Consider the following 57,671-nt stretch of genomic DNA (forward strand, 5'->3'; position numbering starts at 1 on the left):
GCGAGAGCAACGCTGCCGCTCCACGTGCCGCCTCGTAGGCATAGGCTTGGACTTCGCAGAGCGCGATCGGTCCTTCGGCCAGTGTGCCGTCACGCCACTGGACAGCGTCAGCCGAGTCCTTCCAGCCTTGGTTCGCGAGCCCGTGTCCGGTGGTGTCGATGTACTCCAAGAAGCCGTCGTCGTCGCTGTCGGCGTGTTCGCGTAGCCACCCGAGTGCTCTCTGCAAGTGGGGGAGGAGCGTCTGTATTTGATCATCCGGAAGGCCGTGCTGCCAGGCGTCGTGGAGCAGGCAGATCCACAGCAAGGTCGCATCTACAGTGCCGTAGTAGAGCGGCGGTAGCGCCAGCCCCTCGCCTGGAATGGTCAACGGCTCGGCGCGGAGTTCGTGAATGATCTTGCCAGGCTGTTCAGCCGATTCCGGGTCATGCCGGGTGCCCTGGAGTCCGGCCAAAACCCTCAGCGTAGACCCTGCGAGCTCGGTGCCCAGAGGGAGGAGCATCCGTGCCGACCACAATGAGTCCCGTCCGAAGAGGGTGAAATACCACGGTGCACCAGCGGCCAGGAATGGCTCTACGGGGTGCGTGGTGGTCACCATACGCAGCGCTGTCAGGTCTGCCAGTGCGGTGTGCACCCATCGCTGTAGGCGGGAATCATCACTATCCACCACCACGGCAGCCCATTCGGGCGTACCTGCGGCCGCTGCCACGACCGATCCGCGGTTGGCGACCTCAATGGACCACTCGACGGTGATCGATCCGCGCGCAGGAATGTTCAGCGACCACCTCAGGCGTGCGGTATTGTCGACGAGCGCAATCTCAGCGCCGGCTGCGGTGACCTGCGCCGTCGTCGTTGCCGCCGCCACTTCCGTAGCCAGCGGAGCGGCTGCCGTGGACCACGTGAGGGTGCCGCCCAACTGCTGGGCCGTGAGGGTGATCTCCTGGCTCCGGCCAGTTCGGACAATGTGCATGGCGGTAAAGTCCGCTGCCAACTCGACCACAAGTTCGGTGGACACGTCCTCGGCGAGCGCCGATTCGAGGGTGATGGCCTCCTGCATTCCGGCGTCCGTCAGGGTGCGCCGCCGGACCATGCGGAGGTGCGGGTCGGCGGCAGCGTCATCGAGGTGCCTGACGAGCGCAACGAACGTTCCGGTGGCTGCACCGCTCCGAAAGCTGCTGATGGGTTCGCCGATGGAGCCGCCCACACTGACCGACGACCTGTCCAGGATGCGGGTATCGCCGCAGTAAAGGCCGTGGATCGGGTGCGTTCCCATGGTGCCGTCGGGGCTCGACCACGCTTGCAGGGGAGCCAAGATCAACGCAAACTCGCCGCTCAGCATGGGTTGGCGGGCTTGGACTACTGGGGACTCCTGGGTTGGTGCGGAGCCGGATTCGTCAACGATAGGCATGATCGGCTCCAGGGTGGTTGGCTGGCAGAGGAAACTGGGTGGGCTTGCGTTCCGACGGTTTAGCGGCGCGCGATGGGGGCTGGCTGCCGTCCTTTGCCAAGTGCTGTGGCGGCGTGCCCCGCCCACTCCAGCGGTCCCCGCCATTTCAGCAACGCGAAGACCACGCCAACGGCTATCGCAGCCACGGCCTGGGCAAGGTAGAGCCCTTCTTCGGTCCAGCCCGCGGGAATCGGCTTGAGGTACCGGGTGGACATGAACCAGACATGCGCTGAGTAGAGCGTCAGGGTCATGGCACCTGCACCCCTTAGCGGCAGCAGCAGGTCCAGGTTCAACCAGTCAGCCAACCGTCCCAGCAGCAGGCACGCACCGATCACTGCAGCGGCCGCCGCGGAGCTATGCAACAGGTCCAGTGACGTGGCGGAGTGCGGGGCGGCCGACGCCAGCCACCACCACGACCCTTTCTGTGGGATCCCCGTGAGGTTGACCTGCAGGATGCTGTTCAGGGGGTAGCCGGGCGCATTCAGGACCGCCTCAAGGGCTGCCCTGCCGCCCCAGTCCTCCATGGCCAGGACGCCCACCGTCTTGGCAAGGACAGCAATGACGGTACCGCCGAACAGGAGCAGGACAGGCACCACTGCCTTGTGCAGGACCAGACGGCCAATCACCAGCCCCACGAGCAGGTAGGAAAGCCACTGGAAAACCGGGTAGTAACCGGTGAAGAGGAGATCGGCTATCAGCCGGTCCGGGGTTCCCACGTCTTCCCACGAGGGATTGTGGCCCAGTTGCAGCGGCGAGTTGGCGGCGAGCAGCCAGGGTCGCAGTAGGTATGCCAGCACCGGCGAACCTATGATCCAACCGGCGGTCCAGAGGCATAGTGGCTTGAGGCTGAGGCCCAGGAACGGCAGGATGCAGAAAAACAGCAGGGCGTAGTGGACCAGGATGATGGCGAGGTTCACCTCCACCCCGCCCAGGGTCAGTCCGACGGCGGCAATCACCAGGGCCCGTAACGCGATCCCTCGCCGGGCTGCCCAGAGCGATGCTCCCGTGAGCGGCTGATGCTTGCCGGTGGAAAGCGCCAGGCCCACACCCGCAAGCACCGCGAACAGCGCTGCCGCGCGGCCCGAGAACGCCAACCCAATCCAGGTCGGCGTCAACGCCGCATTGTTCTCAAAGAGTGGCAGCGAGTGGGTGGCCATCATTCCCAGCAATGCCAGGCCGCGGGCTGCGTCGACGCCATGCAAGCGGTGGGTTCCGGAGCGGTTGGGTTGCCTCGTGGACGCTCGTGTCGGGCGGCTGGGACTCATGAGCCGATCGTCTCACACCAGGCTAAGGGGATCCGGGGCATCGGAAGGGGACGCAAGCGGCACAATCCCACCAAGATCTTGAATTCGAATATATGTTCGAATATGCTGGGCGGCATGAACACTCCACCGCCGCGGGCGCCCGTTCCGCAAACGGGCAGTACAGGGCTAATGAAGGCCATGAGTCCTGGCACCGTCGACTACCTCTTCCGTCAGTTGGTGGCCGGTCGCTCATCCGAGGATGACCAGTGGGCCAGGGAAGGCATCAGCCTCGCCGCTCAGCCTGAAGGTGCCGAACTTGCCCGCAGGCTGGCCGAAACGGATGTAGATGCCCTGACTCCGCTGGAACTTTTCAACTACGTCCGGGCAGCCCAGCGGTTGGCCGCTTGGGCCGAGGACCTCCGGCAGTCCGCCGTGGGGCGCTATTGCCAAGTGCCCGACCCCACAACAACATGAAGCCGCCCGTGCCGTATTTGACCATCATCACGTCCGTGGCATTGTCCTAACCAGCGCGGGACAGGGTAACGTTTTTTCCATGGCTGATTCTTCCTCGCACGTCCCTGCCCTCGGCACCCTCCTGACCGCCATGGTCACGCCGTTCACCAAGGACGGCGCAGTGGACTACGACCAGGCCCAGGCGCTCGCGAGCAAGCTGGTGGATGACGGCTGTGACGGGCTGGTGGTGACGGGCACCACCGGTGAAACGTCCACCCTGACCGACGAGGAAAACCTCGGCATGTTCCGCGCCGTTAAGGACGCCGTGGGGGACCGGGCAGCCATCATCGCCGGGACCGGAACCAACGACACCGCGCACTCGGTGCACCTTTCGCAGGAAGCCGCAGCCATCGGCGTCGACGGCCTTCTGCTGGTGACCCCGTACTACAACAAGCCCAGCCAGGCAGGCGTCCGCGCACACTTCGAGACCATCGCCTCCGCCGTCGACGTTCCCGTCATGTTGTACGACATTCCCGGCCGGTCCTCGATCGCCATTGAGCCCGACACGATGATTCGCCTCGCCCAGCACGCCAATATTGTGGCAGTCAAGGATGCCAAGGCAGACTTCCTGGCGGCCTCGCGGGTCATGGCCGAGACGGACCTTGCGTTCTACTCGGGCGACGACGGCCTGACCCTGCCGTGGATGTCCCTGGGCGCAGTAGGCCTCGTGGGCGTCACCACGCACGTTGCCACCCGTCGTTTCCGTGCGCTCATCGATGCGGTCAACGCCAACGACCTCGACACCGCCCGGAAAATCCATGCAGAGCTCCTGCCGATCATCCGGGCCACCATGACACGCGTCCAGGGCGCTGTTGCAGCAAAGCAGATTCTTAATTGGCAGGGAGTCCTGCCCAACTCGATTGTCCGTTTGCCCCTCGTGGAGCCGGACGAAGCCGAGATCGAAACCATCCGCGGGGATTTGGCGGAAGCGGGGTTGGTTTTCTCCTGAAAGCGTTGACCAGCTCCTTTCGCCTAGAAAGAAGTGCACAATGACCCAAGTCGCCCTTACCGGCCTCGTAACTCCACCGCGCCTGGCCAAAGGCACCCTGCGGATCGTCCCGCTGGGTGGCCTCGGGGAAATCGGTCGGAACATGACCGTCTTCGAAATCGACGGCAAACTCCTGATCGTCGATTGCGGTGTCCTCTTCCCCGAAGAGACCCAGCCTGGCGTGGACCTGATCCTGCCTGACTTCTCCTACATCGAGGACCGGGTCGCAGACATCGTTGCAGTGGTCCTGACCCACGGCCACGAGGACCACATCGGCGCTGTGCCGTACCTGCTGCGTCTCCGCAACGACATTCCGTTGGTGGGCTCCCAGCTGACCTTGGCCCTGATCGAGGCCAAGCTGCAGGAACACCGGATTCGTCCCTACACCCTGACGGTTGAAGAGGGACAGATCGAGAAATTTGGTCCCTTCGAATGCGAGTTCGTCGCCGTCAACCACTCGATTCCGGATGCCTTGGCCGTCTTCCTGCGCACCGAGGGCGGCACCGTGCTGCACACGGGCGACTTCAAGATGGACCAGCTCCCGCTCGATGGCCGCATCACCGACCTTCGGCACTTCGCCAAGCTCGGCGAAGAAGGCGTGGACCTGTTCATGTCGGACTCCACCAACGCCGACGTGCCGGGCTTCACCACCGCGGAAAAGGAAATCGGCCCCACGCTGCAACGCCTGTTCGGCGAGGCCAGCAAGCGCATCATCGTGGCCTCCTTCTCCTCGCACGTGCACCGCGTCCAGCAGGTGCTAGACGCGGCCGCCAAACACAATCGCAAGGTAGCGTTTGTGGGCCGTTCCATGGTCCGCAACATGGCTATCGCCGAAAAGCTTGGCTACCTCGACGTGCCGGCCGGCCTGATCGTGGACATCAAGAACATCGACAACCTGCCGGACAACCGGGTGGTGCTGATGTCCACCGGTTCCCAGGGTGAGCCCATGGCCGCCCTCTCCCGGATGGCAAATGGCGACCACCGCGTGGTTGTTGGCCAGGGCGACACCGTCATTTTGGCCTCCAGCCTCATTCCTGGCAACGAGAACGCCGTGTTCCGGATCATCAACGGCCTCCTCAAGCTCGGCGCAGAAGTCATCCACAAGGGCAACGCGAAGGTGCACGTATCCGGCCACGCCGCTGCCGGCGAGCTGCTGTACTGCTACAACATCCTCGAGCCGCTCAACGCCATGCCAGTGCACGGCGAAACCCGGCACCTGCTTGCCAACGGCAAGATCGCCATCGAATCCGGTGTCCCCGAGGCAAGCGTGATCCTCTCCGACAATGGAACGGTGATCGACCTCAAGGAGCACCGAGCCGACGTCGTAGGCCAGATCGAAGTGGGCTTCGTCTACGTCGACGGCTCCAGCGTGGGCGAGGTCACCGAAGCTGACCTCAAGGACCGCCAGACCCTGGGCGATGAAGGATTCATCTCCATCATCACGGTGATCAACCGCACCACCGGCAAGGTGGTTTCCGGTCCGGAGATCCACGCCCGCGGCGTGGCAGAAGATGATTCGGTCTTCGACGAAATCATCCCCAAGATCAACGATGCGCTGGAAGAAGCGGTGCTCAACCGCACCGACCACACCACCCACCAGCTCCAGCAGGTGGTCCGCAGGATCATGGGCACCTGGGTCAATCGCAAGCTCCGCCGCAAGCCGATGATCATCCCGGTGGTTCTCGAAGCATAGGAGCACCTCGACTCTCGCCAGTGGGGCCCGGTTCACCAGAACCGGGCCCCACTGCTTTCTCCGGGCCGTAAATCCCCGGAATATGGGCCCAGTTCCGGTAGCGTGAGCAGCATGGCCACACGTACTACTTCCGCGCCCAACGGGACCGGCAAGGGCAGCTCCGGCAGCAGATCCGGCGGCTCCCCAAGCCGAGGAACTGGCACCGGCAGCACCAAATCCAGCCGGACCACCTCGAACGGAACCTCGCGGACCCGGGCGCTTCCCGCCGTCGTCGAAACGCAGCAACCCTGGCTGCTTCGCGTTCTTTCCGGCGCTTGGCTGGGGTTGGGGCACCTGGTGGGTGGCGGCGTCCGCCGCATCGGGTCCGACGTCAGCGATCTCCCCGCCGAGGAACGCCGTGACGGTGCTGCGCTGTTCAACCTGGCGCTCGGTGTCTTCATTGCCACCTTCGCCTGGTGGGGCCTCACCGGCTGGTTCCCGGATGCCGTCTACGCCGTGGTCAACGGCACCTTCGGTTGGATGTCGCTGCTCTTGCCGCTCATGCTCTTCGTGTGCGCCTTCCGGCTTTTCCGCCAGCCAACTGACGGCCGCGGCAACAACCGGGTAGGCATTGGCTTCCTCGTCCTCACGTTCGCCGGCTGCGGACTCGCCCACATCATGGGCGGCCAACCCGCTGTAGCCCAGGGCTTTGATGGCCTGCGCCAGGCGGGCGGCATGCTGGGCTTCCTGGCAGCGACGCCACTGGCGGCGATTCACGCAGCCGTTCCCGTCGTCGTCTATTCCCTGCTCGCGTTCGTCTCGCTTCTCATCATCACTGCCACCCCCTTCGGTGCCATTCCGCGGCGCCTCCGCGGCGCGTACGAACACCTCCTGGGCATCGACCTGATGGCTGAGGAACAGGCGGCAGACCAGCACGACCGCAGCTACCTGGAGCGCACGCCCCCTGCGGCCAAAAAGAAGCGCCGCAGGCTCTTCGGCAAGGACACGGACGCCGACGCCGGCCTGGAGGGCTACGTGGGCGACGAAGCCTTCGAGCACGCGGTCATCGACGACGACGAGGAAAAGTCATCGGGTCCGGCGCCCGGCGTCCGCCGTCCCACCCAGGCCGAAATCGCCGTTGGGAAAATCAAGGCCGCGCAGGGCCTGGGCAGTGCCCCCGCCATGCCGGGGGAGAACCCCACCGAGGCAATTCCGTTGATCACCCCTGGTCTTGTCACCGCAGGCAGCCCCGCGACGGCCGCAGTGATCCCGCAGGTACCCGCCAGGCCCGTCACGCCAGTGCCCATCCCGGCGCCCATTCCGCAGCGTACCGAGCAGCTCTCGCTGGCCGGTGACGTCACCTATACCCTGCCTGCCTCGGACATCCTGACGCCCGGGTCGATTCCCAAGGAGCGCACGGAGGCCAACGACGCCATTGTCGCCTCGCTGACCGAAACGCTGAACCAGTTCAACGTGGACGCCCAGGTCACCGGGTTCAGCCGCGGCCCCACCGTCACCCGGTACGAAATTGAGCTTTCGCCGGGAACCAAAGTGGAGCGTGTCACGGCGTTGTCCAAGAACATTTCGTACGCGGTTGCCTCCAGCGACGTCCGGATCCTCAGCCCCATTCCCGGCAAGTCAGCCATCGGCATCGAGATTCCCAACTCGGACCGCGAAACGGTGTCCCTGGGAGATGTGCTGCGCAGCCAGAACGCGCGCCGCACCGAACACCCCATGGTGATGGGTGTGGGCAAGGACGTGGAAGGCGGCTACGTGGTGGCCAACCTGGCGAAGATGCCGCACCTTCTGGTGGCGGGTGCCACCGGCGCCGGCAAGTCCTCGTTCGTGAACTCCATGATCACCTCGATCCTGATGCGCGCCACTCCGGATGAAGTCCGGATGGTCATGGTGGACCCCAAGCGGGTGGAGCTCACCGCCTACGAAGGCGTGCCGCACCTGATCACCCCCATCATCACCAACCCCAAGAAAGCTGCCGAAGCCCTGCAGTGGGTGGTCCGGGAAATGGATGCCCGGTACGACGACCTGGCCAACTACGGCTTTAAGCACATTGACGATTTCAATAAGGCGGTCAGGGCCGGCAAGGTCCAGCCGCCAGTCGACTCCAAGCGCGTCATTAGGCCCTACCCGTACCTATTGGTGATTGTGGACGAGCTTGCCGACCTGATGATGGTGGCGCCCCGCGATGTTGAGGACTCCATTGTCCGCATCACCCAGCTCGCCCGTGCCGCGGGCATCCACCTGGTCTTGGCCACTCAGCGGCCTTCGGTGGATGTGGTCACCGGCCTGATCAAGGCCAACGTCCCCTCCCGGATGGCCTTCGCCACCTCGTCCGTGACCGACTCCCGCGTGGTCCTGGACCAGCCGGGTGCCGAGAAGCTCATTGGCCAGGGCGACGCCCTCTTCCTCCCCATGGGCGCCTCGAAAGCCATGCGCGTCCAAGGCGCCTGGGTCACCGAATCCGAGATCCACCGCGTGGTGGAACACGTCAAGGGACAGCTCAAGGCCGTCTACCGGGACGACGTCGCCCCCGAGGCGCAGAAGAAGCAGATCGACGACGACATCGGCGATGACCTTGAGGTGCTGCTGCAGGCCACCGAACTGGTGGTCACCACGCAGTTCGGCTCAACCTCCATGCTCCAACGCAAGCTCCGCGTGGGCTTCGCGAAGGCCGGCCGGCTCATGGACCTGCTCGAGTCCAGGGGAGTGGTGGGCCCCTCCGAGGGCTCCAAGGCCCGCGACGTCCTGGTCAAACCCGACGATCTTGCAGCTGTCCTGGCTGCCATGAAGGGCCAGGAGGCCCCCGCCGTGGCAGATTCGCAGACGGCAGCCCTGAGCGAGAACGCCAACGCGAACATCGCCCAGGGCGGGTACGCCGAGGACCTGGTCGCCGCGGACCTGGACCAGCGCCAGCAAAACGTCGAGTATTACGACGGTTCTGACTCGCCAGGGGGTGGCTATGGCGATGACGATGAAGGCTCCGAAGATGCCTGGTCACTCACCGGCCGTTAGTCCAATGAAGGTAGCCTAGACACGTGACCAGCACCGATCCATCCACCACCGGCTCCAGCCCCGCCCAGGTTTGGAATCTTCCCAATATCCTGACCATGATTCGCATTCTCCTGGTGCCGTTCTTCGTCTGGTTCCTGCTGGCGGACGCCCCGGGCCTTGCCAGCGAATCCGGCCCGTGGCGCTGGGCCGCCGTGGTGGTTTTCGCCGTCGCGATTTACACAGACAAGCTCGACGGCGACATCGCCAGGAGCCGCAACCTGGTGACCGATTTCGGCAAGATCGCCGATCCCATTGCCGATAAGCTCCTCATCGGCTCCGCGCTGGTGATGCTTTCGGTCCTCGGCGAGCTGCCATGGTGGGTGACGCTGGTGATCCTGGTCCGTGAGTGGGGTATCACCGCGCTCCGCTTCTTCGTGATCCGTTATGGCGTCATTCCCGCCTCTCGTGGCGGCAAGCTCAAGACCGTGGTCCAGACGCTCGCGATCTTCCTCTACCTCCTGCCCTTGGCTGCGATCGCGGGCTGGCTGGTGTGGGTAGCGTTCGCCGTCATGATGGTGGCCGTCGCCATTACGGTCTGGACCGGCGTCGAATACGTTATCGAGGCGCTCCGGCTGCGGTCCAGGGGCAGGCAGGCCGCGGCCGACGGCGGACCGGCAGCCCCGTGAGTAACCTCCACCATCTCGCCGGCGAGGCAGTCCGGGTGGCCTTGGGCAAGGGCCGCACCGTTGCTACTGCCGAATCCTTGACCGCTGGGATGGTTTCCGCTGTGTTGGCAGATACCCCCGGTGCGTCCGGCATGCTGCAAGGTGGCGTGGTGGCCTACCAGAACTCGGTCAAAGTAGGGGTGCTTGCGGTGCCGGCCGAGCTGCTCGCCACTGCCGGCTCCGTGGATGCTGAGGTAGCTGCGGCCATGGCCTCCGGGGCCCGGGTGGCTCTTGGCGCTGACATCGGCGTTGCCACCACCGGTGTGGCTGGGCCGCAGCCGCACGACGGCAAGGCAGTGGGGACTGTTTATATTGGCATCGCCAACGCTGCTGGCGCCACAGGTTACCTGCATACGTTCACGGGCGGGCGGGCGGAGATCCGCGGCCAGGCCTGTGCGGCTGCCCTGGAACGGTTGTTGACGGAACTTTCTGCCTAAAGCTTTTGCTCGCCAGTCTGGTCGGGTACCCTCGAGCGGGGTCATGTTACCGGGCGTAAAGTTACCGGGAACAAATGCCGGGGGTGAGTAGTTATTACATTGTGTCGTCTCCGTGGAGCGGAGGCGCCTAGGATGAAAACACCACCGACGGTCCGCACTATGGCAGACCCGACTTAAGAGGGAGTAAGGCGATACAGATGGTAAAGCAGCCCGTATCCGTGAACGGCGTTGTCCGCTGGAAGGATGTGGGCCTCGCCGAGCAGGCAAAGAGCGAACAGAAGGAGCGCAAAATGGTTGTTCTTCGCCATGAAATCGGCGATGTCCTGCGCGATGTCCGCCAGCGTCAGGGTCGTACCCTCCGCGAAGTGTCGCACAGCGCCCGGGTGTCCTTGGGATACCTCAGCGAGGTAGAGCGTGGTCAGAAGGAAGCCTCCTCGGAGCTCCTCTCCTCGATCTGCTCGGCCCTGGATGTTCCGCTCTCCAGCATGCTCCGCGAGGTCAGCGACCGGGTTGCAGTCGCCGAAGGCGTCACTGTCCCCGATACGGTTCCGCAGGAATTCTCGCAGCGCTACGGCCGCGACCTGGAACGTGACCTCACCAAAGAACTGAATGACGAGCTCGCTACCGGACTTCTTTCCGGGGCACGCTAAGCCGCGCTTCAGGCGTGCAGCCCGGCCACGAGCCCCCTAGCCACCAAGCTGGGGGGCTTAGTGCTGCCCCTCGCAAACCGCGTCATTCAGAGTGATGGTCTTGCTTTACCGTTGCCTACTCAGGTGTACTAAGCGTCGGAGGGTGGTCCTGCCGGTGGGTCGTCCCTGGTGAAGCCGTCCGGTTCATAGGTCGCATTGAGCTTGTCCATGTAGCGGGCGAATTCTTCAAGCTCGGCAACCGGCCAAGCCCCCAGCCGTTCATGGAAGACCTGCTTCCGGGCATCAGCCACCTGGTGCATTTTGTCCTCGCCCTTCGCCGTCAGGCGGATCGCCTGGGCGCGACCGTCTGACGGGTCCGCCTCTTTCGAGACCAGGCCAATGTTTTCCAGGAACGCGATCTGACGGCTCACCGACGGTTTGCCCACGCCGATGTTCATGGCCAGGTCGGTCAGCCGGATGGGCCCTTCGCGGCGAATGACGGTTAGCAGGCCATAGGCTGCCGGCTCCATGTCCGGATGTACCTGCCGGGACAACCGATTGGAAATCGCGCGGGCCCGCCGCCACAGCACGCTGAGTTGATGTTCAACGTTCCTCAGGGCAGCATCAACGGCGGCATCGTCTGCGGGGTTGTCCGACGGCGGGACGCCAGGGGAGTGACTCATGCCAACAATTCTATTCTGCAGAGCTATGAGAGGATTTACCGATGCGAATCAGCGACTACTGGCGACTCATGGACGACGAGTTCGGTGCCGGGTACTCGCGCGTCTTGGGCGGCTCACTGGTCCTCGCAGGGGTAGGCGGTAGGACAGCGGAACAAGCCCTCGCAGCAGGTGTTGAGCCGAGAAAAGTATGGCTGGCCATCTGCGACGTGCAGGACGTTCCGGCCGAACGCCGGCTGGGTAGGGACATCAAACCAGTCCGCGACTGACCTGCGCGCTGGCACTTTTCCCGCTGACACGCCGTGAATCTGTTCGAATACCTGTTCGGATAAAGCTATGCTTTTTGCAGCGGGTTATCCACATAGCCGATCATGTCGGGCATGAATGTCAGTGGGTACCCCTAGCGTCAGAGATGACCATTACACGGCCGTTGAGGCCATCATCGAGAAAGCATTAGAGGTGTCAACCATGGCGGCAGCCCCGGATCGCGCAAAAGCCCTGGAAGCAGCGCTGGCTCAGATTGACAAGCAGTTCGGTAAGGGCTCGGTCATGCGCCTGGGCGACGAAGTCCGTGCGCCCATCGAAGTCATCCCCACTGGCTCCATCGCCCTGGACGTGGCGCTCGGAATTGGCGGCCTGCCCCGCGGCCGTGTCGTGGAAATCTACGGCCCGGAATCGTCGGGTAAGACCACCGTTGCCCTGCACGCCGTGGCCAACGCCCAGCGGCTCGGCGGTATTGCCGCATTCATCGATGCAGAGCACGCACTGGATCCTGAATACGCGGCAAAGCTTGGGGTGGACACCGACGCCCTGTTGGTCTCCCAGCCGGATACTGGTGAGCAGGCCCTCGAGATCATGGACATGCTGATCGGTTCAGGCTCCCTCGACGTCATCGTCATCGACTCCGTCGCCGCACTGGTGCCACGCGCGGAAATTGAAGGCGACATGGGAGACAGCCACGTGGGCTTGCAGGCCCGGCTCATGAGCCAGGCGCTGCGTAAAATCACGGGTCGGCTGAGCCAGACCAAGACCACCGCCATCTTCATCAACCAGTTGCGTGAAAAGATCGGTGTGTTCTTCGGCTCACCCGAGACCACCACCGGTGGTAAGGCACTGAAGTTCTACGCTTCCGTCCGTATTGACGTCCGCAGGATCCAGACCCTGAAGGAAGGTGCGGACTCCGTTGGTAACCGCACCAAGGCAAAGATCGTCAAGAACAAGATGGCCCCGCCTTTCAAGATCGCCGAGTTCGACATCATCTACGGTCTGGGTATCTCCCGCGAAGGTGGCATCATCGACATGGGCGTGGAGCACGGCATCATCAAGAAGTCGGGTTCCTGGTTCACCTATGACGGTGACCAGCTCGGCCAGGGCATGGAGAACTCCCGCCGCTTCCTACGTGACAACCCGGAATTGGCTAGCGAGCTGGAACGCTTGATCAAGGAGAAGCTGGGTGTTGGCGTGAAGCCCGCTGAGGCGGATACCGAGTCACCCAAGCTGAAAGCCGTCGACGGGTTCTAGCCGGTGCAGGAACGCCATGCGGATCACTCCAGGCGGACTCGGGGTCACGCTGCGGAAGCGGCGGATCCGGGGTCAGGCCAGCTTGCTGGTCCTGCCGGCTACGGGGAGTCCTGGTCCGGCAACCACGCCGATGAAGCCAGCAACAGCGAGCCAACACCGGACCACGGCAGCTTCGATAGTGCGGCGGGCGGGGACCCGGAAGCTGATCCAGCAGCGGTCGCCAAAGCAATCGTTTACCGGCAATTAGCTGCCGCTCCTAAGAGCCGTCTGCAGTTGGCCCGCAAGTTGGCTGAACGACATGTCCCTGAGGACGTTGCTGAGGCCGTGTTGGACAAGTTCGAAGCAGTCCGACTCATTGACGATGCCGAATTCGCCCAGATGTGGGTGCGGAGTCGGGCGTCGTCTCGGAAGCTGGCCAAGGGCGCGTTGCGCCGCGAACTTGCGGAGAAGGGCATTGAACAGGACGCTGCCGAGGACGCCCTCGCGCAGGTCAGCGACGCGGACGAGGAAGCTGCAGCCTACGCTCTGGTGGAACGCAAGTTCCGGCCGGGCGCGGACCTGTCGGATCGTGCCGAGCGGGACAAGGTGACGCGCAGGTTGGCGTCGATGCTTGCACGCAAGGGCTATCAGCCGGCCCGGGCCTTCCGGATCGTGGGGGATGTGCTGGCAGCCCACCAGGCCAGCTACGCCGAGGAGCTGGAGAACGGCTACCCTGAATAGGTGAGTTTGACCTTTCCTTCCCCCGTTTCCGGCAGCGAAATCGCTGCGCCTTCAGCGTCCTTACCGGCTCCCGCAGCGGCAAAGCCCCGCACCTACCAGGTCCGCACCTTCGGCTGCCAGATGAACGTGCATGACTCCGAGCGCATGGCTGGAATGCTGGAGGATGCCGGCTACGTCGCCGCAGACGGCGAACAGGCAGATGTGGTGGTCTTCAACACCTGCGCAGTCAGGGAAAACGCCGACAACAAGCTGTACGGCAACCTGGGCATGCTGGCGTCCGTGAAGGCGGCCACCCCGGGCATGCAGATCGCCGTGGGCGGCTGCCTGGCCCAGAAAGATCGGGAAACGATCCTGAAGAAGGCGCCCTGGGTGGACGCCGTATTCGGCACGCACAATGTGGGTGCCTTGCCAGCGTTGCTGGAACGGGCCCGGCACAACAACGAGGCGCAACTGGAGATTCTCGAGTCCCTGGACGTGTTCCCCTCCACGCTGCCCACCAAACGCGATTCCGTGTACTCGGGCTGGGTCTCCATCTCGGTTGGTTGCAACAACACCTGCACGTTCTGCATCGTGCCGGCTTTGCGCGGCAAGGAAAAGGACAGGCGTCCTGGCGACATTCTGGCGGAAATCCAGGCGCTCGTGGACGACGGCGCCATCGAGGTCACGCTGCTGGGCCAGAACGTCAACTCCTACGGCGTTGAATTCGGCGACCGCCAGGCGTTCTCGAAACTGCTGCGGGCTTGTGGCGGGATCCAGGGCCTGGAGCGGGTCCGGTTCACCAGTCCGCACCCGGCCGCGTTCACCGATGACGTCATCGACGCCATGGCAGAAACGCCCAACGTCATGCCGCAACTCCACATGCCGTTGCAGTCAGGATCCGACGCCGTACTCCGGGCGATGAAACGGTCCTACCGGTCCACCAAGTTCCTGGGCATCCTGGAGAAGGTGCGCACCCGGATCCCGCACGCTGCCATCTCCACCGACATCATTGTTGGGTTCCCCGGCGAAACGGAAGAGGACTTCCAAGCCACCCTCGACGTGGTCGAGCAGTCGCGGTTCGCCACGGCCTTCACCTTCCAGTACTCCCAACGTCCCGGTACGCCGGCCGCCGACCTCCCCGATCAGCTGCCCAAGGCAGTAGTCCAGGAACGCTTCGAACGGTTGACGGCACTGCAGGACAGGATCGCTGCGGAGGAAAACCGCCGCCAGCTCGGCCAACGGGTCGAGGTCATGGTCACGGCGCAGTCCGGCCGGAAAGCCGAAGAAACACACCGCCTGTCCGGCCGCTCCCAGGATCAGCGCCTGGTGCACTTCTCCGTCCCAGAGGGGGCCCAGGCGCCACGGCCCGGCGATCTGGTCACCGTGACCATCACCGAGGCGGCAGCGTTCCACCTTGTTGCCGACCCCACCTTCGCTGACTACAGCCTCCGCCGGTCACGCGCCGGCGACGCCTGGGACAGGTCCCTCGCTGATTCTTGTGGCGTCCCGGCGCCCGGCGCCAGCGGCGGGCGCTCTGGTGTTTCGCTCGGCATGCCGAGCCTGCCCGTCCGCACCCGGTGACGGTGGGCTCCCCACCCGTTATCGCCGTCGTCGGTCCCACCGGGGCGGGAAAGTCGGATCTTGCCGTCCGCTTGGCGCAACTGCTGGACGGCGAGGTCATCAACGCCGACGCCATGCAGTTTTACCGGGGCATGGATATTGGCACCGCGAAAATCACTGTTGACGAGCGACGGGGCGTGCCGCACCACCTGCTGGACATCCTGGATGTCACGGAAGAGGCCAGCGTCTCGGACTTCCAACACCTGGCGCGGGCTGCCGTGGCGGACATCCACGCCCGTGGCAAGCGCGCCATCCTGGTGGGCGGGTCAGGGCTCTACGTCCGTGCCGCCCTGGACGTACTCGAGTTTCCCGGCACCAGCCCTGAGCTGCGGAAGCAGCTCGAGGACGAACTGGCCCGGCACGGCGCGGCGGCCATGTCGGCCCGGCTGCGGACCGTGGATCCCGCCTCGGCGGATCGACTGAACGATGACCGTCGGATCATCCGGGCCCTGGAAGTCCACCAACTAACGGGCCGGCCCTTCAGTTCCTTCATGCCCCGCCGCGAGTACTTCCAGCCGGCCGTCCAGATTGGCCTGGCCGTTGACCGGCCCTTGCTTCATGAACGGCTCGCGCTGCGGGTGCAGGCCATGGTGGCAGCCGGCCTCATCGGAGAGGTCCAAGACCTCGATACCAAAGGTCTCCGTCTGGGCAGGACCGCACACCGCGCCCTGGGCTACGCCCAGTTCCTGGCCGTGCAGGATGGCACTATGACCCAGCAGGAAGCGGTGGAGGCGACGATCGTTGCCACCCGGCAATTCGCCCGGCGGCAGTTGACCTGGTTCCGGGCCGACCCCCGCGTGCACTGGCTGGACTGGCAGGACGCTGGGCTCGTCGCAGCGGCCGCGGCGCTTTGTTCGGCGGAGTAGCCCGCCGGTATCGTAGGGACTATGGAATCAGCCACTGCACAAACCGAAGTCACTGCCTTGTCCGACCTGGGCGGCCTCCGCTTTGCCAAGGGCCATGGCACTGGCAATGACTTCGTCCTGGTAGCCGATCCTGATGGCAACCGATTCATCAGCGCCGAGGATGTGGCTGCCCTCTGCGACCGGCACCGCGGCATTGGCGGCGATGGCCTGATCCGCGCGGTCCCGTCACGCTTCCTGCTCGAAGGGCAGACGCTCCTTGAATCAAGCCCGGACGCCGAGTGGTTCATGGACTACCGCAACGGCGACGGTTCGCTGTCGGAAATGTGCGGTAACGGCGTGCGCGTGTTTGTGCACTTCCTCCGCGTCGAAGGACTGATTGACCTGCCCGACGGCGGCTCCCTCACCATCGGCACCCGCGGCGGCCCGAAGACGATTGTGCGGACTGGCGAGAACTATGCCGTGGATATGGGGCCGTGGGAGTTCATCTTCCCCGGTGAGGCCACCGCGAAAGCCATGGACTCGCTCGTGAGCGCCGAAGGGCTGGAAGTACCCCGGCCAGCCCTGTCCGTGAGCATGGGAAACCCGCACACGGTGGTGGCGTTGGCCGAACTCGCTGAGCTGACCGCTACCCGGCTGTTCAGCGCCCCCACGGTGGACCCGGTCCCAGAAAACGGCACCAACGTCGAATTTGTGGTCCCGTCAGAGCCGTTGGTGCACGACGGCGTGGGGTCGGTGACCATGCGCGTCCACGAACGCGGGGTGGGGGAGACGCAGTCCTGCGGCACCGGAGCCTGCGCTGCCGCCGTCGCCATCCGGCACTGGGCCGGCGCCGAAGCCCCAGACGTGTGGCAAGTGCATGTCCCCGGCGGCGTTGTGGGCGTGAAGTTCTTTGTCGGTCCCGCCGGACACGAACACGTCGAGCTCAGTGGCCCGGCGGTTATTGTGGCGACGGGGACGCTTTCCTGACCTTCAGGATCCGGAACGACTTCGCCGTGGACTCCCGCGAGACGGTGAACGTTGCGTCAAGCTCCGTGGCAAGCCAGCGTTGCAGCGAATCCGAGCCCAAGTTCTTCTGCACCACCAGCCACGCCGTGCCCCCCGGTGCAAGCCGGGGCAGCCAGAGCAGCAGGAGCGAGTGGAGTTCGTCCTTGCCCACTCGGATGGGCGGGTTGGACCAGATCGTGTCGAACCTCAGCTCAGGATCTACCGCCTCGGGCGTAGAGGCCGACACGTTCGCCAGGCCCAGCGCGGCGGCGTTCTCGTTGGTCAGGGCGATGCAGCGTTCGTTGACGTCAACGGCGTAGACCCGGGCATGCGGGGCGCGCAGGCCCATGGTCAGGGCAATGGGTCCCCAGCCGCAGCCAATATCCAACAGATTCCCTTGTGGGGCGGGAGCCGGAACGTCGGCCAGCAGCACTGCAGTTCCCTTGTCGATCCCATCGGGGGAGAAGATCCCGGCGGACGTCTGCAGCGCGCGCTGTTGACCCAGCAGTTCCACATTCAGGGGCTTCCGGGTAAAGGGACCGGCGGGGGACGTGCTGAAATAGTGTGCTGACTCCATAACTGGCCAGATTAGTTCCCCCTGCAGCGTAAAGGGAAACTGCGCCATGAGGCCCTCTGTTAGGCTGAATCACATGTTCTTGATCTTCGAGTAAGCGGCCTGGGCATGCCCCGCGCCCCACAGCGATGCAGGTTGACCCTTCCGCTTGTGCCCCGGACCACGTGCCACACCGCCGTCGTTCCGGTACCGGACTTACCTCGAAGCATCAGCACGCTGTTGCCCTTCGCTGTCCGGCCCTTCGTCCGTCGTCGACCTTTTGCCCACGGGTATTCGCGTCCGACACCTTCGGCAGCCAACGCGCTGCCGCGATCATCAGGAGGCAAGGATGAGCGCACCGTCCCATCCCAGCTCTGACCCTTCAGCACAGCAGCCGAATCGGCACTATTCTGGAACTGCCGAATCTTCAAAGGAGACCATGACCGAGCACCCCAACACCGGATCCGACGCAGCCAACAAGGACCTGAGTCCTGACGACATCCAGGCTGTGATCGACCGGATTCTCGCCAAAGACGTACCGGCCGGGACCGCTGCCGGTTCCCAGGACGGCACCAAGGCGGTCTTCGGCAAGGCCCAAGCCATCTCGCTCCAGGACCAGGAGCACTCCAGTTACGACGGCGACCAGCAGGATCTCGAGGAACGCCGCGCCCTGCGCCGCACGGCTGGGCTCTCCACGGAACTCGAGGACGTCACCGAGGTCGAGTACCGCCAACTCCGCCTGGAACGCGTGGTTCTGGCCGGTCTCTGGTCCGAAGGCACCCTTGCCGACGCCGAAAACTCCTTGCGGGAACTGGCTGCACTGGCCGAAACGGCTGGCTCTGAAGTGCTGGACGGACTCGTCCAGCGGCGGGCCAAGCCGGACCCCGGCACGTTCCTGGGGTCCGGCAAGGCGCAAGAACTCAAGGACATCGTGATGAGTACCGGCGCGGACACTGTGGTGGTGGATGCCGAATTGGCGCCCTCGCAACGCCGCGGGCTTGAGGACATCGTGAAGGTCAAGGTCATTGACCGGACCGCCTTGATCCTCGACATCTTCGCCCAGCACGCCAAGAGCCGGGAGGGCAAAGCCCAGGTGGAGCTGGCGCAGCTTGAGTACCTCCTGCCACGCCTTCGCGGTTGGGGTGACTCGATGTCCCGCCAGGCCGGTGGCCAGGTGGGCGGCGCGGCCGCAGGTATGGGCTCACGTGGTCCTGGCGAGACCAAGATTGAGCTGGACCGACGGCGGATCCGCACCAGGATGGCCAAGCTGCGGCGTGAAATCGCCGCGATGAAGCCGGCCCGGGACACCAAGCGGGCAAACCGCCGTCGTAATGAGGTGCCCTCCGTGGCCATCGCCGGGTACACCAACGCGGGCAAGTCATCCCTGCTCAACCGCCTGACAGACGCCGGAGTCCTGGTGGAGAACGCGTTGTTCGCTACCTTGGACCCCACCGTACGCAAGGCTGAAACCGCCGACGGCCTGGGGTACACCCTCGCCGACACCGTCGGTTTTGTCCGCTCCCTGCCGACTCAACTCGTGGAAGCGTTCCGTTCCACGCTGGAAGAGGTGGCGGATTCGGATCTGATCCTGCACGTAGTGGACGTTTCGCACCCAGATCCGGAGGGCCAGATTGCTGCCGTCCGCACGGTCTTCAGCGAAGTGGATGCGCGTAAGGTCCCGGAGATCATCGTCCTGAACAAGGCGGACGCCGCAGATCCGTTCGTGGTGGAGCGGCTCAAGCAGCGCGAACCGCGGCACATTGTGGTTTCGGCCCGCACGGGGCAGGGCATGGCGGAACTGCTGCAGGCGATCAGTGACGGTATCCCACGCCCCGGCGTGAAGTTGGAGCTGCTGATCCCGTACAACCGCGGCGACCTGATCAGCAAACTGCACGAGTCTGACGCAGAAATCCTCAGCATCGACCACGTTGCAGACGGCACCCAGGCGATCGTGATGGTCCGCGAAGGCCTGGCCGCCGAATTGGAGCCGTTCGTCAGCAATGACTAAGTCCCACACCGCAACGGCGACGCCCGGCGAGAAGTTCGCCCTTGAACTCCTCGACCGGGCCGTCGCTGGCATGGGCGGCCAAAGCCGTGACGGTCAACACGAAATGACCAAACAAGTTGCCAGGTCTTTGGAAACCGGCAACCACCTGTTGGTTCAGGCCGGCACTGGAACCGGCAAGTCCCTGGCGTACCTGATACCTCTGATTGCGCACGCGATCGAAAGCAACAAGCCGGCCCTGGTGTCCACGGCAACCTTGGCGCTGCAGACCCAGATCGTAGGCCGCGACCTGCCGCGACTCCTGAAAGCCATCACCCCGGCGCTGGAACGGCCCGTCAAGGTGGCCTTGGTCAAGGGCAGGTCGAACTACGCTTGCCTGCACAAGCTGGAGGGTGGTTTTCCGTCCGAGGAGCCAGCCGAAGGCCAGCTCTTTTCCCTCGCGGAGGACACCAGCGTTCCGCACTTTGCCGCAGCCATGGGCGGCCCGGCCTCCCAGTTGGGCAAGGAAGTGGTGCGGCTGCGCGAATGGGCGGAGACCACCACCACCGGCGACCGGGACGAGCTCCTGCCAGGGGTTACCGACAGGGCCTGGCGGCAGGTGTCGGTGACCTCGATGGAATGCCTTGGCGCGCAGAAATGCCCCATGGCCGCCGAATGCTTCAGCGAGTTGTCGCGTCAAAACGCTGCTGAAGCCGACGTGGTGGTGACGAACCACGCCATGCTGGCCGTCAGTGCCTTCGAGGGCCTCGCCGTGTTGCCGGAATACGACGTGGTGGTGGTGGACGAAGCCCACGAGCTGCAGGACCGCGTCACCGGAGCCGTGTCCGGCCAACTCTCCATCGCCATGATCCACGCCGCCGCCGCAGGGGCCAGGAAGCACACCGCCATCACCGTCGATGCGCTGAACGCCGCCGCCGCCAACCTGGAGCTCGCCGTGGCGGGGGTGCCCAACGGGCTGCTCCCCAACGGACTCAACGAGGAACAGCTGGACTGCGTGGACCAGTTGCGGGAGGCCTGCCGGGCCGCCCTTTCAGATTCGAAAGGTGACAGCAGCGCAGCGGCGGACGGCGGGCGGCAGCTGGCGCGCTCCCGGCTGATGCTCATCCTCGAACTGTGCGAACGTTTGGTCATTGCCCGCGACAACAGGGAAGTCGTCTGGTTCTCCCGCGCCAGCACCTTTGACCCGGGACAGGGGTACTCGCAGCCGGATGAATCGGCGCCGGCCCTGATCAACATTGCGCCGCTCTCGGTAGCAGGCCGGCTCCGGGAAGGCCTCTTCTCAGGCCACACCGTGGTCTTGACCTCCGCCACCCTGGCAATCGGCTCAGCCTTTGAACCGGCCGCCGGTGGGCTGGGTTTGGTGGGCGACGGCGCTCCGAGCTGGACGGGAATCGACGTGGGATCGCCCTTCGACTATCCCAAACAAGGCATTCTCTATGTAGCTGGCCATCTGCCGAAACCGGGACGTGGCTCCTCACCCGAATCGCTGGCCGAGCTTGAGTCCCTGATCAAGGCTTCAGGGGGCGGGGCGCTGTGCCTCTTCTCCTCGCGCCGGGCAGCGGAGGAAGCAGCCGAGGAGCTGCGACCCAAACTCGATCAGACGGTGCTGTGCCAGGGCGACTCGACCATGACGGCACTGGTGAAGCAGTTCGCTGACGAACCGGATACCTGCCTTTTTGGCACCATGTCGCTGTGGCAGGGCGTTGACGTGCCGGGCGGATCCTGCCGGCTGGTGGTCATTGACAGGATTCCGTTCCCACGCCCGGATGATCCGCTCATGACGGCGCGGTCCCGGGCCGTGGCACAGGCCGGCGGCAACGGCTTCATGTCCGTCTCCGCCACCCATGCGGCGATCCGGCTGGCCCAGGGCGCAGGCCGGTTGATCCGCTCCACCGGAGACAAGGGAGTGGTGGCCGTCCTGGACTCACGGTTAGCCACCGAGCGCTATGCGGGGTTCCTGCGCGCAGCCTTGCCGCCGTTCTGGGCCACCACCGACCCCAAGATTGCGGTAGCGGCGCTCGAGCGCCTCGCGGGCGAGCAGGAGTGAGTGGCGCGCCCGGGTAGCCCTAGACCCTCCAACACCACGCGGAGCGTTTAGAGGGAGCGCAGAACTGAAACGACCTTGCCCATGATGGTGGCGTGGTCACCCAGGATGGGCTCGTACTGGGTGTTTTGCGGCAGGAGCCAGGTGTGCCCATCACGTTGGCGGAACGTCTTCACTGTTGCTTCTTCGTCCAACAACGCGGCCACGATGTCACCGTTGGCCGCATCGGCCTGCCGACGGACCACCACCCAGTCGCCGTCGCAGATTGCGGCGTCCACCATGGAATCACCCACCACCCTCAGCATGAACAGTTCGCCCTGTCCTACGAGCTGGCGCGGCAGCGGCATGACATCCTCTACCTCCTGATCGGCCAGGATGGGGCTACCAGCAGCGATCCTGCCCACCAGCGGCACCATGGCCGTATCCAGGGCTGATGGAAGCATGGTGACCGTGGCGCCGTGTGCGGCCGCCTTGTCCGGGGCGGACGGTGGCGTTCCGTTGCCACCATCAAGCGTCAACGGCATCAGGACTTCCATGGCGCGGGGCCGTTTGGGGTCCCGCCGGAGATAGCCGAGCTTCTCCAGTTGTGAGAGCTGGTGCGTCACGCTGGACAGGCTGGCGAGACCCACCGTGTCCCCGATCTCTCGCATGGACGGTGGGTAGCCGTTGTCATTGACCGAGCGCTGGATCGTCTCAAGGATCTTCTTCTGCCGGGGGGTCAGGCCCTTTGCTGCCCGCTTTGGCGGTGGAGTTGCCCTGCTTCCGGCGGCTGCTGATGCCATGTTCGCCAATGCCCTTTCGGTTGCCACTGGGCCTTCCGTGCCCACGGGCCGGATGCTCCCGTCCCCATTGTCAGACCCTGGTGATCAACTTCAGAGGTGGTTGTTCAGTGCTTCAAAACTAAGCCAGCCACGAAGCTTTTTCAAACATTTGTTCTAGCGAGTCTCGACATTGTTCGTTGATAGATGCTAAAAATGAAGAAGCAAAGTTCGAATATGTGTTCTATTCCTTGCTTGCCCCGTTCGAATCCCGTTCGAAGTTCCTTCGAATCTGGTCTGCGAACACCGGGGCGTGGCTGCAGGGTGAACACCCGGGCAGCACAGTACGGTCCAGGAGGACTCAGATCATGACAGCTTTATCTCGCACCCACACCACCCGTCCCGCCTTGCTTTCAATGGGGGCAGCAGCCTCTGCTCAATCCACCGCAACCACACCGTTGCCTCCGCTGAGGCTCACGCGTCGCGGCCGGATCGTGCTGATCGGCGTCCCCGTCATGCTCCTGGCTGCCGTGCTGCTCTCGCTGATGGGGTTCTTCAACTCACCTGCCAAGGCCTCCGACTCTGCTGCGGACCTCGCGGTCACGCCGGCCGTCTCTGTCACGGTCCAACCCGGTGACTCGCTGTGGGGGATTGCCAGCTATGTTGCACCCGGCCGTGACGCCCGCGACGTCGTGGCAGACATCGTCCAGCTGAACAACCTTCCGGGCGGCGCAGTGCTACCCGGACAGCGGCTCTTCGTTCCCACGTACTAGACCACGGCAACCAGCGCTGTACGGCACCCCGGTGCGTCGTCACGTCCCGGTCGTCATGTTCGGTACCAGGCAGTGCTGCGACTAAACTGTTCAGGTGAATGACCAGCTAGAGCGTTTGAACAGGCTTCCCCTGCGCAGCAACCTCCGTGGCCTCTCGCCGTACGGAGCGCCGCAGTTGGATGTGCCCATCCTGCTGAACGTCAACGAAAACACTCATGGGGTCCCCGCAGACGTGCGCGCAGCCATCAGTGCCGCTGTGACCGAGGCGGCGGCTGGGCTCAACCGCTACCCCGACCGGGAATTTACCCAGCTGCGAACCGCACTCGCGGAGTACCTGGGGCATGATCTGACTGCTGAAAACCTCTGGGCAGCCAACGGCTCCAACGAAGTACTGCAGCAGATTCTGCAGGCATTTGGTGGGCCCGGCCGGACGGCCCTTGGCTTCCCTCCCACGTACTCCATGTACCCGCTCCTGGCCAGTGGGACAGACACCGAATACGTCGCTGGCGCCCGGGCGGACAAGTACGAGCTCAGCGCCGAATTTGCCGCCCAACAGGTGCGCGAACTGCAACCCAACATTGTCTTCCTCTGCTCGCCCAACAACCCCACGGGTACGGGTCTAGGCCTGGACGTTGTGGACGCTGTCTATGAGGCAGGGACGGCAAGCCAGACCATCGTGATCGTGGACGAGGCCTACCACGAGTTCGCCCACGACGGCACGCCCAGCGCCCTCACCTTGCTGCCGGGACGCGAGCGGCTCATCGTCTCGCGCACCATGAGCAAGGCCTTTGCCTTGGCCGGTGCCCGGATCGGCTACATGGCGGCGGCTCCAGAAGTGACGGACGCGCTCCGGCTGGTGCGGCTCCCGTATCACCTCTCGGCGATCACCCAAGCCACTGCCCTCGCTGCCCTGGAACATCGGGAAGCGCTGATGGCTGACGTTGCGGACATCAAGATCCAGCGCGACCGGATCGTCGCTGAGCTCACCCGGATGGGACTCAGTCCTGCCGCCTCAGACTCCAACTATGTCTTTTTCGGTGGGCTCGCCGATCAACACCAAGCCTGGGAGTACCTGTTGGCGGACGGCGTGTTGGTCCGCGATGTGGGAATCGCCGGTCACCTCCGCGTCACAGCTGGTACTGAGCCTGAAACCACTGCTTTCTTGACCTCGTTGGAACGGTTCCTGGCCGATCCGCACGCAGCGCACGCCTGAATTCGCGCCTAAACTTGTTCCGGGAGGCGTCAGGCGCCTCGCCCCACCCCTAGCCACAAAGGACCCTTCACCATGAGTTCCACCGGATCGACCGCAGCCGAGTCTCGGACAGCGCGCATGGAGCGTGCCACCAGCGAATCGTCAGTGCTCGTGGAAATCAACCTGGATGGCACGGGCGTCTCAGATATCGACACCTCGGTGCCGTTCTATGACCACATGCTGACGGCGCTGTGCAAGCACTCGCTCATCGACATGACGGTCAAGGCCACCGGTGATACCCACATTGACGTTCACCACACCGTAGAGGATGTGGCCATTACCTTTGGCGAGGTGCTCCGCACTGCCCTCGGCAACAAGGCCGGGATCCGGCGCTTCGGCGAAGCCACCGTTCCCCTGGATGAAGCCTTGGCACACGCGGTGGTAGATGTCTCCGGGCGTCCCTACCTGGTGCACGGCGGCGAGCCTGCCGGGCAGGAATACCACCTGATCGGCGGCCACTTCACCGGTTCACTGACCCGGCACGTGTTTGAAGCCATCACCCTGCACGCAGGCATCTGCCTGCACATGAACGTCATTGCCGGCCGGGACCCGCACCACATCGTGGAAGCCCAGTTCAAGGCTTTTGCGCGTGCCCTGCGTGCCGCCGTCGAACCTGACCCCCGCGTTGAGGGCATCCCCTCAACCAAGGGCGCCTTGTGAGCGGCAAGATCCTTCGGGACGGTGCCATCATCGACCCCAACGCGTCGCAACGGCTGACCTCCGCAACCGGCAAACCGACTGTCACCGTCCTGGACTACGGTTCCGGGAATGTCCGCTCTGCCGTGCGTGCCCTGGAACGCGCCGGCGCCGAGGTGATCCTCAGCGCCAAACCTGACGATGTCTTGAATGCTGACGGTCTGCTGGTGCCCGGAGTGGGTGCGTTTGAGACCGTCATGCGCGAACTCAAATCAGTGGACGGCATCCGCATGATCGGTCGCCGGGTTGCCGGCGGACGCCCCGTGCTGGGCATCTGCGTGGGGCTCCAGGTCATGTTTGAAGCAGGCGTGGAACACGGCACCGAGGCCGAGGGCCTGGGGGAGTGGCCAGGGAAGGTCGAACTGCTGCCAGCCGCTGTGGTCCCGCACATGGGCTGGAACACGGTGACGGCACCAGCGGGATCAAAACTCTTCGCCGGGGTAGAAAATGAACGCTTCTACTTTGTGCACTCGTACGGCGTCCAGCACTGGGACTTCGATGTCATCCAGCCGCGGATGGCCGCCCCCTTGGTGACTTGGTCTGAGCACGGGGCACCGTTCGTCGCTGCCGTGGAAAACGGGCCGCTGTGCGCTACCCAGTTCCACCCGGAAAAGTCGGGCGACGCCGGTGCGCACCTGCTCCGCAACTGGGTCGACGGTCTCCGCCGGCCAGCGTCAGGTGGTGGTGAGTAAATGTGGACCCTTCTCCTGATGGGGGCAGCCGGCTTGCTGGTGGGTGGGGCGTTGTCGTTCCGGCAGCAGCACGCTCCACGCTGGATCCAGATCTCCTTCTACGTCCTGGCGGGAATGTCCTTGATTGCCGCCTACCTTCTGACCCTGCCCACGGCCTGACCGGGCAACCCCCAGCGATTCCACCCGAAATTGAGGAAATAGATGACCACCGCCCAGGACCAGCCGGTTCTTGAACTCCTGCCCGCCGTCGACGTCGTCAACGGCCAGGCCGTCCGCCTGGTTCAGGGTGAGGCTGGCAGCGAAACCAGTTACGGCACGCCACTGGAAGCGGCCCTGAACTGGCAGGAGCAGGGCGCCGAGTGGGTGCACCTGGTTGACCTTGACGCTGCTTTCGGCCGCGGGTCCAACGCCGAGCTGCTGCGCGAAGTTGTTGGCCGCCTGGACATCAAGGTGGAGCTCTCCGGTGGGCTGCGCGATGACGAAAGTCTGGAAGCGGCCCTCGCCCTGGGGGTGGCGCGCGTGAACCTCGGCACGGCAGCCCTGGAAAACCCGGAGTGGACGCGCCGCGCCATCGACCGCTTTGGTGACAAGATCGCCGTCGGCCTCGACGTTCGCGGCACCACCCTGGCCGGTCGCGGCTGGACCAAAGAGGGTGGCGACCTCTGGGAGGTCCTGGCCCGCCTCGAGGACGCCGGCTGTGCGCGCTACGTGGTCACCGACGTCACCAAGGACGGCACCCTGCAGGGGCCTAACGTGGAACTGCTCCAACAGATGGTCGCCAAGACCGGCAAACCGGTGGTTGCCTCCGGCGGCATCTCCAGCCTCGACGATCTCGCCGTGCTGCGGACCTTGGTATCGGCCGGCGTTGAAGGTGCGATCGTGGGCAAGGCACTCTACGCGGGGGCGTTCACGCTGCCCGAGGCACTGGACGTCGCGGGACGCCGCTGATCGGTATCCCGGAATCTGGTGTGAGTAACTCTTCGAACGGTCCAGCGGCACCCACCCCGCGGCACTTGCCCGGGCACATCGCTGCGGCGCTGGCCGGGGCGGGCGGTGCGGCCGACTCCGCAGGGCAGCCCTGGGCCGGGCGCAGCCTCGCCGGCGACGACGGCAAGATCCACAACTTCGAGGACGACGACGGCACAGCCGACCCCGGCTACGTCGCCGCGGTGCGCGCCCTGCAGTCCGGGCACGGTGACGAGGCAGCGGTGGTCGCAGCGTTGAGTACGGCGCGAGTCTTCATTCCCATCGTGGCGCAACTGGCCGTCGAGGCTGAGGGCCACGATGGGTTGCACGCCGACAAGCAGGCAGACATGGCACTGGTCACGCTGCAGGCGGCAGATGGCAGGACGGCCATGCCCGCTTTCACGTCAGCCGCTGCGCTTTCGGCTTGGCATCCGGACGCTCGTCCGGTCGCTGTCTACGCTGCCCGTGCGGCACTGTCTGCCGTGGCAGAAAAAGCTGAACTGCTGGTCTTGGACCCGGGCTCGGAGCTGACCTTTGTGGTCCGGCGGCCCGGCATGTGGGCGCTGGCGCAGCAGCTTACCTGGACGCCGTCGTATGCCGATGACGAACTTGCCGCAGCCATGCGCGCGGACGCCGTGGAATTCCCGGCAGTGCAGGACCTCGTGGTGCGCATGGGAACGGGAATTGCTACCGTGGCGGCCGACGGATCGGTGCTCGCAGGTGGCGGCGCCGGCCCCGAACTCCAAGTGTTGCTGTACCTTCTGGACGGTTTGGACGCTGCTGCCGTTGCAGAGCTGGTGGCGGGGCTCCAGGAGCGCTGGTCGAGGAATGTATTGTTTGGTGAGCGGGTTGACTCGATCGAGATCAAGTTAAGGCGCGCCACACAGTAGCCGGCAGCCGGGTGGGAGTACCTGGGCTGCTGCCGCAGACCTAAGGAATCCTCGTGAATTTCGCTCTCTACCGGGAGTTGTTGGCCATCCGTCCCGTCCGACGGTTGCTCCTGGTGGGCATGATTGCCCGCATCCCACATTCCGCCGCAGGAGTCTTGCTGACCTTGCATATTGTCCTCACCCTGGGGCAGGGATATGCAGCTGCCGGTGCCGCAGCGGCCGTCATGACCATCGGCATTGCCGTTGGTGCCCCCTGGCGCGGCCGCCGAGTGGACACGGTGGGTCTGCGCAAGGCGCTGATCCCGTCAGTTATTTCGGAGGCGGTGATCTGGGCGATTGTGCCGCACGTCTCTTACCAGTGGCTGTTGCCGCTGGTGTTTGTTGGCGGCCTGCTCACGCTGCCCATTTTCAGCGTGGTTCGCCAATCGCTCGGCGTCCTTGCGCAGGGCGATCAGCGCCGGACGGCCTTCGCCTTGGATGCGATCAGCACCGAGATGGTGTTCATGTTTGGTCCGGCCGTTGGCGCAATCGTTGCCACCAGCGGATTCACGGTGATTGGCCTGACCGTAGTGGGGCTCGCTACGTCGTTCGCCGGGTTGTTCCTGATGTGGTTCAACCCGCCAACCCGGAGCCCAGTGACGGGGGACGATGATGCTGACCGGGAACGCGATGAACAACATGCCGCCGACGTGGCCGTCATCGCCGCTGCCCCGGCGCACATCCAGGAAGCTGCCGCCGAACTGGCGCCCGCCAACGGGCGTACCCGGGATGGCATCAGGCGTCGCGTGGCAGGGAACTTCACCTGGCTGACCACCACCGTGGCGGCCCTCTTTGCCGTCTCTGCAGGAACCGGCATGGTGCTGAGTGGCTCCGACGTCAGCATCGTGGGGGCACTCGAAATTGGCGGACACCAAGGTGAAATCGGTTTGGTGTTCCTGTTCTGGTGTGCGGCGTCAGTGGTGGGCGGACTGATCTACGGCGCCATGCACAGGCCCGTCTCGCCCCTGCTTCTGCTCCTGTGCATGGCCGCACTGACCATTCCCATGGGCTTCGCGCCGAACACCTGGGCGCTGGCGTTGATCTCGATCCTGCCAGGCTTGTTCTGTGCACCGGTCCTCTCGGCAGCTTCCGAGAAAGTCGCGGAACTGGTTCCCGAGGAACGCCGTGGCGAGGCGATGGGCTGGTACGGCTCGGCGCTGACCGCAGGCGTTGCGCTCGGTGCGCCGCTGGCCGGGATCTTCATCGACCAGGTAGGACCGTCCGGGGGCTTCGTGTCGGTGGGTGCCGCCGGGGTGCTGCTGTGCCTGGTGGGCCTGGTCCTGCAACAGGTCCGACGCCGCCGCGCCACTCTACCGACGGCAACACCGTAGCCGAACAAGCTTTAGGTTTGACCCGCCGACACTGGGCGAAAATGGCAGCCTCAGGACGCACGACGGCGGCGGCCGGCTCCAGTGAGCCAGCCGCCGCCGTCGGGGGTTCAGGTACTAGTCGGGGTTCAGGTACTAGTTGACAGCGCCCGTGTACTTCTCGCCCGGGCCTTTTCCCGGTGCGTCCGGGATGGTGGACTCTTCGCGGAAGGCCAGCTGCAGTGACCGGAGGCCGTCGCGCAACGGACCTGCGTGCTGGGAGCCAATCTCGGGGGCAGCAGCCGTCACCAGGCCGGCGAGGGCAGTGATCAGTTTCCGTGCCTCGTCCAGGTCCTTGAGCTCTTCGGCGTTATCCTCAGCGGCGAGGCCAAGCTTGACGGCGGCGGCGCTCATCAGGTGCACGGCGGCGGTGGTGATGACTTCAATGGCTGGAACTTCGGCGATGTCACGAATTTGCGCCGAGACGTCGTCCGGGGTGGCGACGGGCTCAAAAACGTGTGAATTACTGTCTGGAGTGCTCATACGGTAAGCTTGTCATAGACCGACTGGATGCTGTTATTCAAGAAATTGTTGCTACGAATCCATTCCTACGGCGCGTTGAGCGTGGTGGGAATTTTCTTCTGTAGAATGGCATGCAGTCAGCAAGCGGAGTTCTCTCCCACCCGCGTCAGCCGTTGTCCAGGATGTTCACCGAACATCAAAAGACGCAAGGTTGCCGGGTACCTGGTCGGGCATGACGGCGCATCAGCCTCGTCATGCGGACAGTCCCACACGGGGCAGTCTGAACCGATCTATCAGAGGCCTTCGATTGCTCCGGCAATTGGGGGCCTTCTCTATTTGCCGGAACTAACAACAACCACAGGAGCTTTAACATTAGCGAGCCAAGAATCAATGAGCGTATCCGCGTCCCCGAGGTGCGGCTGGTCGGCCCTGCAGGTGAACAGGTAGGAATCGTCCGTATTGAGGATGCCCTGCGCCTGGCTGCCGAGTCTGATCTGGATCTCGTTGAAGTTGCGCCGCAGGCTAAGCCTCCCGTCTGCAAGCTGATGGACTTCGGCAAGTACAAGTACGAAGCTGCCGTCAAGGCACGCGAAGCCCGGAAGAACCAGACGAATACCGTTCTGAAGGAAATCCGTTTCCGCCTCAAGATCGACACTCACGACTATGAGACCAAGCGCGGGCACGCCCTCCGCTTCCTCGGCGCCGGTGACAAGGTCAAGGCCATGATCCAGTTCCGCGGCCGTGAGCAGCAGCGCCCCGAGATGGGCATCCGCCTGCTCCAGCGTTTCGCCGAGGATGTAGCCGAGGTTGGCGTTGTTGAGTCCAGTCCCCGCATCGATGGCCGCAACATGGTCATGGTGGTGGGCCCGCTCAAGAACAAGGCCGAAGCGAAGGCAGAAGCCCGCCGTGCTACCCAGCGCGCCGAGGCCAAGGCCGAAAACGAAGCCAAGGCAACAGGCCGCGTGGACACCTCAGGGGACGACTCCGCTCCCTTCACGCAGTCGCTTGCGGACTTGCTGCCCGAGGGTTTCACCATTTCCACCGAACCCGAAGCAGCAACCGAGGCCCCGGAGCAGAACGCTGCTCCCGCCGAGCCTGCCGAAGTAGCTGTCGAGGAAAAGGCTGCACCCGCTCCCGTGCAGGAAGCAGCTAAGCAGGAAGCACCCGCGAAAGAGGCTCCCGTCAAGGAAGCCCCGAAGCAGGAGGCACCCGCCAAGGCCGCTCCCGTGAAGGAAGCTCCCAAGCGGGTTGCCCCGAAGGCTGCTGCGCCGAAGGCGGCCGCTCCGGCGACCAAGCCTGCTGCCGAGAAGCCGCAGGCCGCCACCCCGGCGGCTGCTGCAACCCCGGCTGCAGCTCCCAAGCCTGCCGCAGTGCCGAAGCCGATGGCCAGGCCTGCAGCACCCAAGCCTGCTGCTCGACCTGCTCCCAAGGCAGCGTCGAAGCCGGCCAGCAAGAAAACTACTTAGTCCACAGCTGACGGGGCACCACCTCCCGTCAGCCAAGCAACCAGCACGCCGCCCGCAAGGGTGGTTGCGCGATACAGCTGCAGGCCTGGCCTGCAGACACGTAAGGAGATCGGTTCCCATGCCGAAGATGAAAACCCACAGCGGCGCCAAGAAGCGCTTCAAGCTGACCGGTACCGGCAAGCTGCGCCGCCAGCAGGCCAACCGTCGTCACTACCTCGAGCACAAGTCCTCGCGGTTGACCCGTCGCCTTGCCGGCGACAAGATCGTCTTCAAGGGCGACGCCAAGGTCATCCGGAAGATGCTCGGCATCTAAGTTCCAAGTTTTTTGACCTGCAGCCATCCGGTTATTGGTCAGCTACATCAAAGCCTTCTCAGGCCGTCGGGAAACCGGCAGTAGATGCTTGGGATCAGATTTTCGAAGGAGTACGCACGTGGCACGTGTGAAGAGGGCGGTCAACGCCCACAAGAAGCGTCGGGTTATTCTTGAGCGCGCAAAGGGTTACCGTGGTCAGCGTTCACGCCTGTACCGCAAGGCAAAAGAGCAGCTGCTGCACTCGTTTGTGTACAGCTACGGCGACCGCAAGAAGAAGAAGGGCGACTTCCGCCGCCTGTGGATCCAGCGCATCAACGCTGCATCCCGCGCCAACGGCCTGACCTACAACCGTCTCATCCAGGGCCTGAAGGCCGCTGAGGTTGAGGTTGACCGCCGTATGCTGGCTGAACTGGCCGTCTCTGACGCCAACGCATTCGCCGCACTGGTCAAGGTTGCCAAGGACTCGCTGCCTGCCGACACGTCTGCTCCGGCTGCCAAGTAGCATCTGAGGGACGTTCAGGAACGGGTGGCAGCAGCCACTACAGTTCTTATATGAACGAAACCGGGCGCCCGCAAGACTTTCCACTCTCCAACCCCCGAGCTGATCGGGTCAGGGATGTGGCAAAGCTTGCAGGGCGCCCGGCCCGTTTAAAGCGCGGCCAGTTTCTGGCGGAAGGGCCCCAGGCTGTCCGGGAGGCACTGAAGCTCCACCAGCAACGGCTTGCTGCCGGCGCCCCAGGGGTAGTTGCTGAGGTCTACGCCAGCGAAACGTGCCTGGACCGGTACCCGGAGTTCGAGGAACTGGCCGAAAACACCAACGCCTGGATTGCCACCGATGAAGTGCTGGCCGCGATGGCAGATACCGTCAACCCGCAAGGCATCCTTGCCGTCTGCGGTTTCGTTGACGTCAGCCTGACGGACGTGCTCGACGCCGGTCCTCGCCTGATTGCCGTCCTCAGCCAGGTCCGGGACCCGGGAAACGCCGGGACGGTCCTGCGCGCTGCAGACTCCGCAGGCGCTGACGCTGTCATCTTGACCGGTTCCAGCGTTGATATCTACAACCCGAAAGCTGTCCGGTCCACTGTGGGCAGCCTCTTCCACCTTCCGGTGGTTCTCGGCGCTGATCTCGCCGAGCTCACAGCCGCCTGCAAAGAACGTGGAATCGGCGTCCTGGCTGCAGACGGCTACGGCAGCGTGAACCTGGACGTGCTGCAGGACGAAAACGCCCGGCGCCGCCTGACGGGTGCTGGTGAGTCCTCGGTGTTCGACCTGGCCGCACCCACCGCCTGGTTGTTTGGCAACGAAGCCCAAGGGCTTTCGGCCGAAGAGTTGGAAATGGCAGACCACCGCGTAGCGGTCCCCATCTACGGCGCCGCAGAGAGCCTCAACCTGGGCACTGCTGCGACCGTCTGCCTGTACGCCAGCGCACGGTCGCAGCAGGAACCGGCGCCCAGCTAGCGCACGGCCCGGGGTGCAACCTGCTCTCAGCTGGTGCTCGGTCGCAGCAAGACTCGGCGCTTAGTTAGTGCACCGGGGCCGGCAGCGGCTTCTTGCGCTCCAGGAAGCCGCTGATCAAGGCGATTCCCAGGCCCAGGACGGCCAGGACGGCGCCTACCAGGGCGGGAGCTACGAAACCCCAGCCCCAGGCGATCACCACGCCGCCCAGGAACGCACCGAGGGCGTTGGCGACGTTGAGTGCTGCGTGGTTAAGTGATGATGCCAGTGATGGGGCGTCGGGGGAGGCGTCCAAGAGCCGGGTCTGGAGCGCAGGAACCAGCAGGGATCCTGACGCGCCCACCACGAAGACCATCACCAGGGCCGACCAGGGCCAGTGCACAGCGACAGCGTAGACCACCAGGGCTACGGCGATGCCGGGGAGCACCCAGTACAGGGTGCCCATGACGGACTTGTCAGCGAGCCGGCCGCCCACCAGGGTGCCAGCAACCATACCGAGCCCGTACAGGGCGACCACGATGGGCAGCAACGAGGCGGAGATTCCGGCAACTCCGGTCATGGTGTGGGCAATGTAGGTGTAGGTGGCGAAGAACCCGCCAAAACCGACAATGCCGATGAGGATGGCGAGCCACACCTGCAATCGCTTCAAGGCGCCCAGCTCACGGCGGATGCTGGCATCCGGGTGGGGAGCTTGGTACGGCACGTACTTCCAGAGGAGCACCAGCGTTACCAGGCCGATGGCTCCCACCACGACGAACAGCAGCCGCCAGCCGAAGGTTTGCCCCAGCCACGTTGCTGCCGGAACGCCGACGACGTTGGAGACTGACAGCCCGGCCATCACCATGGAGATGGCCCAGCCGCGGCGACTCGCAGGCACCATGGATGCGGCGATCACGGCAGCGACGCCAAAGAACGCACCGTGTGGCAGACCGGCGGCAAAGCGGGAGATCAACATCGTGCCGTAATCGGGGGCCAGGTAGGAGCTCAGGTTGGCCACGGTGAAGAACACCATGAGGCCAACGGCCAGGTACTTTCGAGGCATCCGAGCTCCCACAGCGGCCAGCAGGGGAGCGCCCACCACAACGCCCAGTGCGTACGCGGAGATCAGGTGGCCAGCTTCTGGGGTACTGATGCCGAGTCCCTGCTCAATCTCCTTCAGCAAGCCCATCATGGTGAATTCGGTGACCCCAATGCCCACCCCGCCCATGGCCAAGGCGAAGATCGCCATCCCCAGGTTGGTGGTACCGGGTGGTGTTGCGGTGGACGCGCGAAGGACGCTGCTCATGGGCCTGCTTTTCACAATAGGGAGGTAAGGATCTGACGCGACTGTACTGCCGGTGTGGGAGCCGGCGCTGCCCTGCTCCTTGGCGGTAACAGCTGGCTTGGCCGCCATATTCCCAAGTTCGACTCGGGATTCTGGGGGAGCGGCCGACCCCATACCCATTGTCCCCCATAGACTGGCACCGTGACTGGAGAAATACAGGTGGTGGGCGGCGCGCTGCTCGACAACCTCGCGAAACCAACCCAACTTCTGGTGGCGCGTCGCAGTGCGCCCGAACAGCTAGCCGGACTGTGGGAATTCCCCGGCGGCAAGGTGGAGGCCGGTGAAACGCCGGAAGCCGCGCTGGCCAGGGAACTGGTGGAAGAACTGGGCGTCAGCGTAGAGCTGGGAACTGAACTGAAGGCGGCGCACGCGCACGGCTGGCCGCTGAATGACCGTGCCAGCATGCGGGTGTACTTCGGCCAGATCTCCGCCGGGCAGCCGCAACCACTGGAAGACCATGATGAGCTGCGTTGGATGCCGTTGAGCGCCCCGGAGGCGATCCTGGCCCTGCCCTGGATCCCGGCGGACCTGCCGATCGTCCGGGCGCTTCTGGCAACCCTCGGCGCTGTGGTTGGTGAGGGCGCGGGCCTTGGCAGCCACCCATCGGTGGCCAACTCCAAAAGCGGCAACTGCTAGAACAGAGCGTCTTGCCCCGTGGTGCTACGACTGGCAGTGCTCGGTTCCGGGATGCTCCCTGCCGGATACTGAGCTTCTTCGACGCGGGGATCGTCAAGGTCTTGGTGGCTGAAACCAGAGGTGGCGGTGAACCCGTGCCGGGCCTTGAAGTAACGCACCTTTGCGGCCAGCCATTGGCGGTACTCAGCGGACGCGTAGGAGCCGTTGCCGTACAGCCTGCGGTATTTTCCGGCGAGTTCCGGATGGGCTCTGGCTATCCACTGCATGAACCATTCGCGCGTCCCGGGTTTGAGGTACAGGGCGCCGGCAGAGACGCCGGTGGCGCCCGCAGCGGCCAGCGCGCTGAACAGCGCGTCCAGGGCGTCGTCGCTATCGGAAAGCCACGGCAGGATGGGCATGGCCATGACGCCGCAGGGCAGGCCAGCCTCACGGAGGCGCGACACCAACTTCAGCCGGGCACGCGGGCCCGGAGTTCCCGGCTCGATCTCTGCGGACAATTCCTCGTTGGTCATGGCCAGCGAGATACCCAACCCCACCGGGACCTGTGCAGCGGCACTTTTCAGCAGCGGAATATCTCGCGCCAGCAGGGTGCCCTTGGTGAGTATGGACAAGGGCGTTCCTGAATCAGCGAGGGCCGAGATGATTCCAGGCATCAGCTGGTACCGGCCCTCAGCCCGTTGATAGGGATCGGTGTTGGTCCCCAATGCCACCTGGTGCCGCCCCCAGGAGGGCTTGGCGAGCTCCTTCCGCAGGACCTCGGCCGCGTTCACTTTGACCACCACTTGGTTGTCGAAGTCCAGCCCGGCGTCGAAATCCAAGTACGTGTGGCTCTTGCGGGCGAAGCAGTAGACGCATGCATGGCTGCAACCGCGGTAAGGGTTGACGGTCCACTCGAACGGCATCTTCGAACCCGCCGGCACCTTGTTGAGCACCGATTTGGCGGTGACCTCATGGAAGGTGATGCCGGCGAATTCGGGAGTGGTCACGGAGCGCACCAGCCCAGCCAGCGGCAGCAACGCCGGGGCAGGCTGGTCGGAAGGATCATCCGATGCCGGGAGCAAGGCTTGTGCGTTCCATCTCATAGACTCCATTCGAAGATATATTCGAATAAAAGTCAATCACCCGGCCCGGTCAGGTTCCGGCGGTACGGCTGCATCAGATCAGGACAGGAGTTCCCACGTGACAGTGACAGCAACGCTGACCTGGTTCTCGCCGGCCTCCACGGCCAGGCTTTCCACCGCCACTGCCCGCTGCATGCCCGCCATCGGGGTTGGTCCGGGCGCAGCGGCAGTGACGCCTTCGGTGACGGAAAGAACCTTGCCAAGGCTGCAACCGGCAAGTGCTGCAAACTGCTCGCCCGTGGCGCGTGCGTTTTGCCAGGCGGTGTCCCGGGCCCGGGTCCGGAGTGCCGATTCATCAGCGATCATGAGCTGCAGGTTGTGCAGCCGGACATCATCTCCGCCAGCGGTCGCTGCAGCCGAAACGGTCCTCGACGCCGAAGCGAGATCGCGCAGCCGCACGGAGAGCGAGCTGGCGGCGATGTAGCCGGCCACCCGTTGGCCTTCACCTTCCCGCCAGACCAGGTCCGCCCTGACGCTGAGGCCGGTGGTCCGGATATCGGCGGCTGCTACTGCGTCGGCTTTGAAAGCGCTGACGACGGCGGCCAGGGCCTTTCCCGCGGCGGCATAGGCTGCCTCAACAGATTCCGCCCGGCTCTCCACCCCAATGGACACCAGCATGAGGTCCGGAGCTGCCTCCGCGATGCCGTGTCCGGAAACGGTGACTGTGCCTGGAACGGCGACTGGTGCCGCAGCGGAAATAGAACCAGTGCCTGATGGCTCTGGCGGGGTACTGGGGTGGCTGGTGTTCATCTGTTTCTCCCTTGGTTAGGTGCTGATTGGACGCACGCTGCCCGTGGGGTAGCCGCCGGCTTCCAGGCCGGCGTTGCGCTCGAAAAAGTTTGCGGAACCGGGGTTGCCGGTCCGCAGCATGGACCACCCTGCGGCGACAAAGTACAACGGCAGGAAAGGCAACCCCAGACACCAGGCGTACTGGGTGCAGTGCCGCTCTTCATGTCCCAACAGCTCCGGCTGTGCCACTAGGTCCCTGGTGCTCCGGCGGTACAGCACCACGTTGCCCACGGTGAAGGCCTGAGCGAACGGTAAGCGCCAGCCGTACCCCTCCGCCAGCAAGAGCCCACGCGGGCCAAGGCTCAACCGGCTGCGGGACGCCAACGCCAAGGCCACGCCCGCCACCGTGCTGCCGTTGAGGACGTTCGCGGCGGCCCGCAGGGACTGGCCAGCCGTCAACGGCGGGCCAACCTCACAACGCTGCGGCAGTGTCATGAGGCCATGCTAGCCGGGGTTCTCACCTAGACTAAGAAGATGTGGCCGCCGGATTCCGGTGCGCCCTGACCTGGTCATTGATTGCCGTTGACTGACGGCAATCATCCATGACCTGCCAGCGACGGAACGTGCCGCGGGGAAACCACGCCGGCTGCTCCGCCGCCGGCAGCCACGACTCGTAGCTAAGAACAGTAGATGACTGAAACTTTGCCGGGCGCTGCCATCCCGAATCCCACGGATGAAGCCGCCATCAACGCCGCAGTAGACAACGCCATCACCGCTATTGCCGGTGCCGAGACCCTTGACGGGCTGAAGGCGGTGCGGCTCGCGCACACCGGCGAGAAGTCGCCCCTGAGCCTCGCCAACCGTGAAATCGGTGGCTTGCCCAAGGACCAGAAGGCGATTGCCGGCAAACTGATGGGCGCCTCCCGCGGCCGGGTCAACAAGGCGCTCGCCGATCGGACGGCAGAGCTGGAAGCCGAGAACGACGCGCGGATCCTGCTGGAAGAGACGGTCGACGTCACTGCCGCACCCCGCCGTCGTCGTGCCGGCGCCCGGCACCCGCTGTCCACCCTGCAGGACCGTGTGGCGGACATCTTCGTGGGCATGGGCTGGGAAATTGCCGAAGGGCCCGAGGTGGAGTCCGAATGGTTCAACTTTGATGCCTTGAACTTCAAACCGGACCACCCCGCCCGCGAAATGCAGGACACCTTCTTCGTGGAACCCCCTGAAGCCCACCTGGTCATGCGGACCCACACCTCGCCGGTGCAGGTGCGGTCCATGCTGGAACGCGAAGTCCCCATCTACGTGCTGTGCCCCGGCAAGGTGTTCCGCACGGACGAACTCGACGCCACGCACACCCCGGTGTTCCACCAGTTCGAAGGCCTGGCCATCGACAAAAACCTGAGCATGGCAGACCTCCTGGGCACCCTGGAACACTTCACCCGGCAAATGTTCGGCGACGAAGCCAAGGTCCGGCTGCGCCCCAACTACTTCCCGTTCACTGAGCCGTCCGCCGAGTTGGACATCTGGCACCCGGGCGCCAAGGGCGGCCCCCGCTGGATCGAGTGGGGTGGCTGCGGCATGATCAACCCGAACGTGCTCCGCGCCGCCGGCATCGATCCGGACGAGTATTCAGGTTTTGCCTTTGGCATGGGCATTGAGCGCGCCCTGATGTTCCGCAACGAAGTGGGGGACATGCGCGACATGATCGAAGGCGATGTACGGTTCAGCGAGCAATTCGGGATGGAGATCTAAGCGTGCGTATCCCACTTTCCTGGCTGCGGGAGTTTGCAGCAGTACCGGCCGGCGCCACGGCCGAAGACGTCATGGCCGAACTGGTTAAGGTCGGTTTCGAAGAAGAGGACGTGCACCGTCCCACCGACACCCTGCAGGGCCCCATTGTGGTGGGTCAGGTCCTGAGCCTGGTCAAGGAGCCGCAGTCCAACGGCAAGACCATCAACTGGTGCCAGGTCCGGGTGGTGCCCGAAGGCCAGCAACAGAGCCTGACCGGCGAGGGCATCGACCCCTCCGGCGTGCAGGGCATCATCTGCGGAGCCCACAACTTTGTTGAAGGGGACAAGGTGGTGGTTACCCTGCCTGGCGCCGTACTGCCTGGCGACTTCCGCATCTCCGCCCGGAAAACGTACGGCCACCTCTCCGCCGGCATGATCGCCTCGGTCCGCGAACTGGGAATCGGCGACGACCATGACGGCATTCTGGTCCTGTCCCGGATCGGCCTGGATCCGGAAATCGGTACGGACGCCATGGAGCTCCTGGGCCTCTACGACCAGGCTGCGGAAATCAACGTCACCCCGGACCGCGGCTACGCCTTCTCCATCCGTGGCGTGGCTCGCGAATACGCCCACGCCACCGGGACGGACTTCAACGACCCCGCAGCGAACGTCTCCGCGCCGGCAGCGCTCACCGGTGGTCACAGTGTCACGCTGGACGATGCCGCTCCCATCTACGGAGTTCCCGGCTGCACCCGCTTCGTGGCCCGCACCGTCCGCGGCGTCAACGCCACCGCGCCCACCCCGCAGTGGATGGTCTCCCGGCTCCGGCTCGCCGGTATCCGGTCCATCTCCTTGCCGGTAGACATCTCCAACTACGTCATGCTGGAACTCGGCCAACCGAACCACTGCTATGACCTGGACAAGCTCACCGGCGGGATCGTGGTGCGCCGCGCCGCCGCCGGGGAGAAGTTCACCACCCTGGACGGCAAGGAGCGGACGCTCGACGCCGAAGATCTCCTGATTACCGACGGTGCGGGAGCGATCGGCATCGCCGGAGTCATGGGCGGCGCCACCACTGAAGTGGGGGACACGACGTCGAACATCCTGGTGGAGGCCGCGATCTTCGATCCGGTCTCGATCGGCAGGTCCCGGCGGCGGCACAAGCTGCCCTCCGAAGCCTCCAAGCGTTTCGAACGCGGCGTCGACTGGCAGCTGAGCAGCATCGCTGCGCAGCGCGTGGTGGACCTCCTGGTGGAACTGGCTGGCGGCACCGCGGACGAGGCTGGCACCGACGTCGGAACCGCACCCCAGCCGGTGACCATCCAGCTGCCGGCAGACTATGCCCAGGCCCGGATTGGTGTTGACTTCACCGCCGACCAGATCACCACATCCTTGGTGGACCTGGGTGCCACGGTGGCGGAAAACGCTGCCGGCTGGGCCGTGACGGTGCCAACCTGGCGACACGACCTTGAAACCAAGGAAGACCTCACCGAGGAAATCGCTCGACTGGTGGGCTACGACAAGATCCCCGCCACGTTGCCTGTGGCGCCTCCAGGCCGCGGTCTCACCCGGACGCAGCAACAGCGACGTCGCCTGATCCAGTCCCTTGCTGACGCTGGGCTCACCGAGGTCTTGGCGTACCCGTTCGTCACCAAGGCGGCCAACGACACGTTCGGTGTGGCTCAGGCCGGTGCCGCGCGGTCTGCCGTGAAGCTCGCCAACCCCATCAGCGAGGAGCAGGGTTTCCTGCGCACCGCCATCCTGCCCGGCCTGATCGAAGTGGCCAAGCGCAACCACTCCCGCGGCTTCCGCGATGTGGCCCTCTTCGAGTCCGGTCTAGTATTCCTGCCGGGCGACGCCGTAGGCACCGCAGCGATTCCGCCGTTGGGCGTCAAACCTGCCGACGAGGTACTGGACGGACTGTACGACGGCGTTCCGGACCAGCCGTTCCACATCGCCGCCGTTTTCACGGGCCACGATTCGCCTGCTGCCGCCGCTCACACGCCACGCATCTGGGACTGGGCTGACGCCCTGGACATTGCCCGGCTTGCCGGCGACGTCTTGGGCGTGGAGCTGGTGGCCAGCCAGGGCAGCCACCAGGCCTTCCACCCGGGCCGCACCGCCATGTTGTCGCTGCGTTCGGGGGAGCTGGTGGGTTACGCCGGTGAGCTGCACCCCAAGCTGTTGGTTGCAGCCGACATGCCTGCCCGCTCGGTCGCGTTCGAACTGAACGCCGACGCACTCTTCGACGCCGCCCCTGACGTCATCGTGGCCCGGCACATCTCCACGTTCCCGTTGGCAACCCAGGACGTGGCCCTGGTGGTTCCGGCAGAGGTACCCGCCGACGCCGTCTTGGCAGCCCTCAGGGAAGGCGCCGGCGAGCTCCTGGAAGATGTGGCCCTATTCGATGTCTATGCGGGCAAGGGCATCGAAGCGGGCAAAAAGTCGCTGGCTTTCGGGCTGCGATTCCGCGCCGATGATCGCACGCTGACTGCCGACGAAGCCTCCGCGGCCCGCGAAAGCGCAGTAGCGCTTGCGGGGGAGCGGTTCGGCGCCGTCCAGCGCTGACCACCGTTTCGATACTGGTAGGGAGTCCCCGCGGTCAACCGGCCGCGGGGACTTTCTGGCTGAGACGGCTTTATTTCTGTTGAGGCAGTGAAGGGATTCTCGTGGTGACAGCCGGCCTGGTGCTCCGCTCACGTCACCTTGCTGCCCCCACTGCCGGTGAACTCCTGCTGCTGGACGCGGCGGAACGGACTCAAGCTGCCGCGATGGTCCCTGCAGCGGCCGAGCGGTTCCTGGCCGGCCGGGTGGCCCAACGTCACTTCGTTGCTGAGCTTCTCCGCGTCCAGCCCACGGAGTTAGCTGCGGCTTACCACTGCCCCACCTGTGGGAACGGCGCCGAGGTCAATCATGGCCGGCCCGGCTACCAGATCGCCGGAGAGCAAGCCCCGTTGGCGTTGTCTACCTCGCGCGCCGCCGGCTGGATCTTGCTGGCGGCCGTGCTGCACCCTGGCCCCGGAGTGCGCTTGGGCGTGGACATTGAAGACCCCGCAGCCACCAGTTTCGCGGGATTCGGTGCGGTGGCGTTGACCGCAGCGGAGCGGGACGTCCTTGCGCCCCTGGCCGGCAGCGCACTTCTCGCAGCCCAGGCCCGGCTCTGGGCCCGGAAAGAGGCCTGGCTGAAAATGACCGGACAGGGGTTACTCACACCACCCGCAGAGGTGGACGTCCTGGCCCGGCCCGGCCTCCGCGACCTCAGCCCCGCCGAAACGGGACTGCCCGCCTTCTTGGCGGCCGCCGTCGTGCTGCACCGTCCCTAGCACGGAAAGCCGCCCAAGGAGCTAGCCAGCCGGCAGCGGCGGCAGTGCCTCCTCGTAGAGCCACGGGTGCAGCAGCGTCTCCGCGTCGATTCCGGTGACCCTGTCCACGGTGAGGATGAAGTCAGCGGTGGACACCGATCCGTGCCGGTGAGTGGTGGTCCAGTCCTGCAAGGTGGCGAAGAACGCGAGGTCCCCGCAGGCGATCCGCAGCGCGTGAACGGCCAGGGCGCCGCGCTTGTAGACCCGGTCATCGAACATCAGCTCGGGTCCGGGGTCGCCCACCAGCAGGTCCTGCGGCTCGGCCTTGAGCCTGCGCCAGGCGGCAGCTGCACGCGCGGCGGCGGTCATGACACCAGCCTCCTCGGACCAGATCCACTCGGCATAGCAGGCGAACCCTTCGTGCAGCCAAATGTCCTGCCACGACGCCACGGTGAGCGAATTGCCGAACCACTGGTGCGACAGTTCATGTGCGATCAGCCGCTGCGCGTCCCAGCCCTGCTCGAGGTGGTTGGGGCCCACGATGGAAAGGCCCTGGGCCTCCAACGGGATTTCGAGGACGTCCTCCGCCACCACCACGGTGTAGGCAGGGAACGGGTAGGGCCCAAAGCAGTTCACGAACGTGCGCATCATGGTGGGTTGATGGGCCAGGCCGCTGCGGGCCTCCGCCGTCAGCGCCGGGGGAACGGCCACGAATTGTTGAACCTGCCCAGGGTGCCGCCCGGTGTCCAACTCCACCAGGGCGTAGCGGCCGATCTGCACTGTCGCCAGATAGGTGGCCATGGGCTCTGCCTGCAGGTAGACCCACGTTTCCCGGCTGGAGCGCGTGGTGTGCAGTTCAAGGGTGCCGTTGCAGACCGCGCGGTAGTTGGCGTCAGTGGTGACGGCGATCCGGTAGCTGGCCTTGTCCCGCGGGTGGTCGTTGCAGGGAAACCACGACGGCGCGCCGTTGGGTTGGCCAGCCACCAGCACCCCGTCGGACAGCTCTTCCCAGCCCACCTCGCCCCACAGCCCACGCCGGGGCCCGGGGTTGCCCTCGTACCTGATCTCCAGGACGAACTCCTGGCCGCGCTGCAGCGGCGTGGCGGTGGAAACCACCAGTTGTTCCGCGCGTTGGCTGAAGCGGGCTACTTTCCGGCCGTCCAGCTGGACCTTGGTGGCGCGAAGCCCGGCAAGGTCCAACACAATGGCCGACGTCGGACCCTGGGCAATGCCGTTGAGCACCGCCTTGCCGCTGAGCCGGTTGCTGCTGACTTTGTAGTCGATTGCGAGGTCATAGTGCAGCACCCGGTACGCCTCGGTGCCTGCCCCCGGAAGGTACGGATCGGGGGCGCTGCCGCTCCCGTTGCCGGTGGTGCCGCGGACGGGTACTGCTGAGGAACTCATGGACGACCTTATGTAGCTGTGGATCTGGTTCAGGCGCGGGTGGTGGGGCCCGTCCAGGGACTGACCGGGTTTCCCATCCAATAGGTGGCATTGGGAACTGATTCGCCCCGCATCACCAAAGACGCCGGACCCACTGTGCCGCCGGCGCCAATACTTGCCTGGGGCAGGATGACGCCGTGTGGACCCATGGTGGCGCCGTCTTCGAGCGTAACAGCGTCAAGGCTCATCACCCGGTCGTGGAACAGGTGGGTCTGCACCACGCAGCCGCGGTTCACGGTGGAGTTGCGGCCGAGGCTCACCAGATCGGCCTCGGGCAACCAGTAACTTTCGCACCAGGTGCCGGTGCCGATTTTCGCGCCAAGTGCGCGCAGCCACCACACCAGGGCAGGTGTGCCGGTGGCGGAGCGGGCAAACCAGGGTGCGCTGACCATTTCGATGAACGTGTCCACCACTTCGTTGCGCCAAATAAAGGAGCTCCACAGAGGGTGCTCACCGGCCCGGATCCGTCCCACCAGCACCCATTTGGCCACCACCGAGGAGGCTGCTGCCACGGCGCCGGCCACCAACATGACCACACCGCTGAGAAGTGCAGCGATGCCATAGTTCAGGGTGGTGGCCAGCCAGTCGAAGGCCAGCATCGCGGCCACGGCGATCGCCACGGTGAGGACCACCGGCACGAACCGGCCCAGTTCCCACAGCGTCCGGGCAACCTTGAGCTTGAACGGCGGCTCGAACGTGCGTGAATCATCGGTGGAGATGGCGGTCCGTCTGAGGCGCACCGGAGGGCTGCCCAGCCACGAGGTACCGGATTTTGCCTTGGCCGGGGTGGCGGACAAGACTGCCACCAGCGAGTTCTTGGGCACGTTGCGACCAGCGGCCGTCATGCCCGAGTTGCCGAGGAAGGAGCGCCGGCCGATCTTTGCCGGGGCCACCCGCAGCCAGCCGCCGTCGAGCTCGTAGGACGCCACCATGGTGTCGTCGGCCAGGAAGGCGCCCTCGCCAACGGTGGTCATCTTGGGAATGAGCAGCACGGTGGATGCTTCCACGTTCTTGCCGATCTTGGCGCCCAGCAGGCGCAGCCAGATCGGGGTGAACAGGCTTGCGTAGATGGGGAAGAGGAGGTCGCGGGCCAGGTCCAGGACGCGTTCGGTGGCCCACACCTGCCAGCCCACCCGGCTGCGGACCCGGTGGTACCCCGCGGTCAGGCCAATGCCGAGCAGCCGGGTGGTGCCCAGGATGAGCAGCCCGTTGGTCAAGAACCAGGCGAGTGCGGCGGGGACCAAGGCAGCGGCCAGGCCGGGCAGGGCGGCGCCCAGGGAGCTGCTGCCTTGGATGAATGGCAGGCCTACCAGGATGGCAACGCCGGCGGAGATGAACGGCAGCAGCGCCAGGATGCCCGAGGCTGCAGCGAAGCCGGTAAACCACAGCCGGCCCAGCCTGCGGCTTTGCGGCGGGGCGTCGGGATAAGTGTGCTTGGCTTTGCCGCGACGCTGCGCGGGTGAGCCGGCCACCAGGTGACCGGCCTTGACCTTGCCCAGGACGGCGGAGCCCGGCTCAACCTGCGCGCCGGCTCCAATGGAGGCTCCGGGCATCAGCGTGCTGCGGGCGCCCACTGTGGCGCCGGCTCCGATCCGGACGGCACCAATGTGGACGCTGTCGCCGTCGATCCACCAGCCTGAGAGATCAACTTCCGGTTCCACGTTGGCGCCCGGGCCCAGCGTGAGCAGGCCCGTCACCGGGGGGAGCGAGTGCAGTTGGACGTCGCGGCCGATCTTGGCGCCCAACGCCCTGGCGTAGTAGGGGACGAAGGGGGCGCTGGCCAGGCTGATGGCACCGGCCAGATCCTGGATTTGTTCCGCCAGCCACAGCCGCAGGTGCACTCGGCCGGAACGGGGATAGGTTCCCGCCTGGACTCCGCGGAGCAGGAAGCGGGCAGCGCCCACGGCAATCAGCATTCGGCCTGCCGGGCTGACGAAAACCAGCCACGATGCTGCCACCCACCACCACGAAACAGTTGGCGCAGCGGAGAACCCGGCCAGGGCAAACAGGAGGTTGTTGGCAGCCATCACGTAGGTCAGCCAGCGCATGCCCACCAGGACGTAGAGCGGACCACCCATAAGGGTCTGGAAAATCTGGGACTTCAGCGCCGTGGGCCGGACGGTCCGCTCAGCGGCCGGGCCGGAGGCGCCGCCCGGGTTGGACAGTCGGGCGAGTTCAACGAGCGCACCCACGCGGGGCGTCGCATAGATGTCGGCGACCGTCACGGTGGGGTAGCGCCGACGAAGGGCAGAGACCAGTTGCGCCGCGGACAGTGAACCGCCGCCGTACGCGAAGAAGTCGGCGTCCAGCGAGGTCACGGGGCTGCCCAGGACGGCACTCCATTGCTCCACGATCCAGGCGGCGTCCGCTGGCAGGTTCAGTGGCGCAGCATCGGCCTCGGCAGCTCCGGCGCCGGCCAGTGGCCAGGGCAGCGCGTTCCGGTCCACCTTACCGCTGGTCTTGGTGGGCAAGGAGTCCACCACCGTGAGCAGCGGGATCAACGCGGCGGGAAGGTTGGCCAACAGCAGCTGGCGGGCCTCGGTAACGTCCAGTTCATGACCGGCCGACGCCGCCAGGTAACCCACCAGAATCTGGTTGCCTGCCGCGGTGGTCCGGACAGCCGCGGCCGCACCGCCGACGTGGGGCAGGGCTTGAAGCGCGGCATCGATTTCGCCGAGTTCGATCCGGCGCCCGCCCAGTTTGACCTGCTCATCCGCCCGGCCCTGGAAGATCAGGCCAGCGGCTTCGTAGCGCACGAGGTCCCCGGAACGGTAGGCGCGGTCCCAGCCGAGGCTGGGCATCGGGGCGTACTTTTCGGCGTCCTTGGCGGGATCCAGGTAGCGGGCCAGGCCCACGCCACCGATGATCAACTCACCAATTTCACCCTCGGCCACTGGGACGGCGTCGGCGTCCACCACGGCCAGGTCCCAGCCGTCCAGCGGCAGCCCAATCCTGACGGGTCCCGGTCCGCCCAAGGGTGCGGCGCACGCCACGACCGTGGCCTCGGTGGGCCCGTAGGTGTTCCAGACTTCACGGCCGTCTACCGCCAGGCGCTCGGACAGTTCGGGCGGGCAGGCTTCGCCGCCGAAGATGAGCAGCCGGACGCTTTCGAGCGATTCTGCGGGCCACAGCGCCGCCAGTGTTGGGACGGTGGAGACGGCGGTGATGCCGTGGCTGATCAGCCACGGACCGAGGTCCATGCCGGTGCGGACCAGTGCACGCGGCGCGGGGACCAAGCATGCGCCGTGACGCCAGGCGAGCCACATTTCCTCGCAGGACGCATCGAAGGCTACTGACAGGCCGGCAAGCACCCGGTCTTGTGGGCCCAACGGCTCCTCGGCCAAGAAGATACGGGCTTCGGCGTCCACGAAGGCCGCGGCGGACCGGTGCTGGACGGCCACGCCCTTGGGGGTACCGGTGGACCCCGAGGTGAAGATGATCCAGGCATCGTCCTCGGGAGCGGGTGGCCTGGCATCGACGAACGGGGTGGTCCGGGTGGACCCGGTGAGGACGCCGCCTGCACCCAGGACGCCAGCTACCTTCGCCTCGCCAAACACGAGCCGGGCACGTTCTTCGGGATCGTCGGCGTCGACGGGCACGTACGCCGCACCCACCAGGAGAATGGCCAGGATGGAAATGTACAGGTCGTTGGTGCCGGAGGGGATCCGGACACCGATCTTGTCGCCGGCGCCCAGGCCAGCCAGATGCAGCTTCCGGGCCGCCGCGCGAACGGCCGTCAGCAGCTGGGAGTAGCTGAGCGACTGCTGGCCGTCGTCGAGCGCTGACGCCTCGGGATGACGCTCGGCGGTCTCGTGCAGGATGTCCACCAGGGTGCGGACCGGCGGTGCGGCCAACGAACCAGGCAGCTGCGGCGCATGGATCACGGCGGCCGACGGCGGCGCGTCGGGGCCGCTTAACGGCGCCCCTTCTTCGGGCACAGGGGAGTCGGTCGCTACGAAGGAAGGATCGTTCCCCGAGGGAAGTTGCTGATCAGTCACCCGCGCATTATTCAGGGATCAGGTGAACAAAAGGTGTCGACGCGGCCAGGACGCGCCATTTTTCCTCGATTTATGACCTGCCGACCGCAGCGCACGCCGTGTTCCTGGACACACTCCCGAGGGCGGGGACGGGCTACGGCACCAAAAGGACCTTCCCGGTGGTGCGGCGGCCCTCAAGATCGCGGTGGGCTTGGCCTGCCTCGGCCAACGCGTAGCTGGCGCCGATCCGGACCTTGAGGCTCCCGTTGGCCGCGGCGGCGAAGATCTCGCCCGACCGCCAACGCCGCTCTTCGGCGTCCAGGAGGTAGCTCGCCATGGTGGGACGGGTCAGGAACAGTGAGCCGCCAGCGTTCAGCCGTTGCGGATCCACGGGCGGGACCGGGCCGGACGCTCCACCGAAAAGGACCAGCGTGCCACGGATTCGCAGTGACTCGAGTGAGCCGTCGAACGTGTCTTTCCCTACGCCGTCGAACACCACATGGGCTCCCACGCCGCCCGTAATATCGCGGACCTTGGCGGCGAATCCGTCGTACCGCAGCACGTGGTCTGCGCCGGCGTCGGCCGCCAACTGCTCTTTCTCGTCGGTTGAGACGGTGGTGATGACCTGTGCGCCGCGGGCCTTCAGGAGCTGGATGAGGAGCAGGCCTACGCCGCCAGCGCCGGCATGCAAGAGGACGGTCTGCCCCGACTCCACCTTGAAGGTGGAGTTCATCAGGTAATGGGCGGTCATGCCTTGCAGGGGGAGGGCGGCAGCCGTCCGGTCATCAAGGCCGTCCGGGATGGGGAGCGCCGCCTCGGCGGGGAGCACGGCGTACTCGGCGTAGCAGTCGAATCCCTCGGCCGTAGCCACCCTGTCGCCGACGGCAAGGTCGGTGACACCGGCACCAACGGAGGTGACAGTGCCCGCCGCCTCGGAACCGGGAGTGAACGGGAAGGGCACCTGATATACGCCGCTGCGCTTATAGGTGTCGATGAAATTGACGCCGGCTGCACCTACCCGGATCACCACCTGGTCAGGACCTGCCTTGGGGCGGTCGCGCTCCGCCAGTTCCAGTACCTCGGGTCCGCCAGCGTGCCGGGCCACAATTGCATGCATAATACGACTCCCCTTCCGAGGAGAGGACTTCCCTGCCCCGATCTTGGAACCATCCTAGTCAGATACGCTCCATGCGCGATGACGAGCTGGCGGGTGCCGCCGATACGCGGCGGCCGCTGCCGCCGCTAGAAGCGCCGCGTGACGGTAGCCATGGGGCACTCGAAGTGGCGCCCAGCGGATAGCCCCACGTTATTGAGGTAGCGGACAATGATGCCGTAGGACTGGAACAGGGTGGTCTCCGTGTAGGGGACCTGGTGCGTCTTGCAGTATTCGCGGACGATCTTGGCAGCTTTGTCCAGCTGGGGGCGAGCCATGTCCGGAAAGAGGTGGTGTTCGGCTTGGCGGTTCAGGCCACCGAGCAGGATGTCCATGAACCGGCCGCCAGAAATGTTCCGTGAGGTCAAGACCTGGCGGCTGAAGAAGTCCACGCGGCTGTCCGCTGGGAGGACCGGCATGCCTTTGTGATTCGGGGCGAACGCAGCGCCCATGTAGAAGCCGAAGACGCCGAGTTGCACGCCGATGAAGGCGAAGGCCATCCCCAGCGGGAGGAGGGTGAAGGCGAGCACGGGAAGCAGACCCAGCCGGACCGCCAGGATGGGAAGCTCCACCCAGCGGTGCTTGACCTTGGCCCGGCGGAACACGAACCGCACCGAGTCAATCTGCAAACCGAGACCCACCAGGAACAACAGGGGGAAGAAGAACCAGCCCTGTTTACGGGTGAGGAAGGAAAACCTGCCCTGCCGGGTCGCCGCAGCCTCAGCATGGAAAGCGATGGCCCCGGTGGCAATATCAGGATCTTTGGAAATGACGTTGGGGTGATTGTGATGCGCTCCGTGCTTCTGCTCCCACCACGAGTAGCTCATACCTGCAACCGACGTGGCCAGGAGCCGGGCCGTCCAGTCGTTGGCCCGTCGAGAAGCAAAGATTTGGCGGTGCCCGGCTTCGTGCGCGAGGAAGCTCAGCTGCGTGCAGAGAATCCCTACTGCCGCGGCGATCAGGAGTTGGAACCAACTATCGCCAATCAGGGCGAAACCGAACCACGTGGCCGTCATGAGGAGCACCAAGGTGGAAAAGAGTGTGATGTAGAAGCCCACTCGGCGCTCCAGAAGGCCTTCAGCCTTGACGCTCTTCAAGAGTTCCGAATAGCTTAGGACTACTGCGTTAGGCTGCCGGACCCGGGATGTGATGCGTTTTGGGGTAGATGCAATGGCGGTCATGGGGCTGGGCCTCGTTACTGTTTCGGGCAACAGTGCAGCCGACACTCGGCCTGCACGGTTAGATCACCCTGCTTCCAGCCTACGCGCACGTGTCTAGTCGGGTTTCTTGAGGCAATCGCAGAGACATGCATAAATATCGGGCACCATGAATAATTTTGCTGTAAGATTCAGGGCATGACTATTTCTGTAGCGGTCTCTGGAGCCAGCGGCTACGCCGGGGGAGAGGTCCTCCGGCTGCTTGCCGGCCACCCGGACGTCACCATTGGTGCCATCACGGCACATAGCAACGCCGGGTCCCGGCTCGGCGAACTCCAGCCGCACCTGCATGGGCTGGCGAGCCGCATCCTCGAGGACACCACGGTGGAAAACCTTGCCGGCCACGACGTGGTGTTTCTGGCACTGCCGCACGGTGCCTCTGCGGAGATCGCCGCTCAGTTGCCTGCAGGCACGGTAGTGATCGACGCCGGCGCAGACCACCGCCTGGCGGATCCCGCCGCGTGGGAGAAGTTCTATGGCTCCCCGCACGCTGGCACCTGGCCGTACGGACTGCCCGAGTTGCCGGGCCAGCGCGAAGCGCTCAAGGGCGCTACCCGGATTGCCGTCCCCGGCTGCTACCCCACGTCCGCGCTGCTTGCCCTGGCCCCCGGCTTCGCCGCCAACCTGCTGGAGCTCGACGACGTCGTGATCATCTCTGCCTCAGGTACCTCCGGCGCCGGCAAGGCAGCCAAGGTCAACTTAATCGGCTCCGAGGTGATGGGGTCCATGAGCCCCTACGGCGTGGGCGGCGGACACCGCCACACCCCCGAAATCGAACAGGGCCTCAGTGGTGTGGCCGGCGGGCAGGTCTCGGTGTCTTTCACACCGACGCTGGCCCCCATGAGCCGCGGAATCCTGACCACCGCAACTGCCAAGGTCAAGGCCGGCGTGACCGCCGAGGACCTCCGCCAAGCGTGGGCTGACGCCTACGACGACGAGCCGTTCGTGCACTTGCTCCCCGAGGGGCAGTGGCCAGCCACGAAGTCGGTGGTGGGCTCAAACCATGCAGCCTTGCAGTTGGCTTACGATCCGCACGCCAACCGGGTGATAGTCACCTGCGTGATCGACAACCTCACCAAGGGCACCGCCGGTGGCGCCATCCAATCGATGAACATTGCACTGGGCCTGCCCGAAGCGGCCGGCCTTAACCTCCAGGGAGTAGCACCGTGACCGTCACAGTACCCAAGGGATTCCGCGCCGCTGGCGTCACCGCTGGCCTGAAAGCCTCCGGCAAGCCTGATCTTGCGTTGGTGGTCAACGACGGCCCCAGCAAGGCCGCCGCCGCCGTTTTCACCAGCAACCGGGTGGCCGCAGCGCCGGTGCACTGGTCCCGCCAGGTGGTCTCGGACGGCCGGGTCGACGCCGTGGTGCTGAATTCCGGCGGCGCCAACGCCTGCACCGGACCCATCGGCTTCCAGAACACCCACAGCACTGCCGAAAAAGTCGCCGAAGTTCTGGGTCTTTCCGCTACTGACGTGTTTGTCTGCTCTACCGGCCTGATCGGTGAGCAGTTGCCCATGGACAAGATCCTGCCTGGTGTGGATGCTGCGGCAGCCGCGTTGAACCCCGACGGCGGTGCTGCCGCCGGCGAGGCGATTATGACCACCGACTCGGTGCCCAAATCGGCCTTGTTCATCGGTTCGGACGCGGACGGCCGGGAATTCAGCATTGGCGGCATCGCCAAGGGTGCCGGCATGCTGGCACCAGGCCTAGCCACGATGCTGGTTGTCATCACCACTGACGCCGCCGTGGACGCCGACCTGCTGGACACCGTCCTGCGGGACGCCACCAGGGTCACGTTCGACAGGACAGATTCTGACGGCTGCATGTCCACCAACGACACCGTGGTGCTGCTGGCCTCCGGTGCTTCCGGTGCCGTGCCCACGGCCGCCGACTTTGGCTTGGGCCTCACGCAGGTCTGCGCCGAACTCGCCCGCAAGCTCATTGGCGATGCTGAGGGCGCCAGCCACGATATCGCCATTCGGACCTTCAACGCTGCCTCCGAGGCAGACGCAGAAACGGTCAGCCGTTCGGTGGCCCGGTCCAACCTGTTCAAGGCGGCCATCTTCGGCAAGGACCCCAACTGGGGGCGCGTGCTTTCCGCTGTTGGCACCACCGACGCTGCGTTCAATCCCGACGAACTTAACGTGGCCATGAACGGGATTCAGATCTGCCGCAACGGCAGCATCGGCGATGACCGCGACCTGGTCGATTTGGAGCCTCGCGAGGTCGTGGTGGAGATCGACCTGCAGGCGGGCGACGCCGAAGCCACCATCTGGACCAACGACCTGACCCACGACTACGTCCACGAGAACAGCGCCTACTCGAGCTGATTGCCCTGGAGGCACCCATGAACGCCCAAACCCGCGAAAACACCTCGACCCAGGATGCCCAAAGCAAAGCTGGCACGCTGATCGAGGCGCTGCCCTGGATCCAGCGCTTTGCCGGCACCACCATGGTGATCAAATACGGTGGCAATGCGATGGTCAATGACGAGCTGCGCCGCGCCTTCGCCGAAGACGTCGTCTTCCTGCACCACGTGGGGATCCACCCTGTGGTGGTGCACGGCGGCGGCCCGCAGATCAACTCCATGCTGGCGCGCCTGGGCATCGAATCCGAGTTCAAAGGTGGCCTGCGGGTCACCACCCCCGAGGCCATGGACGTGGTCCGGATGGTCCTCACCGGCCAGGTGGGCCGTGAGCTTGTGGGCCTCATCAACTCGCACGGCCCCTACGCCGTGGGCATGTCCGGCGAAGACGGTGGCCTGCTGCGCGCGGTCCGCACCGGCACAGTGGTGGACGGCGAAACAGTGGACCTGGGCCTGGTGGGCGAAGTAGTGGGCGTCAACCCCGAAGGCATCCTGGACATCCTGGCCGCCGGCCGGATCCCCGTGATCTCCACCGTGGCACCAGAAATTGAGGAAGGTGCTGTCGGGGCCGACGGCGGCGTCCAGACCACCGGGCAGGTCCTGAATGTCAACGCAGACACTGCCGCGGCCGCCCTGGCCGAGGCGCTGGGGGCGTCCAAGCTGGTCATCCTCACCGACGTCGAGGGCCTGTACGCCAACTGGCCGGACAAGACGTCCCTGATCTCCTCGCTGAAGGCATCGGACCTCCGGACGCTCCTCCCGACCCTCGAATCCGGGATGATCCCCAAGATGGAGGCCTGCCTGAAGGCCGTGGACGGCGGCGTGGAACGAGCCCACATTGTCGATGGCAGGTTGCCGCACTCCATGCTGCTAGAAACCTTTACCACCGCCGGGATCGGCACCCAGGTGGTTCCCGACGAAGAACTGGAAACACCATGACCAACACCGAGCTGAGCCACTCCGGGGAGACCGCCGCTGATGCGCTGGTAGGCCACACCAGCGGAGCCGACTGGCTGGCCCGCTACTCCACTTCCCTGATGGGCGTGTTCGGCACCCCGCAACGGGTACTGGTCCGTGGTGCCGGTTGCTTGGTGTGGGACGCGGACGGCAAGGAATACCTGGACCTGTTGGGCGGCATCGCCGTGAACGCGCTTGGCCACGCCCACCCGTTCGTCACCTCGGTGATCGCCAGCCAACTGTCCACCCTGGGCCACGTGTCCAACTTCTTCACCAGCCCCACACAAGTGGCGCTGGCCGAGAAGCTGTTGGCGCTGACCCAGGCTCCAACGGGCTCAAAAGTCTTCTTTGCCAACTCGGGCACGGAAGCTGTGGAAGCAGCGCTCAAGCTGGCCCGGCGCAACAATGCGGGCCCCCAGGGGGCACCCCGCTCCAAGATCATCGCCCTCGAAGGCGCCTTCCACGGCCGCACCATGGGTGCCCTGGCGCTCACGGCCAAGGAAGCGTACCGCGAACCGTTCCAGCCGCTGCCCGGCGGCGTGGTGCACATCCCGTTCGACGACATCGAGGCCTTGCGTGCCGCCGTCGACACCTCCACTGCCGCCGTGTTCTTGGAACCCATCCAGGGCGAAGCGGGCGTCCGGCCGTTGAGCGCCGAGTACCTGCAGGCAGCACGTCAGCTCACTGCCGATGCCGGTGCGCTGCTGATACTGGACGAGGTCCAGACCGGAATCGGCCGTACGGGTACGTGGTTGGCCTGTGAGGACGCCGGGATTGTGCCGGACGCCATCACCCTGGCCAAGGGGCTGGGCGGAGGCTTCCCCATCGGTGCGCTGCTGACGTTTGGCGCGGAGGTGTCGTCCTTGCTCACCGCTGGGCAACACGGCACCACCTTTGGTGGCAATCCGGTGGCGACAGCGGCCGCACTGGCCACGCTGCACACCATCGAGAACCAGCACGTCCTGGCACATGTCCTGACCGTGGGTGAGCACTTGCGGGCCGGTTTGGTCGCCGTCACGGGCGTCACCGAGGTACGCGGCAGGGGACTGCTGATCGGCTTCGACCTCGACGCCGACGTAGCCCCGGCCGTGGTTCAGGCTGGCCTCGCCGCAGGTTTCATCGTCAACAGCCCCGGCCCGCACACCATCCGACTGGCGCCGCCGCTGGTCTTGACCACTGCGCAGGCAGACACGTTCCTGGCGGCGCTGCCCGCCATCCTGCAGACCGCAAAGGAGTCCCAGTGACCACCCGGCATTTCCTCAAAGACACCGACCTCAGCCCGGCCGAGCAGGCCGAAGTCCTGGACCTGGCGGTCCGGATGAAGGCGGCCCCGTACAGCGTGCAGCCCTTCGCCGCCGAAGGCAACGGCCGGAAAACGGTGGCAGTCATCTTCGACAAGACCTCCACCAGGACCCGCGTCTCCTTCGCCACCGGCATCGCCGAAATGGGCGGCAACGCGCTGATCATCAACCCCGGTGAGGCCCAGATTGGCCACAAGGAATCCGTGGCGGACACGGCCAAGGTGCTGGAGCGCATGGTCTCTACCATCGTCTGGCGCACCGGAGCACACGCCGGCCTGGTGGCCATGGCGGAAAACTCGAAGGTACCGGTGATCAACGCGCTGTGCGATGACTACCACCCGTGCCAACTGCTGGCAGACCTGCTGGCCGTGAAGGAGCATAAGGGCGAGCTGGCCGGGCTCAGCATGGCCTATCTGGGGGATGCGGCCAACAACATGGCCAACTCCTACCTGCTGGCCGGCGTCACAGCCGGCATGCACGTCCGGATCGCCGGCCCGGAGGGGTACCTGCCGGCAGCGGAGATCGTTGCCGCGGCGCAGGAGCGCGCTGCCTTGACCGGCGGCTCGGTCCTGATCACCACCGACGCCGCCGAGGCCCTTGCCGGTGCCGACGTGGTGGCCACCGACACCTGGGTTTCCATGGGCCAGGAGGCCGAAAAAGAAGCTCGGCTGCAGCTGTTCCGGGAGTACGCCGTGGACAGCGCGGCCATGGCACATGCCGCGGATGACGCCGTCGTCCTCCACTGCCTGCCCGCCTACCGCGGCTACGAGATTTCCGCTGACGTCATCGACGGACCGCAGTCCATCGTGTGGGACGAAGCGGAGAATCGACTGCACGCGCAAAAGGCCTTGATGGCCTGGCTGCTGTACCGGTCCGGTCAGGCAGTCGTCGACGGCCTGCCGCCGGTGGCTGCGGCGGAAGAAGCCGGCCACTAGTGTCTGTCCAGCCCGTCACGCCAGGGTCCAGCCCCGCCACCAAAACGGCACGGCAGGCCCGGATCTCCGCCATCCTCACCGGCCAGTCCGTGCGGTCCCAGGCGGAACTCGCGGCGTTGCTGGCGGACGACGGCGTCCAGGTCACCCAGGCCACCCTGTCCCGGGACCTGGTGGAACTCGGGGCCGTCCGGGTCCGCGGCCAGGAAGGCGTGCTGGTCTACGCCGTCCCGGGCGAGGGCGGCGAACGCGCAGCCAAAACCGGGGTCAGCCAGGAAATCCTGGATGCCCGTTTGGCCCGGCTGTGCAGCGAACTGCTGGTCACCGCCGAGGCCTCAGCCAACCTGGCCGTCCTGCGCACGCCACCCGGGGCCGCGAACTTCCTGGCTCTGGCGATCGACCATTCGGTGATGCCCTCCATCCTGGGCACCATCGCCGGCGACGACACCGTACTGCTGGTCTCCCGAGACCCGCTGGGCGGACCCGACCTCGCCGCCCGTTTCCTGCAGCTTGCCGAGGAAGCCGGGCAATAAGCTTGTTGCCAAGAACATCAACCAAACCCTCAATTCAAGGAGCATTTAAGTGACTGAACGCATTGTGCTGGCCTACTCCGGCGGCCTGGATACGTCTGTAGCCATCGGCTGGATCGGTGAAGCCACCGGCGCCGAGGTCATCGCCGTGGCGGTAGACGTTGGACAGGGCGGCGAATCGCTCGAAACCATCCGCCAGCGTGCCTTGGGCTGCGGCGCCGTCGAAGCCTACGTGGCAGACGCTTCCGACGAGTTCGCCAACGAGTACTGCGTCCCCACCCTGAAGGCCAACGCCCTCTACCAGGGCCATTACCCGCTGGTTTCGGCCATCTCCCGCCCGGTGATCGTCAAGCACCTGGTCAAGGCCGCCCGTGAGTTCGGCGCCACCACCGTGGCCCACGGCTGCACCGGTAAGGGTAACGACCAGGTCCGCTTCGAAGTCGGGATCCAGACCTTGGGCCCGGACTTGAAGTGCATCGCCCCGGTCCGTGACCTCGCCCTGACCCGCGACAAGGCCATTGCCTTTGCCGAGGAAAAGGGACTCCCCATCGAGACCACCAAGAAGAACCCGTACTCCATTGACCAGAACGTCTGGGGCCGCGCCGTTGAAACCGGCTACCTCGAAGACATCTGGAACGCCCCCACCAAGGACATCTACGACTACACGGCTACCCCGGAGTTCCCGCCGGCCCCCGACGAAGTGGTCATCAGCTTCAACCAGGGCGTGCCGGTAGCGATCGACGGCGTCCGGGTCACCCCGCTGCAGGCCATCCAGGAACTCAATCGCCGTGCGGGTGCGCAGGGCGTGGGCCGGATCGACGTGGTGGAAGACCGCCTGGTGGGCATCAAGTCCCGCGAAATCTATGAGGCTCCCGGTGCGATGGCACTCATCACCGCGCACAAGCACCTCGAGGACATCACCGTTGAGCGCGAGCAGGCCCGCTTCAAGGCCACCGTTGGCCAGCGCTGGGCCGAGCTGGTCTACGACGGACAGTGGTTCTCGCCGCTCAAGCGCTCCCTCGACGCGTTCATCGAGGACACCCAGAAGTACGTCACCGGCGACATCCGCATGACCCTGCACGGTGGCCAGGCGATCGTCAACGGCCGCCGCTCCGACACCTCGCTGTACGACTTCGATCTGGCCACCTACGACACCGGCGACACCTTCGACCAGTCGCAGGCCAAGGGCTTCATCGAACTGTGGGGCATGTCCGCCAAGGTAGCCTCGGGCCGCGACATCCGGGTTGCAGGGCAGTGATTCCGGAGCAGGGCCCACGAACGCAGGGGTCCCCGGCCGAGCGCAGCGAGGCTGGGGTGCGTTCGGGGACTAATGAAGGTGCGCTGTGGGGTGGCCGGTTCGCTGGCGGCCCCGCGGACGCCCTGGCCGCGCTGAGCAAGTCCACGCACTTTGACTGGCGCCTGGCCCGCTACGACATTGCCGGGTCCATGGCGCACGCCCGGGTGCTGCACAAAGCAGAATTGCTGGACGACGCCGAACTTGAGGGGATGCTGGCAGCGCTCGCGCAGTTGGACGCGGACGTAGCCTCTGGTGCGTATCTGCCGTCCGAGTCCGATGAGGACGTGCACGGTTCCCTGGAACGTGGCCTGATTGAACGTGCCGGCACCCAGTTGGGCGGGAAGCTCCGCGCTGGTCGGTCCCGCAACGACCAAGTGGCGACCCTAGGCCGGATGTTCCTCCGCGACCACGCGCGGATCATCGCCCGCGGCGTGCTTGCCACGGTGGATGCCCTGGTGGGGCAGGCGAAAGCCCACCACGGCGTGGCCATGCCTGGCCGCACGCACCTGCAGCACGCCCAGCCGGTCCTGCTCAGTCACCACTTGCTGGCCCACGCGTGGGCGTTGCTGCGCGATGTGCAGCGGCTGCAGGACTGGGACAAGCGGGCAGGAGTTTCACCCTACGGTTCGGGCGCTTTGGCCGGTTCCTCGCTGGGCCTGGATCCGGAGGCAGTGGCCGCAGACCTGGGCTTCTTCTCCGCTACCCACAACTCGATTGACGGCACCGCGTCCCGCGATGTGTTTGCCGAGTTCGCGTGGGTGACGGCCATGATCGGCGTTGACCTGTCCCGGATCTCCGAGGAAGTCATCTTCTGGGCCACCAAGGAGTTCTCCTTCGTGACCCTGCACGATTCGTACTCCACGGGTTCCTCGATCATGCCGCAGAAGAAGAA

53 protein-coding genes (2 of these 53 cut by a window edge) are annotated in these 57,671 nt (G+C 65.3%); 39 read left to right on the top strand and 14 right to left on the bottom strand.

Annotated features, from left to right (window positions below; translation table 11 throughout):
• Positions 1-1,405, bottom strand: the 5' portion of a protein-coding gene (locus PSET11_RS12615) for a glycogen debranching N-terminal domain-containing protein (protein ID WP_124092672.1). It extends 770 nt beyond the left edge of the window; 1,405 of the gene's 2,175 nt are visible here — the first part of the coding sequence; its start codon is at positions 1,403-1,405; its stop codon lies beyond the left edge, outside the window.
• A gap of 59 nt (positions 1,406-1,464) precedes the next feature.
• Positions 1,465-2,709, bottom strand: a complete 1,245-nt coding sequence (locus tag PSET11_RS12620) for a heparan-alpha-glucosaminide N-acetyltransferase domain-containing protein (RefSeq protein WP_124092673.1) — start codon at positions 2,707-2,709, stop codon at positions 1,465-1,467.
• 114 nt (positions 2,710-2,823) lie between these two features.
• Here PSET11_RS12620 and PSET11_RS12625 point away from each other — a divergent pair, with 114 nt between their 5' ends.
• From PSET11_RS12625 to PSET11_RS12655, 7 genes are all read left to right on the top strand, one after another.
• On the top strand, positions 2,824-3,162 hold the full coding sequence (locus PSET11_RS12625) for a hypothetical protein (protein WP_238989144.1): 339 nt from the start codon (positions 2,824-2,826) through the stop codon (positions 3,160-3,162).
• 79 nt (positions 3,163-3,241) lie between these two features.
• Positions 3,242-4,150, top strand: a complete 909-nt coding sequence (dapA, locus tag PSET11_RS12630) for a 4-hydroxy-tetrahydrodipicolinate synthase (protein ID WP_124092674.1) — start codon at positions 3,242-3,244, stop codon at positions 4,148-4,150.
• 40 nt (positions 4,151-4,190) lie between these two features.
• Positions 4,191-5,882, top strand: coding sequence for a ribonuclease J (locus tag PSET11_RS12635; protein WP_124092675.1), 1,692 nt, complete (start codon positions 4,191-4,193; stop codon positions 5,880-5,882).
• 111 nt (positions 5,883-5,993) lie between these two features.
• Positions 5,994-8,891 (top strand): FtsK/SpoIIIE family DNA translocase, encoded by a 2,898-nt coding sequence (locus tag PSET11_RS12640; RefSeq protein ID WP_124092676.1) that lies wholly within the window; start codon positions 5,994-5,996, stop codon positions 8,889-8,891.
• Between the two features lie 23 nt (positions 8,892-8,914).
• Entirely contained in the window at positions 8,915-9,556 is a 642-nt protein-coding gene (pgsA, locus tag PSET11_RS12645) for a CDP-diacylglycerol--glycerol-3-phosphate 3-phosphatidyltransferase (RefSeq protein ID WP_124092677.1), read from the top strand.
• Positions 9,553-10,032, top strand: a complete 480-nt coding sequence (locus PSET11_RS12650) for a CinA family protein (RefSeq protein WP_124092678.1) — start codon at positions 9,553-9,555, stop codon at positions 10,030-10,032. The genes pgsA and PSET11_RS12650 overlap by 4 nt, the downstream gene beginning before the upstream one ends.
• A gap of 197 nt (positions 10,033-10,229) precedes the next feature.
• On the top strand, positions 10,230-10,682 hold the full coding sequence (locus PSET11_RS12655) for a helix-turn-helix domain-containing protein (protein ID WP_124092679.1): 453 nt from the start codon (positions 10,230-10,232) through the stop codon (positions 10,680-10,682).
• A gap of 128 nt (positions 10,683-10,810) precedes the next feature.
• Here PSET11_RS12655 and PSET11_RS12660 read toward each other — a convergent pair whose 3' ends face one another.
• Entirely contained in the window at positions 10,811-11,344 is a 534-nt protein-coding gene (locus PSET11_RS12660; protein WP_124092680.1) for a MarR family winged helix-turn-helix transcriptional regulator, read from the bottom strand.
• Between the two features lie 41 nt (positions 11,345-11,385).
• Here PSET11_RS12660 and PSET11_RS12665 point away from each other — a divergent pair, with 41 nt between their 5' ends.
• The 6 genes from PSET11_RS12665 (at position 11,386) to dapF (ending at position 17,013) form a co-directional block, all read left to right on the top strand.
• Positions 11,386-11,610 (top strand): DUF3046 domain-containing protein, encoded by a 225-nt coding sequence (locus PSET11_RS12665; RefSeq protein ID WP_124092681.1) that lies wholly within the window; start codon positions 11,386-11,388, stop codon positions 11,608-11,610.
• 199 nt (positions 11,611-11,809) lie between these two features.
• The gene (gene recA, locus PSET11_RS12670) at positions 11,810-12,862 is read left to right on the top strand and encodes a recombinase RecA (RefSeq protein ID WP_124092682.1); all 1,053 of its coding nucleotides are present in this window, start codon (positions 11,810-11,812) and stop codon (positions 12,860-12,862) included.
• 228 nt (positions 12,863-13,090) lie between these two features.
• Positions 13,091-13,582 (top strand): regulatory protein RecX, encoded by a 492-nt coding sequence (locus PSET11_RS12675; RefSeq protein WP_124092733.1) that lies wholly within the window; start codon positions 13,091-13,093, stop codon positions 13,580-13,582.
• The gene (miaB, locus tag PSET11_RS12680) at positions 13,583-15,142 is read left to right on the top strand and encodes a tRNA (N6-isopentenyl adenosine(37)-C2)-methylthiotransferase MiaB (protein WP_124092683.1); all 1,560 of its coding nucleotides are present in this window, start codon (positions 13,583-13,585) and stop codon (positions 15,140-15,142) included.
• 2 nt (positions 15,143-15,144) lie between these two features.
• Positions 15,145-16,047, top strand: a complete 903-nt coding sequence (gene miaA / locus PSET11_RS12685) for a tRNA (adenosine(37)-N6)-dimethylallyltransferase MiaA (RefSeq protein WP_124092684.1) — start codon at positions 15,145-15,147, stop codon at positions 16,045-16,047.
• Between the two features lie 21 nt (positions 16,048-16,068).
• Positions 16,069-17,013, top strand: a complete 945-nt coding sequence (gene dapF / locus PSET11_RS12690) for a diaminopimelate epimerase (RefSeq protein ID WP_124092685.1) — start codon at positions 16,069-16,071, stop codon at positions 17,011-17,013.
• Here dapF and PSET11_RS12695 read toward each other — a convergent pair.
• A complete protein-coding gene (locus PSET11_RS12695) occupies positions 16,985-17,608 on the bottom strand; it encodes a class I SAM-dependent methyltransferase (protein WP_124092686.1) in 624 nt (207 codons plus the stop codon). The genes dapF and PSET11_RS12695 overlap by 29 nt on opposite strands.
• Before the next feature lie 415 nt (positions 17,609-18,023).
• On the opposite strand from PSET11_RS12695, the gene hflX reads away from it, so the two are divergent.
• Together hflX and PSET11_RS12705 are read left to right on the top strand one after the other, a co-directional pair.
• Positions 18,024-19,592, top strand: a complete 1,569-nt coding sequence (gene hflX, locus PSET11_RS12700; protein WP_124092687.1) for a GTPase HflX — start codon at positions 18,024-18,026, stop codon at positions 19,590-19,592.
• Positions 19,585-21,636: an ATP-dependent DNA helicase gene (locus tag PSET11_RS12705; protein ID WP_124092688.1), complete on the top strand. Its 2,052-nt coding sequence runs from the start codon at positions 19,585-19,587 to the stop codon at positions 21,634-21,636. The genes hflX and PSET11_RS12705 overlap by 8 nt, the downstream gene beginning before the upstream one ends.
• Before the next feature lie 47 nt (positions 21,637-21,683).
• Here PSET11_RS12705 and lexA read toward each other — a convergent pair whose 3' ends face one another.
• Positions 21,684-22,415: a transcriptional repressor LexA gene (gene lexA / locus PSET11_RS12710; protein ID WP_124092689.1), complete on the bottom strand. Its 732-nt coding sequence runs from the start codon at positions 22,413-22,415 to the stop codon at positions 21,684-21,686.
• Positions 22,416-22,807: 392 nt separating this feature from the next.
• Here lexA and PSET11_RS12715 point away from each other — a divergent pair, with 392 nt between their 5' ends.
• From PSET11_RS12715 to PSET11_RS12745, 8 genes are all read left to right on the top strand, one after another.
• Positions 22,808-23,164: a LysM peptidoglycan-binding domain-containing protein gene (locus tag PSET11_RS12715; RefSeq protein ID WP_124092734.1), complete on the top strand. Its 357-nt coding sequence runs from the start codon at positions 22,808-22,810 to the stop codon at positions 23,162-23,164.
• 94 nt (positions 23,165-23,258) lie between these two features.
• Positions 23,259-24,377, top strand: coding sequence for a histidinol-phosphate transaminase (locus tag PSET11_RS12720; RefSeq protein ID WP_124092690.1), 1,119 nt, complete (start codon positions 23,259-23,261; stop codon positions 24,375-24,377).
• Between the two features lie 72 nt (positions 24,378-24,449).
• Complete coding sequence (gene hisB, locus PSET11_RS12725) at positions 24,450-25,076, top strand: imidazoleglycerol-phosphate dehydratase HisB (RefSeq protein ID WP_124092691.1); 627 nt, start codon at positions 24,450-24,452, stop codon at positions 25,074-25,076.
• The gene (gene hisH / locus PSET11_RS12730; protein ID WP_124092692.1) at positions 25,073-25,804 is read left to right on the top strand and encodes an imidazole glycerol phosphate synthase subunit HisH; all 732 of its coding nucleotides are present in this window, start codon (positions 25,073-25,075) and stop codon (positions 25,802-25,804) included. Before hisB ends, hisH begins: the two co-directional genes overlap by 4 nt.
• Entirely contained in the window at positions 25,805-25,963 is a 159-nt protein-coding gene (locus tag PSET11_RS16750) for a hypothetical protein (RefSeq protein WP_203415973.1), read from the top strand.
• 42 nt (positions 25,964-26,005) lie between these two features.
• The gene (priA, locus tag PSET11_RS12735) at positions 26,006-26,752 is read left to right on the top strand and encodes a bifunctional 1-(5-phosphoribosyl)-5-((5-phosphoribosylamino)methylideneamino)imidazole-4-carboxamide isomerase/phosphoribosylanthranilate isomerase PriA (RefSeq protein WP_124092693.1); all 747 of its coding nucleotides are present in this window, start codon (positions 26,006-26,008) and stop codon (positions 26,750-26,752) included.
• 20 nt (positions 26,753-26,772) lie between these two features.
• Complete coding sequence (locus tag PSET11_RS12740; RefSeq protein ID WP_124092694.1) at positions 26,773-27,660, top strand: SseB family protein; 888 nt, start codon at positions 26,773-26,775, stop codon at positions 27,658-27,660.
• A gap of 53 nt (positions 27,661-27,713) precedes the next feature.
• On the top strand, positions 27,714-29,030 hold the full coding sequence (locus tag PSET11_RS12745; protein WP_124092695.1) for an MFS transporter: 1,317 nt from the start codon (positions 27,714-27,716) through the stop codon (positions 29,028-29,030).
• A gap of 132 nt (positions 29,031-29,162) precedes the next feature.
• Here PSET11_RS12745 and PSET11_RS12750 read toward each other — a convergent pair whose 3' ends face one another.
• Positions 29,163-29,549, bottom strand: a complete 387-nt coding sequence (locus PSET11_RS12750) for a DUF1844 domain-containing protein (protein WP_124092696.1) — start codon at positions 29,547-29,549, stop codon at positions 29,163-29,165.
• 392 nt (positions 29,550-29,941) lie between these two features.
• On the opposite strand from PSET11_RS12750, the gene infC reads away from it, so the two are divergent.
• The 4 genes from infC (at position 29,942) to PSET11_RS12770 (ending at position 32,765) form a co-directional block, all read left to right on the top strand.
• A complete protein-coding gene (gene infC / locus PSET11_RS17010) occupies positions 29,942-30,994 on the top strand; it encodes a translation initiation factor IF-3 (RefSeq protein WP_377946950.1) in 1,053 nt (350 codons plus the stop codon).
• Positions 30,995-31,112: 118 nt separating this feature from the next.
• A complete protein-coding gene (rpmI, locus tag PSET11_RS12760; protein ID WP_003798720.1) occupies positions 31,113-31,307 on the top strand; it encodes a 50S ribosomal protein L35 in 195 nt (64 codons plus the stop codon).
• Positions 31,308-31,425: 118 nt separating this feature from the next.
• Positions 31,426-31,809, top strand: coding sequence for a 50S ribosomal protein L20 (gene rplT, locus PSET11_RS12765; RefSeq protein ID WP_124092698.1), 384 nt, complete (start codon positions 31,426-31,428; stop codon positions 31,807-31,809).
• Between the two features lie 50 nt (positions 31,810-31,859).
• Positions 31,860-32,765, top strand: coding sequence for a TrmH family RNA methyltransferase (locus tag PSET11_RS12770; RefSeq protein ID WP_124092699.1), 906 nt, complete (start codon positions 31,860-31,862; stop codon positions 32,763-32,765).
• A 64-nt stretch (positions 32,766-32,829) separates the two neighbouring features.
• Here the strand turns inward: PSET11_RS12770 and PSET11_RS12775 are convergent, their stop codons facing one another.
• Positions 32,830-34,047, bottom strand: a complete 1,218-nt coding sequence (locus PSET11_RS12775) for an MFS transporter (protein ID WP_124092700.1) — start codon at positions 34,045-34,047, stop codon at positions 32,830-32,832.
• A gap of 180 nt (positions 34,048-34,227) precedes the next feature.
• On the opposite strand from PSET11_RS12775, the gene PSET11_RS12780 reads away from it, so the two are divergent.
• The gene (locus PSET11_RS12780; RefSeq protein ID WP_124092701.1) at positions 34,228-34,722 is read left to right on the top strand and encodes a (deoxy)nucleoside triphosphate pyrophosphohydrolase; all 495 of its coding nucleotides are present in this window, start codon (positions 34,228-34,230) and stop codon (positions 34,720-34,722) included.
• Here PSET11_RS12780 and PSET11_RS12785 read toward each other — a convergent pair.
• The 3 genes from PSET11_RS12785 to PSET11_RS12795 all read right to left on the bottom strand — a co-directional run bounded on the left by PSET11_RS12785 (position 34,719) and on the right by PSET11_RS12795 (position 37,067).
• Positions 34,719-35,804 carry an Rv2578c family radical SAM protein gene (locus PSET11_RS12785; RefSeq protein WP_124092702.1) on the bottom strand — a complete coding sequence of 362 codons (1,086 nt, stop codon included), beginning with the start codon at positions 35,802-35,804 and terminating at the stop codon, positions 34,719-34,721. The genes PSET11_RS12780 and PSET11_RS12785 overlap by 4 nt on opposite strands.
• 78 nt (positions 35,805-35,882) lie before the next feature.
• Complete coding sequence (locus tag PSET11_RS12790; RefSeq protein ID WP_124092703.1) at positions 35,883-36,593, bottom strand: SIMPL domain-containing protein; 711 nt, start codon at positions 36,591-36,593, stop codon at positions 35,883-35,885.
• 15 nt (positions 36,594-36,608) lie between these two features.
• Complete coding sequence (locus PSET11_RS12795) at positions 36,609-37,067, bottom strand: hypothetical protein (protein WP_238989145.1); 459 nt, start codon at positions 37,065-37,067, stop codon at positions 36,609-36,611.
• A 195-nt stretch (positions 37,068-37,262) separates the two neighbouring features.
• On the opposite strand from PSET11_RS12795, the gene pheS reads away from it, so the two are divergent.
• The 3 genes from pheS to PSET11_RS12810 all read left to right on the top strand — a co-directional run bounded on the left by pheS (position 37,263) and on the right by PSET11_RS12810 (position 41,625).
• On the top strand, positions 37,263-38,324 hold the full coding sequence (gene pheS, locus PSET11_RS12800) for a phenylalanine--tRNA ligase subunit alpha (RefSeq protein ID WP_124092704.1): 1,062 nt from the start codon (positions 37,263-37,265) through the stop codon (positions 38,322-38,324).
• Positions 38,325-38,326: 2 nt separating this feature from the next.
• The gene (pheT, locus tag PSET11_RS12805; RefSeq protein WP_124092705.1) at positions 38,327-40,870 is read left to right on the top strand and encodes a phenylalanine--tRNA ligase subunit beta; all 2,544 of its coding nucleotides are present in this window, start codon (positions 38,327-38,329) and stop codon (positions 40,868-40,870) included.
• 101 nt (positions 40,871-40,971) lie between these two features.
• Positions 40,972-41,625, top strand: a complete 654-nt coding sequence (locus tag PSET11_RS12810; RefSeq protein ID WP_238989146.1) for a 4'-phosphopantetheinyl transferase family protein — start codon at positions 40,972-40,974, stop codon at positions 41,623-41,625.
• A gap of 21 nt (positions 41,626-41,646) precedes the next feature.
• Here the strand turns inward: PSET11_RS12810 and PSET11_RS12815 are convergent, their stop codons facing one another.
• From PSET11_RS12815 to PSET11_RS12830, 4 genes are all read right to left on the bottom strand, one after another.
• Complete coding sequence (locus tag PSET11_RS12815) at positions 41,647-43,008, bottom strand: M1 family metallopeptidase (RefSeq protein ID WP_124092706.1); 1,362 nt, start codon at positions 43,006-43,008, stop codon at positions 41,647-41,649.
• Between the two features lie 29 nt (positions 43,009-43,037).
• The gene (locus tag PSET11_RS12820; RefSeq protein ID WP_124092737.1) at positions 43,038-46,931 is read right to left on the bottom strand and encodes a Pls/PosA family non-ribosomal peptide synthetase; all 3,894 of its coding nucleotides are present in this window, start codon (positions 46,929-46,931) and stop codon (positions 43,038-43,040) included.
• A gap of 247 nt (positions 46,932-47,178) precedes the next feature.
• Entirely contained in the window at positions 47,179-48,144 is a 966-nt protein-coding gene (locus tag PSET11_RS12825; protein ID WP_124092707.1) for a quinone oxidoreductase family protein, read from the bottom strand.
• 122 nt (positions 48,145-48,266) lie between these two features.
• The gene (locus PSET11_RS12830; RefSeq protein WP_124092708.1) at positions 48,267-49,358 is read right to left on the bottom strand and encodes a fatty acid desaturase family protein; all 1,092 of its coding nucleotides are present in this window, start codon (positions 49,356-49,358) and stop codon (positions 48,267-48,269) included.
• A 174-nt stretch (positions 49,359-49,532) separates the two neighbouring features.
• Here PSET11_RS12830 and argC point away from each other — a divergent pair, with 174 nt between their 5' ends.
• The 8 genes in view from argC to argH are tightly spaced (at most 56 nt apart) and all read left to right on the top strand, a layout consistent with a single transcriptional unit that may run on beyond the window.
• The gene (gene argC / locus PSET11_RS12835) at positions 49,533-50,564 is read left to right on the top strand and encodes an N-acetyl-gamma-glutamyl-phosphate reductase (protein ID WP_124092709.1); all 1,032 of its coding nucleotides are present in this window, start codon (positions 49,533-49,535) and stop codon (positions 50,562-50,564) included.
• Positions 50,561-51,727, top strand: coding sequence for a bifunctional glutamate N-acetyltransferase/amino-acid acetyltransferase ArgJ (gene argJ, locus PSET11_RS12840; RefSeq protein ID WP_124092710.1), 1,167 nt, complete (start codon positions 50,561-50,563; stop codon positions 51,725-51,727). Before argC ends, argJ begins: the two co-directional genes overlap by 4 nt.
• A 17-nt stretch (positions 51,728-51,744) precedes the next feature.
• Positions 51,745-52,701, top strand: coding sequence for an acetylglutamate kinase (gene argB, locus PSET11_RS12845; RefSeq protein ID WP_124092711.1), 957 nt, complete (start codon positions 51,745-51,747; stop codon positions 52,699-52,701).
• Positions 52,698-53,963 (top strand): acetylornithine transaminase, encoded by a 1,266-nt coding sequence (locus PSET11_RS12850; protein ID WP_124092712.1) that lies wholly within the window; start codon positions 52,698-52,700, stop codon positions 53,961-53,963. The genes argB and PSET11_RS12850 overlap by 4 nt, the downstream gene beginning before the upstream one ends.
• On the top strand, positions 53,960-54,955 hold the full coding sequence (gene argF, locus PSET11_RS12855) for an ornithine carbamoyltransferase (RefSeq protein ID WP_124092713.1): 996 nt from the start codon (positions 53,960-53,962) through the stop codon (positions 54,953-54,955). The genes PSET11_RS12850 and argF overlap by 4 nt, the downstream gene beginning before the upstream one ends.
• A complete protein-coding gene (locus PSET11_RS12860; RefSeq protein WP_124092714.1) occupies positions 54,955-55,485 on the top strand; it encodes an arginine repressor in 531 nt (176 codons plus the stop codon). The genes argF and PSET11_RS12860 overlap by 1 nt, the downstream gene beginning before the upstream one ends.
• Before the next feature lie 49 nt (positions 55,486-55,534).
• Complete coding sequence (locus PSET11_RS12865; RefSeq protein ID WP_124092715.1) at positions 55,535-56,740, top strand: argininosuccinate synthase; 1,206 nt, start codon at positions 55,535-55,537, stop codon at positions 56,738-56,740.
• A 56-nt stretch (positions 56,741-56,796) separates the two neighbouring features.
• Positions 56,797-57,671 carry the 5' portion of an argininosuccinate lyase gene (gene argH, locus PSET11_RS12870; protein WP_238989147.1) on the top strand. It continues 541 nt past the right edge of the window, so only the first 875 of its 1,416 coding nucleotides appear in the window; its start codon is at positions 56,797-56,799; the stop codon falls past the right edge of the window.

Origin of the sequence: Arthrobacter ulcerisalmonis, assembly GCF_900609065.1 — a bacterium.
Lineage (GTDB): Bacteria > Actinomycetota > Actinomycetes > Actinomycetales > Micrococcaceae > Arthrobacter > Arthrobacter ulcerisalmonis.

What these genes read in the sequence shown, in the direction of transcription:
- PSET11_RS12665 (WP_124092681.1), top strand. Translation starts at nt 11,386, where the DNA reads ATGCGAATCAGCGACTACTGGCGACTCATGGACGACGAGTTCGGTGCC.
- PSET11_RS12830 (WP_124092708.1), bottom strand. Translation starts at nt 49,358, where the DNA reads ATGACCGCCATTGCATCTACCCCAAAACGCATCACATCCCGGGTCCGG.
- argC (WP_124092709.1), top strand. Translation starts at nt 49,533, where the DNA reads ATGACTATTTCTGTAGCGGTCTCTGGAGCCAGCGGCTACGCCGGGGGA.
- PSET11_RS12695 (WP_124092686.1), bottom strand. Translation starts at nt 17,608, where the DNA reads ATGGAGTCAGCACACTATTTCAGCACGTCCCCCGCCGGTCCCTTTACC.
- pheS (WP_124092704.1), top strand. Translation starts at nt 37,263, where the DNA reads ATGACTGAAACTTTGCCGGGCGCTGCCATCCCGAATCCCACGGATGAA.
- dapF (WP_124092685.1), top strand. Translation starts at nt 16,069, where the DNA reads ATGGAATCAGCCACTGCACAAACCGAAGTCACTGCCTTGTCCGACCTG.
- hflX (WP_124092687.1), top strand. Translation starts at nt 18,024, where the DNA reads ATGACCGAGCACCCCAACACCGGATCCGACGCAGCCAACAAGGACCTG.
- PSET11_RS12775 (WP_124092700.1), bottom strand. Translation starts at nt 34,047, where the DNA reads ATGAGCAGCGTCCTTCGCGCGTCCACCGCAACACCACCCGGTACCACC.
- PSET11_RS12770 (WP_124092699.1), top strand. Translation starts at nt 31,860, where the DNA reads ATGAACGAAACCGGGCGCCCGCAAGACTTTCCACTCTCCAACCCCCGA.
- PSET11_RS12705 (WP_124092688.1), top strand. Translation starts at nt 19,585, where the DNA reads ATGACTAAGTCCCACACCGCAACGGCGACGCCCGGCGAGAAGTTCGCC.
- lexA (WP_124092689.1), bottom strand. Translation starts at nt 22,415, where the DNA reads ATGGCATCAGCAGCCGCCGGAAGCAGGGCAACTCCACCGCCAAAGCGG.
- PSET11_RS12790 (WP_124092703.1), bottom strand. Translation starts at nt 36,593, where the DNA reads ATGAACACCAGCCACCCCAGTACCCCGCCAGAGCCATCAGGCACTGGT.
- PSET11_RS12655 (WP_124092679.1), top strand. Translation starts at nt 10,230, where the DNA reads ATGGTAAAGCAGCCCGTATCCGTGAACGGCGTTGTCCGCTGGAAGGAT.
- PSET11_RS12795 (WP_238989145.1), bottom strand. Translation starts at nt 37,067, where the DNA reads ATGACACTGCCGCAGCGTTGTGAGGTTGGCCCGCCGTTGACGGCTGGC.
- recA (WP_124092682.1), top strand. Translation starts at nt 11,810, where the DNA reads ATGGCGGCAGCCCCGGATCGCGCAAAAGCCCTGGAAGCAGCGCTGGCT.
- hisB (WP_124092691.1), top strand. Translation starts at nt 24,450, where the DNA reads ATGAGTTCCACCGGATCGACCGCAGCCGAGTCTCGGACAGCGCGCATG.
- PSET11_RS12750 (WP_124092696.1), bottom strand. Translation starts at nt 29,549, where the DNA reads ATGAGCACTCCAGACAGTAATTCACACGTTTTTGAGCCCGTCGCCACC.
- priA (WP_124092693.1), top strand. Translation starts at nt 26,006, where the DNA reads ATGACCACCGCCCAGGACCAGCCGGTTCTTGAACTCCTGCCCGCCGTC.
- PSET11_RS12635 (WP_124092675.1), top strand. Translation starts at nt 4,191, where the DNA reads ATGACCCAAGTCGCCCTTACCGGCCTCGTAACTCCACCGCGCCTGGCC.
- PSET11_RS12715 (WP_124092734.1), top strand. Translation starts at nt 22,808, where the DNA reads ATGGGGGCAGCAGCCTCTGCTCAATCCACCGCAACCACACCGTTGCCT.
- PSET11_RS12785 (WP_124092702.1), bottom strand. Translation starts at nt 35,804, where the DNA reads ATGAGATGGAACGCACAAGCCTTGCTCCCGGCATCGGATGATCCTTCC.
- dapA (WP_124092674.1), top strand. Translation starts at nt 3,242, where the DNA reads ATGGCTGATTCTTCCTCGCACGTCCCTGCCCTCGGCACCCTCCTGACC.
- PSET11_RS16750 (WP_203415973.1), top strand. Translation starts at nt 25,805, where the DNA reads ATGTGGACCCTTCTCCTGATGGGGGCAGCCGGCTTGCTGGTGGGTGGG.
- PSET11_RS12815 (WP_124092706.1), bottom strand. Translation starts at nt 43,008, where the DNA reads ATGAGTTCCTCAGCAGTACCCGTCCGCGGCACCACCGGCAACGGGAGC.
- PSET11_RS12640 (WP_124092676.1), top strand. Translation starts at nt 5,994, where the DNA reads ATGGCCACACGTACTACTTCCGCGCCCAACGGGACCGGCAAGGGCAGC.
- PSET11_RS12850 (WP_124092712.1), top strand. Translation starts at nt 52,698, where the DNA reads ATGACCAACACCGAGCTGAGCCACTCCGGGGAGACCGCCGCTGATGCG.
- PSET11_RS12620 (WP_124092673.1), bottom strand. Translation starts at nt 2,709, where the DNA reads ATGAGTCCCAGCCGCCCGACACGAGCGTCCACGAGGCAACCCAACCGC.
- PSET11_RS12660 (WP_124092680.1), bottom strand. Translation starts at nt 11,344, where the DNA reads ATGAGTCACTCCCCTGGCGTCCCGCCGTCGGACAACCCCGCAGACGAT.
- PSET11_RS12625 (WP_238989144.1), top strand. Translation starts at nt 2,824, where the DNA reads ATGAACACTCCACCGCCGCGGGCGCCCGTTCCGCAAACGGGCAGTACA.
- argB (WP_124092711.1), top strand. Translation starts at nt 51,745, where the DNA reads ATGAACGCCCAAACCCGCGAAAACACCTCGACCCAGGATGCCCAAAGC.
- rpmI (WP_003798720.1), top strand. Translation starts at nt 31,113, where the DNA reads ATGCCGAAGATGAAAACCCACAGCGGCGCCAAGAAGCGCTTCAAGCTG.